The sequence below is a fragment of the Mesorhizobium sp. M7A.F.Ca.US.005.03.1.1 genome (genome assembly GCF_003997975.1).
Lineage (GTDB): Bacteria > Pseudomonadota > Alphaproteobacteria > Rhizobiales > Rhizobiaceae > Mesorhizobium > Mesorhizobium ciceri.
In genome coordinates this window covers 162922-220028 of the sequence record NZ_RZRO01000001.1, presented here as the reverse complement: position 1 = coordinate 220028, position 57107 = coordinate 162922, and the positions used below count along the sequence as shown (strand labels likewise).

Genomic DNA, 57107 nt, shown 5'->3' with positions numbered 1-57107 from the left:
TTGGCGATGTCGATGCCACGCGTGGGCTCGTCGATAATGACCACCGAAGGATCGGTCAGCAGCACCTTCGCCAGCAGCAGCTTCTGCTGATTGCCCCCGGAAAGCTGGGCCGCTTTGGCGCCGAGGCTCTTCAGCCTGATGTCATATGTCTCCACGGCCTGTTCCAGGGCTTGCGCTTCGCGGCGCCGACCCATCGAGAGGCCGGGATGAAACACATCGAGCGCCGACAGCGTCAGGTTAGGCGCCAGGTGCTCTTGCAGCAGCAGTCCCTTGCCCTTGCGATCCTCGGTCAGGTAACCGACGCCGGCGTCGATCGCCGCGCGCGGCGATTGGAAATGGACCGACTTGCCCTCAAGTTCGATCTTGGCAACTGCCGGGCGCAAGCCGATAATGCCCTCGAAGAGTTCGGTTCGGCCTGCGCCGACCATACCGGCGAACCCCAGGATCTCGCCCTTGTGGACCGTGAACGACACGTCCTCCACATAGCCGGGAACGGAGGCGTTCCTCACGCTCAGCATCGGTACATCCGAAGGCGCTGCGGTTCTCTCAGGATAGAGCGCTGCCAGTTCGCGCCCGACCATCAGCCGCGCCATGTCCATCTGGCTCAGCGTCTTGCCGGGATAGGTGCCGACCATCTTGCCGTCGCGCAGAACGGTCACTTTGTCTGCGACCCGCTGCACCTCATCCAACCGGTGGCTGATATAGAGCACGGCGGTGCCGTGAGCCTTCAGTTGCAGGACGATCTCCAGCAGGCGCTCGACCTCGCCACCGGTCAGAACGGCGGTCGGCTCGTCGAAGATAACCACCTTGTGGTCGTCAAGCAGGGCGCGAGCGATCTGCACCATCTGCCGGTCTGCCAGCGAAACGTCGCGCACCAGTGCCCTTGGCGAGACCGCGCAGCCGATCTGCGCCAGTTTCTCGGTTGCCAGCCGGCGCATGGTGCGGTCATCCACGACATGGCCACGCGAAAGCTCTCGCCCGAGAAACAGATTGTCGGTGACCGTGAGCCCCTCGGCGAGCAGTATCTCCTGATGAACCAAAGCGATACCGGCATCCTGTGCTTGGGCAGGCTTGGCAAATTTCACCGCGTGTCCGTTCATCGACAACGTGCCGTGGCTTGGCTCGACATAGCCGGACAGCAGCCGCATCAACGTCGACTTGCCGGCACCGTTCTCGCCAATGATGGCGTGGATCTCTCCCGGCAGGACGTCCAGGGTGACGTCCGACAACACCGTCACTGGGCCGTATTGCTTGGACAATTCCTGGGCGCGCAGCACCGGTTCAAGCGAACCAGGCGCATCGCTGGACAACGTGCTCCCGCCCTCCCCGGCGATATTCGCGGCAATGGACATCCGTTCCGACCTCAATCGAATGCCGGGAGCAGGCGATCGCGCGAGTGCTCTATATGGATGCGCATCGCCTTTTCGGCGGCATCGGGATCGGCCGAGCCGAACGCGGCAAGGATCGCCTCGTGTTCGTCAAGCGCCTCCTCGGTCACGCGTGCATGGAACATCAGGCGGAAGATGTGGAAGTGCGTGTGCTGGTGGCTCAACGTCTCGCGGATGAGTTCGTTTTGAGAAAACTCCATGATCTTGTCGTGGAAGATCGCATCCTGCCTGGCGAAATTCGAATAGCGCACGCGATCATCCTTGCCTTCGCGGCGTGACATCACGCCGGCAGCTTCGAGCAACAGATCGAGCTTGGCGTCGTCCATCGTTGCGGCGGCCTTTGCGGCGCCATGCGGCTCGAGCAGCAGACGCATCTCGTATAATTCGTCGAAACGGCGCCGGGTGATCTGGGGCGCGGCACGATAACCGATCAGATGCGTCTTGAGCACCAGGCCTTCGCCTTCGAGCCGTCCGAGGGCTTCCCGGATCGGCGTGTGCGAGACGTTGAATTCCTTGACCAAGCTGTCGACTGTGATGCGCGAGCCGGGGGGAATCTTCAGCGCCATCAACTGCGCGAAGATGGCTTCATAGACATCTTCGACGAGACTGTTGGCGCGCTGGATGCGACCAGCTCCAATGCTGGCGTCGCTTGGGTCGGGTAAGTTTGCGGTCTGCATATTTTGCCTCTTGACAGTGAGGACTGCTAACACGATGGTTCCGCGGATGCAATCCTATATCCTATACGATTTTAAAGCGGATATCTTTTAAGTGCGAGAGACACACTCTTAAACCGTCCGATCCAGACCGAGTTCAATGCCTCCGTTTCCAGTCAGCAGCCGTCAAAGGACCAATCATGACCCTCTTCGCCGCCCTGCGGTTGCCGCGTGAAATCCTGTTCGGGAAGGGGCAACGCCATGTGCTGCCGACGGTCGCCGCCCGGTTCGGCCGACGCGCGCTGGTCTGCACCGACGAGCGTTTCGCGGGCACAACGGTATTCGCCGACATCATCAAGTCCCTTCAGTCAGCCTCGATCGAGGTCCTGGTGCATGATCGTGTTCTGCCCGACGTGCCACGCGATACGGTCGGCGTCTGCGTCGAGGAAGCGAAGGGGTTCGGGCCGGATATGGTGATCGGCATCGGCGGCGGCAGCTGTCTCGATTTCGCCAAATGCGCCACCCTGCTGCTCAGCCATGGCGGCAAGCTCCAGGACTATTACGGGGAGTTCAAGGTGCCGGGTCAGACACTGCCGCTGATCGCCGTACCCACCACGGCCGGCACCGGCTCCGAGGTGACGCCGGTCGCGGTGATTTCCGACCCGGACCGGACGCTCAAGGTCGGCATATCGAGCCCTCACCTTATCGCCGCGGTCGCTCTGTGCGATCCCGAGCTGACAATGACCTGTCCGCCTGGCCTGACCGCGATCGCCGGCGCCGACGCTTTGACCCATGCGATTGAGGCCTTCACCGCCATGCGGCGCGGTGAAGACCCCAATCTCCCGCAACAGCATGTCTTCATCGGCAAGACGGCGCTGACAGACCATTTCGCGTTGCTCGCGATAAAGCTGCTTGGCCGGAGTCTGGAGAAAGCCTGCAGCGACGGCACGGATGCCGACGCGCGTGCCGATGTCATGATGGGCGCTCTGGCGGCGGGCTGCGCGTTCGGCACCGCCGGCACGGCGGCGGCGCATGCCGTGCAATACCCGGCAGGCGCCCTCACCCACACCGCCCATGGTTTGGGCGTGGCCACAATGATGCCTTACGTGATGACCTATAACAGCCGCGTCGCCGCTCACGAGATGGCAGAGATCGGCGCGGCACTTGGCTTGGAGGCCAAGGCGCGAACCGCCGACGAGATGGCAGCCGCCACGATCGAGGAGATCAGGCGATTGTTCGCGGCGATCGGTATTACGCCAACATTGGCGGATCTGGGCCTCCCTGCCGATAAGCTTGAGTGGACCGCAGAGCAAGCGCTCGGCATTGACCGCCTGATCAAGAACAATCCGCGTGCGTTCGATCTCGGCACGATGCGACGCCTCGTCCAGGCCGCCCATGACGGCGACCTCGCCGCCTGCGTTATGTGAGAAACGGAACAAAGCGATGAATTTGAACGCTCAGCAACTCGACCAGGATGGCTATGACGTGCGCGGTTTTTCGCACGGACTCTACATCGACGGCACTTGGCGGTCGTCCTCCGACGGTCGGCTCATCGATGTCGTCGATCCCTCCTCCGCGGCGGTGATCGCGGCGGTTCCCGATGCGACGGTCGAGGACGCCACCGCCGCCGTCGAGGCGGCGGCCAAAGCAGCTAGGAGATGGCGGGAAACTGCGCCGCGCAAACGCTCGGAAATCCTCAGGCGCTGTTTCGAACTGATGGTCGAACGCTCCGAAACGCTCGCCATGCTGATCTCGCTGGAGAACGGCAAGGCGCTGCGCGACGCGCGCGGCGAAGTGGCTTATGCCGCCGAGTTCTTCCGCTGGAATGCCGAAGAGGCGGTCCGGATCACCGGTGAATTCGGCACCGCGCCATCCGGCACCAACCGGATCGTGGTCGATTATGAGCCGATCGGAATTTGCGTGCTGATCACACCGTGGAATTTTCCGGCCGCGATGGCGACCCGCAAGATCGCGCCGGCGCTGGCGGCAGGCTGCACTGTCGTCCTAAAGCCGGCCAGCGAAACACCACTGACGGCCTATGCGCTGGCGGCACTCTACAGCGAAGCCGGCGTGCCTGCCGGCGTCGTCAACGTGCTGACCACGACCAGTCCCGGGCCGCTGACTTCGGCCATGCTTGCCGATCCGCGGGTCAGGAAGCTGTCCTTCACGGGGTCGACGGGTGTCGGCCGAACCTTGCTCGGCGAGGCTTCAAAGCATGTCATTTCGTGTTCTATGGAACTCGGCGGCAATGCCCCGTTTGTCGTCTTCGACGATGCCGATCTCGACGCCGCCCTCGATGGCGCGATGATCGCCAAGATGCGCAACGCCGGCGAAGCCTGCACCGCCGCCAATCGCCTCTATGTGCAATCGGGAATCTATGATGCTTTTGCCGACGGGCTCCGCAAGCGCATGGCGGCACTTAAGGTGGGGGCGGGCCCGAATGCCGACACCGAGTGCGGGCCGATGATCACCAGAAAGGCTGTCGACAAGATCGATCGCCTGGTCAAGGACGCGGTGGGCCGGGGAGCCAAGGTGCTTTGCGGCGGGGCGATTTCGGAGGAAGAAGGATTCTTCTATCCGCCAACAGTGCTGTCCGAGGTGCCGCCGGATGCGGAGATGGCGCACGAGGAGATTTTCGGCCCGGTGGCACCTATCACACGCTTCGACACCGAGGCCCAGGCCATCGCCCATGCTAACAACACGGAATATGGCCTGGCCGCTTATATATACACACGCGATGTTGGGCGCGGCATGCGGGTGGCGTCGGGGATCGAGGCCGGCATGATCGGCCTCAACCGGGGACTGATGTCGGATCCGGCCGCACCATTCGGAGGCGTCAAGCAGAGCGGCCTTGGCCGCGAAGGCGGCCAGCACCACGGCATCGCCGAGTTCATGGAGGCTAAATATATTGCCGTCACCTTCTGAACCGGCAGTCATGTCAAAGGACCCTTTCCGCACGCGCGACCATGTGGCCGATTTTGATGATATCGTGACCGACATAGTGACTCGCAGCGCCGAAACCCGGGCGACCCTGCCGATGTCGGCGGGTATCGCCTATGGCGAGGGCGAGGCCGAAAGGCTGGACCTGTTCTTTCCGCCCGGTGTGCGCAGGGATCTTCCCGTGCACATCTTCATCCATGGTGGCTACTGGCGCATGTTCTCCAGGAGCGACTATTCTTATGTAGCGAACACAGTCACCAAAGCTGGGGCGGTCGCGGTCATCGTCGACTATGCGCTGATGCCCGAATTCAGGATGGCGGCAATCGTCGACCAGATCCGGCGTGCCAAACAATGGGTGCTGGACAATATAGCCGCCCATGGCGGCGACCCTGCCCGGCTAAGCGTAAGTGGTCATTCGGCGGGTGCGCACCTGGCCACATTCCTGTTCGAAAAGGCGCCCATGCCGTCGCGCATACGTGCGGCGCTGCTGCTAGGCGGCCTTTACGACCTCAAGCCCCTTCAGACCTCCTTCCTCCAGCCGTTAATCGGCATCACCGATGAGGAGGCAGCTGCTTTCACCCCAATGACGCGGTGGCATGACCCGGAGACGGCAGCGACCATTCTCGTCGGAGATCAGGAAACGTCACCTTTTCACCAGCAGGCCGCCGACTTCGGAAAGCGCTTGCGCGCGCAGGGGCACCCTGTCAGCGATCTCCGCCTGAATGACCGAAACCACATGAACAGCGTGCGTGATCTGGGCATCAGCGGCACGCAAGCTGGCGATTGCCTGATGGCGATGATCGATGGAAACGGCCTCTAGGACGGAAACCCAGGGAGAGCAGGGCCCGCTTGTGCCTTACTTGACGCTCCCGTCACTCAGGAAAGTACCGTCACGGGGATCGCGGCACGCTGCCGGCATCGGGCTGAGCTTTGCGACAGGTGAAATCCGGCAGAGCACACAACCGACGATTCCTCATCCTCTTTTTCCACACTGACGAACTGCACAGCGCATCAGAAAATCGAAATTGCCCCTGCCGCCCTGAGCCGCGATGGTCTTCACGCAAGCAGCCGGCTTAGGGCTGTGGAGGAACGTCGTCGCGGCAAAGCCCCTGGGGCAAGGCCGCTTTGGCACGCCGCTGGTTCAAACCGGCAGCGAGGGAGGAACTGACTTGGCTGGTTCGGGCAAATCCGACACCGCGCGCTTGGGCATCAAAATGTCCCAGGAACTCGTCGTCGGCGCGATCTCGGCCGTCCTCTTCCTGGTGTTCTCGGCGACGCTCAACAATTTCCTGAGCCAGGGCAACATCCTTGCCATTCTCAAGAATGTCTCGATCCTCGGCACGCTGGCCGTCGGCATGGGGCTCATCGTCGTTGGGCGCGGCATCGACCTGACCATGGTGGCGGTGATGGTCGTCGGCGTCGCGTTCAGCATTTGGATCTCCACCTGGGGCGTCGACTTCACGCTGGCCGTCGTCTTCGGGGCCATCCTGGTCGCGGCCATCGGCCTGTTCACCGGCGTCATGGTGGCGGTGGCCGAAATTCCGCCGATCTTCGCCACCCTTGCCATCGCGTCCTCGGTCTACGGCTCTGGCCGCATCGTCTTTGCGTCCGACGTGCTCTATGCCCCCTCCGATATCGGCTGGCTGAAATTCGTCGGCAACGGAACCATCCTCGGCATCCCGATGTCGGTGATCATCTTCGCGGCGGTGGCCGCGCTCATGGGCTTTTTCCTGAGGAAGACCCGCTTCGGCCGGCTGGTCTATGCTACTGGCGACAACCCGAACGCGGCCCGCACGACCGGGCTGCCGACGCGCCCGATCATCGTGACGCAATATGTCATCAGCGCCCTCATTGCCTATATCGCCGGCATCATCATGCTGGGGCTGGTCACCGGCATCGACACGCGCCTCTACAATTCCAGCCTGATCTACGACGTGCTGCTGGTCGTCGTGCTGGGCGGCATCGGCCTCTCCGGTGGCCAGGGCGGCGTACGCAACGTCATCGTCGGCACCATCCTGGTCGGCATCCTGACCAACGGCATGACGATCCTGAACTTCAGCTACACCAGCCAGAACCTGATCAAGAGCGTGATCCTGCTGGGCGCGCTGGCGATCGACGCCATCATCAATCCGCGCGACGAGCAGACCTCGCAAAGCGGCGACATCTGAACAAGAACCGAGACATAAATCTGGGAGGATACCATGAAGTTGTTCAAGAACTGCCTGCTCGCGGGCATGACAGCGCTCGCGCTGCTGGGCGCGGCGAAAATCGCCACGGCGCAGGAAACCGATCAGGTCGGCCGCTCCACCTATCTCGAGGCGCTCAAGGGCAAGAAGGTCATCTTCGTGCCAATCTCGCAGGGCATGGACCTCAACCAGGCATGGGTGGTGGTGTGGCAACGTCACGCGGCACGCTACGGCTTCAGCCTCGAAGTGCGCGATCCCTCCGGCGACACCAATGCCGGCATTCGCGCCATGCAGGGCGCCATCGCCGAGAAGCCGGACCTGATCATCGTGCAGAACCCCGACGTCCAGACCTACGCACGCCTGTTGAAACAGGCGCAGGCGGCCGGCATCAAGGTGCTGCAAGTCAACATGCAGTCGGCCACCCAGACGGACAGTTATGTCGGCAACGACTGGATCGAAATGGGCCGTCTCGAAATGGGCGAACTGGCCAAGCACTGCACCGGGCCCAATGCCGTCTCGCACAAGGTGGTCTGGCTCGCCGGCGTCCAGACGGGTGCCGCCAACATCTACATGCGCACCGGCATCGACGAGGTGCTGAAGGCCAATCCCGAGCTGCAGCTCGTCTCCGACCAGCCGGCCGATTACATGAGCGAAAAGGCCCGCCAGATCACCGAGACGGTCCTCCAGCAGCATCCGGACCTGTGCGGCATCATGGGCATCTGGGATAATGCCGAGGTCGGCGCCGGTGCCGCCGTCGTGGCCGCCGGCAAGCAGGACCAGGTGACGATCGTCACCAATGGCGCGGGCAGCGCCACGGGCTGCGAGAGCATCAAGAACGGGCTGCTCGACGTGATCTTCAACTTTAATGCCCCGATCCAGGCCGAGATCGCAGCACAACAGATTTCCGAGCTGCTGCAGCAGCCCGGCCGGCAGGCGGGTAGCGAGAAGACCATCTTCTTCGGCCCGATCACCCGCGTCGACAAGGCCAATGCGACCGGCAGGAATTGCTGGAAGCTGGACGAGCTCAAGTAACGGACTTCCTTGATGAGCATGGCTGAAAGCCTTGTGCGCTGGCGCTACCGCCTGCTCCCCGACCACGTGGTCGGGGAGATCCTGACCAAGAAGTGGATCGACAGCGTCATCCCCTTCATGGCGCTGGTCATTTTGTGCGCGATCTTCGGCTCGATCGTGCCGGGCTTCTTCGATCTGGCGACGCTGACCAATCTCAGCGGTCAGACCGCCGAGCTTGGCCTTGTGGTGCTCGGCATGACCATCGTCATGGTGTCAGGCGGCATCGATCTGTCTGTCGGGTCGACCTTCGCGCTCGCCGTGCTGGTCACGCTCTATGGGATGAATGTCGAGCAGTGGAGCTTTGGTACCGGCCTTCTGGCGTGCCTGGGCCTCGGCGTCGTCTGCGGCGCCATCAACGGCTTCCTGGTTGGCTTCCTGCGCATGCGGGCGTTTCTCACCACGCTGGTGACGCTCATCATCTACCGCTCGACCTTCGACATCGTCTTTCCCCAGGTCTCGACCCGGATCGTCACCAGCGGTCCGGACTCGCCAGCCTATGATTTTCTTGGTTTCGGTACGATCTGGGGCGTGCCGACGTCCTTTGTGGTCTTCGTCGTCATCGCGCTGATCATCCATCTCGTGCTGTCGCGCGCCCGCTATGGCTGGCGGCTGTTCGCGGTCGGCGGCGCGCGCCGCTCTGCCTACAATGCCGGCATCAATGTGCGCTTCATCTTGTTCAGCGCCTATGTCTTGTGCTCGGTACTGGTGGCGCTCTCCGGCTTCTTCTTCTCGGCCCGCATCGGCAGTGCCGCTTCCGACATCGGCACCGGTCTCGAACTGCAGGTGTTGACCGCGACCGTGCTCGGCGGCATCTCGCTAGGCGGCGGGCGCGGCTCGGTCGCCAAGGCGCTGATGGGCACCGTCTTCGTGCTTGTCCTGTCGAACAGTCTGCTTGCGCTGGCCGTGCCCGGCCCGGTCAATTTCCTGATCCTCGGCATCGTGCTGCTTTTGTCGGTGCTTCTCGACGTTCGCTGGGTGAAGAACCGCCACAAGATCCTGCGCAGCGTCTACATCTCGCCAACCTTCGCCAAGATGCCGCAGGCGATCTCGACCGCGCCCGGCGCGCCAATGGCGGTGAATGACCGGTTGAAGGACGTCGGCGTCATCGGCCTCGGCGTTCTCGATGGCGCGGAGGATGTGATCTTCGACCGGCAGGACCGTCTCTACACCGGCAGCCGCCAGGGCGAGATCCTGCGCTTCCAGCCGCCCCATTACACCGATAGCGAAGTGTTCGCACATATTGGCGGCTCGCCGCTCGGCATGGCTTTCGACCGCGACGACAACCTCGTCATCTGCGTCGCCGGCATGGGCCTCTATCAGGTCTCGCCGGCCGGCGACGTAAAGCTGCTGACCGCCGAAACCAACCGCTCACTGACCTCGGTGGTCGACGACTCGACCATGAAGCTCGCCGACGACTGCGACATCCTGCCGGACGGCCGTATCGTCTTCTCGGAAGCGACAGTGCGCTTCGAAATGCATGACTGGTATGCCGACGCGCTGGAAAGCCGCGGCAACGGACGCATCATCGTCCATGATCCCAAATCCGGTTCGACACGCACACTGCTGTCGAACCTCGTCTTCCCCAACGGCATCTGCACGGCCTTCGACGGCCAGTCGGTGCTGTTCGCCGAAAGCTGGGCCTGCCGCATCAGCCGCTATTATTTCGATGGCCCGAAGAAGGGCCAAGTCGAGCGCGTCATCGAGGGCTTGCCCGGCTATCCCGACAACATCAACCGCGCCTCCGACGGTACCTACTGGCTGGCCCTGATGGGCATGCGCACGCCGGCCTTGGATCTCTCGCTTGAAATGCCGAGCTTCCGCCGTCGCATGGCGCGGCGCGTATCGGAAGACGCGTGGCTGATGCCCAATCTCAACACCGGCTGCGTGCTGCGCTTCGACGAGAACGGCCAGATCCTCGAAAGCCTGTGGGACCAGGCCGGCGAGAAGCATCCGATGATCACCTCGATGCGCGAGCACAAGGGCATCCTCTATCTCTGCGGCATCTTCAACAACCGCATGGGCACCTTGCCCTTGAAAGGCGTCGATCCCGACTGGTTCAGCTCGGATTCCTACTGGGGCAGAAAGCCATGAGCGGTTTGAGCCAGCTTCTTGACCGCTTTCTCGGCCGTGGCGAGTGGGCAGTGACCGTGCCGACGCTCGACGGGCCGTTGCTGCCCAACCAAGGACTGGAGGAAGCCGAGCCGTTCGCCGGCCTCGCCGAGGCCGACAATCTCGTACGCACCGAAAAGGGCATTCTGGCAAGCAGCGCCAACCGGCTGATGCGCTTTAGCGCCGACGGCCATGCCGAAACCTTGCAGGAATTTCCGGGCGAGATCACCGCACTCGCCCATGCCCGCGGCATGACCGCGATGGCCATCGACGGCAAGGGCGTCGTCGTCCACGGCGGCCTGCATGACGGGCGCGAGGCGACGGGTGAGGAGGCTCGGCGCCTCTCCTGCATCACCGCTCTCACCTTCCTCGACAGCAACACCTTGCTGGTGGCCAACGGTTCGGCCTCAGTGCCGGCGAGCGGTTGGCGTCGCGACCTGATGCAGAAGAGCGTGTCCGGTTCGGTCTGGCGGCTCGATCTAAAAAACGGCCGGCTGGAGCTTGTCAGGGACGGCTTGGCCTGGCCGGCCGGCATCGCCACCACCGGCTCCAACCGCATCTACGTTTCGGAGGCCTGGCGCCACCGCGTGCTGGCGATCGACCTTGCCACCACGGCGACGCTGCCCGTGCTGGAGCATCTGCCGGCCTACCCCGCCCGCATCGCCCCGGCCTTCAACGCCGGCTATTGGCTGACCTTCTATTCCGTGCGCAACCAACTGGTGGAGTTCATCCTGCGCGAGGAGACCTACCGCACCCGCATGCTGGCGGAAGTCCCGGAGGCCTACTGGATGGCGCCGTCGCTCGGCTCATGGCGCGACTATCGCGAGCCCATGCAAGGCAGCCAGTTGAAGCAGATGAACGTGCTGAAGCCATACGCGGTGACAAGGTCCTACGGGCTGGTGGTTCTTTGCGACCAGAACATGAAGCCGCTGTCGAGTTTCCATTCGCGCGCAGACGGCAAGGTGCACGGGACGCTGAGCGCCTGCGAGCTGGGCGATGATCTGCTGGTCGCCTCGCGCGGCGGATCGAGGATCGTACGCGTGGCGAGCGCCGCCAGCGGCAAGCGAGGCTAAGCGATGTCGGACGCCAACATCATTGAACTCAGGGATGCCGCCAAGGCATTCGCGCGCATTCCGGCCTTCAAGAATGTCAATTTCGACCTGCGCAAAGGCGAAATCCACGCGCTGCTCGGGGAAAACGGCGCCGGCAAGTCGACGCTGACCAAGGTCATGGCCGGTGTCTTCAAGCTGACCGAGGGCAAGATGACCTTCGACGGCAAGGATGTGTCCTTCGCCACGCCCGCCGAAGCGCTGCGCGCCGGCATCGCCATGGTGTTCCAGGAAACCAACCTGGTGCCGGCCATGACGGTAGCGCAGAATCTCTATCTCGGCGAAGAGAAGATGTTCAACCGGTTGCGCGGCCTCTACATTCAGGCGCGGCAGTTCCTCGCCGGCATGGGCTTCCAGGTCGACCCGTCCGCGCAGGTCAGCACGCTGGGCGCGGCGCACAAGCAGATGGTGGAGATCGCGCGCGCCGTCCACCACAAGGCTCGCGTCATCATCTTCGACGAGCCGACCGCGACGCTGACGCCTGAAGAGAAGAGCCACTTCTTCAAACTTTTGCAGCGGCTGGTGAAGGAGGGCATCGCCGTCATCTTCATCACCCATGCGCTGGAAGAGGCGCTTGCCGTCGCCAACCGCATCACGGTCATGCGCGATGGCGAGATCGTCGCGTCCGGCGAGGCCAAGGGCTTCACCCGCGCCTCGATCGTGCAGGCCATGGTCGGCCGCACGCTCACCGAAACGCTGCATGGCGAGGTCAAGCGCACGGCGCGCCCCTACGGCGACAAGGTGCTTTCGGTCGAGAATCTGTCCTGCGCCGGCCTGGTGCGCAACTCTTCCTTCTCGGTGTTTTCAGGCCAGGTCACCGGCATGTTCGGCCTTGTCGGCGCCGGCCGCACCGAAATGGCCAAGGTCGTCGCCGGACTGTTGAAGCGCAACATCTTCCACGGCGGCGAGATCCGCCTGCTCGGCAAGTCGGTGCGCTATCGGGTGCCCAGGCCTGCGGTGCGCGACGGCATCGTCTATGTCACCGAGGATCGCAAGGTCGACGGTTTCTTCGAAACCATGACCGCGGGCGAGAACCTGCAAATGGGTGAACTGACCGAGGGCGCCAATCCCGTCTCCATGGTGTCGCTGGCGCGAGCCAGGCAACTTGCCCGCGAATGGGGCGAACGTCTGAGCCTGCGGCAGACCAGCGACCGAGCCCGGATGATCGAGCTCTCCGGCGGTAACCAGCAAAAGGTCGTGATCGCCAAATCGCTGATTCAGAAGCCGAGGCTGGTGATCTTCGACGAGCCGACACGCGGGGTCGACGTCGGCGCCATCGTCGAGATCCACCAGCTCATCAGCGATCTCGCCGAGCAAGGCATGGCCGTCGTTGTCATCTCGTCCTACCTGCCTGAAATTCTCGCCGTTTCGGATCGCATTCTGGTGGTCAAGCGCGGCCGCGTGGTCGAGGAGATGATGCTTTCGGAGGCCACCGAGGAACGCGTCATGTTCGCCGCGGTTCATTGAGCGGCTCGACAAGAGAGACACTTTTGCCGGCCAAGCCAGGACCAATGTCTGGCCTGCCCTATTGCCTTGCAATCGGTTCCGCGTCTGAATAGGTCAGGGGTCAGATCACCCTGCCCGAGCGGATATGCCCAGCGTCAACCTCAAACTTCTGCAGACGTTCCTGCTTGCCGCCGAAAACGGCAGCTTCCGACGTGCTGCCGAGGAGAGCAACCGTTCGCCATCGGCGGTCTCGATGCAGATTCGCGACCTTGAGGAGCAGATCGGCATCTCGCTGTTCATCCGCACCGCACAGCGTGCCAGCCTGACGCCGGAAGGCCAGATCCTGTTCGAGGAGATCGCCAACGTGATGTCACAGGTGCAGACCAGCCTCGACCGCCTGACGGAGGTCGCCGCTCGGCGCAAGGGCAAAGTGCAGATCGCCTGCGCCCCGACGCTCGCGGCAAGCCGGCTGGGCGATATCCTGGCGACATTCAAGTTGCGCTATCCACGCAGCATCGTCGAGGTCATCGAGAGCCCGCCGCAGGCCGCGCTTGGCCTTTTGCAACAGCAGGAGGTCGAGTTCTACATCGGCCCCGAACTGCCAAACCTGACGGACTTCCAGTTCGAGTCCATCCTCGACGATCCGCTGATGGCCTGCATCCCCACGGAAATATACGGTGGCGAAAAGAAGCTGCTGCTCTCGGACCTGCTGCGCTATCCGCTCATCCTGCTCAGCCGCAAGACCGCCGTGCGCGGCCTTGTCGATCGGCTGACGGCGGCGGAAGGCATCGAGTTCAAGCCGCAATACGAGGTCGAAAGCGCACAGACGGCGGTGGCGCTGGTGTGTTCGGGACTTGGCGTCTGCGTGGTGCCCGGCATCGCCATTTCGCGCAATGACGAGCGTATGCGGGTGGTGCCGATCGACCATCGCGACGCCCACCGCTCGGTCGGCATCATCACCGCGCGGGGCTATGTGCACCACTCCTTCTCCGAACAGCTGATGAACCTCATCCGCACCAATTTGCGCGAACTGGCAAACTGAGCGTCGCGCCTTCGGACAGGCACCTTGCACGAGCGCCGAGAATGGTGCGTTGGGAACGCCGCCATTGGCAGCCCGGCCTCTCCTGAATATCAGCGCACCCTCAGTCGGTCTGGATCCAGATCGACTTGGTCTCCAGATATTCATGCAGATGTTCGATGCCTCCCTCGCGGCCGTAGCCGGACATCTTCATGCCGCCGAACGGCACCGCCGGGTCGATGGCGTGGTACATGTTGACCCATACCGAGCCGGCCTTGATGCGGCGGGCGAGCTTGTGGGCGGTGCCAAGATGACTGGTGAAAATGCCGGCCGCCAGGCCATAGGGCGTCGCATTGGCCCGCGCCACGGCTTCGTCGAGCGTGTCGAACGGCATCGCCGAAATCACCGGACCAAAGATCTCTTCACGCGCGATGGTCATCTTGTCCGACACCGCACCGAAGACAGTCGGCGCGATGAAATTGCCGCCGTCGTAGGGCCCGCCGGTCAGTCGCGAGCCGCCCGCCATCAGTTCCGCGCCTTCGTCGCGGCCGGCCTTGATATAGCCCACCACCTTGCCGGCCTGCCTGGCATTGATGAGCGGGCCGATTTCGGTTTCCGCCTCGATGCCATGGCCGATGCGAAGCCTGCCGGCAAACTCGGCGACCCGGCGCACGAATTCGTCATGGATTTCGCGGGCCACGAAAAGCCGCGAACCGGCGATGCAGATCTGGCCCGAATGCACGAACACAGCCATCGCGGCGACCGGAACCGCCTTGTCGATGTCGGCATCGCGGCAGACGATGATCGGCGATTTGCCGCCGAGCTCCAGGGAAACGCGCTTGAGGTTGGTCACGCCCGCCCGCGCGATGGCCTGGCCGGTCAGCGTCGAGCCGGTGAAGACGATCTTGTTGACGTCGGGATGTTCAGCGAGCCGCGCCCCGGCCTCTGTCCCGGTGCCGGTGACGACGTTGACGACGCCGTCGGGAACGCCGGCCTCCTGCATCAGCCTGGCGATCAGCAGCGGCGTCAACGAAGCATCCTCCGAGGGCTTCAGCACGATGGTGCAGCCGGTGGCGAGCGCCGGCGCGATCTTCCAGATCGACGCCGCAGTCGGAGCGTTCCAGGGGATGATCGCGCCGACAACGCCTACCGGCTCGCGCCTTGTGAACGAGACGATCTCGCCGGGGATCGAATTGTCTATGGATTCGCCATGCAGCGCGGTCGCCATGCCCGCATAGAAGCGCAGCATGCCGATGACGCGCCGCCGGTTGGCTAGCGTGCGCGTGATCGGCAGTCCCATGTCGAGAGTGTCGGAAACGCTGAGTTCTTCCCAATGGGTCTCGAAGAGATCGGCGATGCGCAGAAGCACGCACTGCCGCTCGTAGGGCGAGAATTTTGACCACGGCCCTTCGAAGGCCGTGCGCGCAGCGGCCACCGCCGCATCGATGTCGGCCGCCGAGCCACGCGGCACCGTGGCCAGCACTTCGCCAGTCGCCGGGTTGAGCGCCTGCATCTCCTGGCCGGATTGTGCCGGAACCCACTTGCCGCCGACGAACATCGGCCGGAATTCGCCATGGTAGAGCGCCGTGGCCTTCGCCCGCGGGTCGAAATTCAGCGTCATCTCTTCCTCCTCACAATTCCGTGGCGACTATGACTCCCACGCCGGTCGACCTCAAACAAGGAAAGCTAAAAGGGCGTTCAGATAATCGGACTGTGCAATGCACGCGACTTCCCCGATGGTGCCGGCAACGGAGGAACAGATATGAGACTTGCTGGCAAGGTCGCTATCGTCACGGGCGGCGGTTCGGGATTTGGCGAAGGCATCGTCAGGAAATTCGTCACCGAAGGTGCGCTGGTCGTGTTGATGGACCGTGATGAGGCCGCCGCGGCCCGCGTTGCTGCCGAAGCCGGCGAAAATGTGCGGCCAATCACTGGCGACGTCTCGACACTCGGAAGCTTCGAAGCGGCGGCAGACCTGGCCCGCTCGGCCTTTGGCGGTCTCGACATACTGGTCAACAATGCCGGCGTGGCCCAGCCGCCCTTGGCGCTCGAGACAATGGACGAAGAGATGTTCGACCGGATCGCCAACGTCAACATGCGATCCATCTACAATGGCGCCCGTGCGGTCGTTGCGCATTTCAAATCCATCAAATCAGGCGCCATCCTCAACGTCGCCTCCACCGGCGGCGTCTCGCCGCGCCCGAATTTGACGTGGTACAATGCTTCCAAAGGCTGGGCGATTGCCGCCACCCGGGCCATGGCCGTGGAACTCGCCCCCTTCGGCATCCGCGTCAACGCCATCAACCCGGTTGCCGGCGACACGCCACTTCTGTCCACTTTCATCGGCTCCGGCGAGGAGAACCGCGCCCGCGTCGTCGCCACCATTCCGATCGGCAGGCTGTCTACGCCGGCGGACATGGGCAATGCCGCGGCATTCCTGTGCTCCGACGAGGCCAGCATGATCACCGGCGTCGACCTCAACGTCGATGGCGGCAAGTGCATCTGAGCGTTAGACCATTTGGGAGTTGGCGATGAAGCCTGTCTACGAAATCGCCGTGGTGCATGGCGACGGCATCGGCCCGGAAGTCTGCGCCGCAGCGGTTCAAGTGGTAAAAGCAGCGCTCGGTCCCGGCAGCCCCTTGCACTTCAGCGAATACCCGGCCGGAGCCGAGCATTTCCTGAAGACCGGCCAGAGCTTTCCCGAGCCGACCTTCCAGGCCTGCCGCGAGGCGGACGCCATCCTGCATGGTGCGGGCGGCTTGCCGGGCGTCATCCATGCCGATGGGACCGAAGCAGGCCTGGATTTCACGCTGAGGCTGCGCTTCGAACTCGATCTCTATGCCAATATCCGCCCCGTCAGGCTTTTCGAGGGCGTGCCGAGCCCGTTGAGCGGAGTGAAGGCCGGCGATATCGACTACATCATCTTGCGCGAGAACAGCGAAGGGCTTTACGCCGCGCGGGGATCGGGCGCGCTGTTGCGCGGCGAAGTGGCGGTCGACACGCTGGTGCAGACCCGCTCCGGCATCGAGCGTATCGCACGCAAGGCCTTCGAACTGGCGCGCCAGTCGGGCGGCGCGCCCCGTGACGGCGTGCGCCGGGTGACCTGCTGCGACAAGGCCAACGTGCTGCGCAGCTATGCCTTCTTTCGCTCCGTCTTCGACGAAGTGGCGAAGGACTATCCCGATATCGCGACCGAGCACGCGCTGGTCGACGCCATGGCGATGCATCTCGTGGTGAAACCGGGCCATTTCAACGTCATCGTCAGCGAGAACATGTTCGGCGACATCCTGTCCGACCTCGCCGCCGCGACGGTGGGCGGGATGGGCATGGCGCCTTCAGCCGAGATCGGCGCGGCCAACGGCTTCTTCCAGGCCGCGCACGGCTCGGCGCCCGACATTGCCGGCCAGGGTATCGCCAATCCGTATGGGACGATCCTGTCGGCAGCCTCGATGCTCGACTGGCTCGGCCACAAGCATGGCGACGAGAGACTCAACCAGGCCGCAGCGCGCATCCGTCGCGTGACCGAGGACTGCCTGGCCAACGGGCTTCTGAGCGCCGATCTGAAAGGCAGGGCGTCGACCAGCGAGATAACCCGTTCGGTCTGCGACCGGCTCGCTGCCGGGCGCGACTGATATGACCAAGCCAAGGATAAATCTTGTTGGACCTGGCAAGGTCGGCCAGACGCTCATGCGCCGGATATTCATCGCCGGCCGGCACAGGGTCCAGACCTGAGATGGGCGCTCTCGATCGCCAGGTTTCGGTCGAGGACTTTCGCACGCTTGCCCGTCGTCGTCTGCCGAAATCCGTCTTCGAATTCATCGATGGCGGGGCGGGGCAAGAACTCACCCTCAAAGCCAATCGAAGCGATTTCGAAAAGATCAGAATTTTGCCGCGCGTGCTTACCGATGTTTCGCATCCGAACGTTTCCACGACGCTCTGGTCCGAGACCTTGCCAACACCGCTGGTGATCAGCCCGATGGGCTCCTGCGCGCTGGTCAGGCCCGGAGCCGACATTGCCATCGCGAGGGCGGCAACCGCTCGCAGCATCCCCTACACGCTCTCCACCATGGCCACGGCCAGCATCGAAGGCATGGCGCGAGCCGTACAGGGGCCGCTGTGGTTCCAGCTTTATGTGCTCAAGGATTTCGACTTCAATCGCCAGTTGGTGAGGCGAGCGGAAGAATTTGGCTATTCGACGCTGGTGGTGACCGTTGATCTGCAAGCCGGTGGCAAGCGCGAAAAGGATCTTAGGAACGGCATATCTATCCCACTGCGGCCTTCGGCCCGGCATCTCTGGGAAGGCATGCTTCATCCTGGCTGGTCGCTGCGCCTGCTGCGCGGCGGTCTGCCCCAGTTCGAGAACGTCCGCGGCTATCTCGGTGACAACAGCGCCGGCCTGACGATCGCCGCGCGTGTTGGCGGCAGCCTCCATGCAGGTTTCGACTGGGACGATTTCCGCCAGATCCGCGACTGGTGGAAAGGCCGGCTGCTGGTCAAGGGCGTCCTGCACCCGGGCGATGCGTCGCGACTGGTGGCGGCTGGTGCCGATGGCATCTGGGTGTCCAACCATGGAGGCCGCCAGCTCGACGGTGCTGTATCGAGCATCGATGCCCTGCCCGCTATCCGTCAGGCACTTGGCGCCCAAATCCCGATCCTCATCGATTCCGGTATCCGCACGGGCACGGACATCGTCAAGGCCAAGGCACGCGGCGCCACCGTCGCGGCGATCGGCCGGGCCGCCCTGTTCGGCGCCGTGGCTGGCGAGCCCGGCGTGGCCAAGGCACTGGATATCATCCTGGACGAAGTGGTGACTTGCCTCAGGCTCTGCGGGATCCCCCGTTTTCAGGAAGCGGGATCAGAAATGATAGCATAGCGCCAAGACGAGTGCTCACGCTTGGTCAAGAGGTACAGAAAACCCCCGCTCGTCCAATATTCTTCCTCATCATGCCAAGGTTTTGCTATCGCGGTTGTGCAAGCGGCTGCGGGCGGCCGACCAATTGCCGCCCTCACACGCCGCTCCTTCCCAAGCCCAGCGGCCGCCTGTCAGAGAGCACTTGTTTGATGCACACCCGCTAGCGGCGGTCGTGATTAAATTCGAGAGGCTGCGCAGTCGGATAGGCAGACTAAGGTCGGCCGCCCGGTGCTGTTTTCGGTTCCATCCACCCGTTCTTCAGAATGTCGCGAAGCACGTTGCGGATGTCTTCGCCCGCTGCCGTTGCGCCGCTCGCCCAAGCGATCGCCAGTGCCCCGAAAAAGATGTCGCGCCCGGTCATCGTCCGTCGTGCAAGCCCTTCGTCCTGTGCAGCCATCAGGATTCGCTCCGTCGTCGCGATGACAGCATGGCAGGTCGGCGTCAGCGGGGATTCTACTCGGCAAGCCGCCCGTAACGGTTCAGGCAAGCCCTCATAAGCCAGCATCCAGTCGCCGAGAGCTTCAACCCAGAGTTCGAGTGCGCGGCCTGCATCGCTCTCCCCGGCTTCGATTTCAACGCGACGATGGTCGAGGCCTTCATAATGAAGAACTAACAGCGCAGCCAGCAGGGCGTCTTTGTTTGGAAAATGGCGGTAGAGCGTCCCTGCTCCCACGCCCGCCAGCTTCGCAATAGAATCCATCGAAACGTCAACACTATCGTTGCCGAACGCTTGTCGCGCCACCTCGAGAATGTGCGCCCGATTATGCTGCGCGTCCCTGCGCAGGGCTGACGCGACCGAAAATTGCGACATTACTGACCTTGAACCCTTGAAGACCGGAGATACTCTCCGTATCTAAAAGCCGAATCGGAGAGAGTCTCCATATAGCCCCCGGTCGACTATTCTAACAGGTCGGCATCAGCGAGCGAAACGAGGACACGATGATCAGGCAGATGATACCGGCATGCATCCGGGCAACGAGCACCGCAACCTGCCTGGCGCCTGGCGCGCACCGTCAGTAGATGCCGCGAGCTATACGAGTTTCGAGGCGGGCTGCTCCGTCGGCAGCACCGCCCTGCGCGACCCTCTGGATGTCCGCTCAATACGGAATAGATCAGCGCACCATGCGCTGAGCTCATAATCACAATTATCTGGAAGGAAATCGGCATGAAGATCGGCATTATCGGCGCGGGAAATATCGGCACCACCCTTGCACGAAAGCTGTCAGCCGCCGGACACGCGGTGAAGCTGGCGGGCTCGAAGGGGCCTGAGGACATCGGCGAGAAAGCGACGGAGGTTGGTGCGCTCCCGGTTGCCGCGCACGAAGCAGCCAGGGATGTCGAGGCGATCGTTCTATCGATCCCATTTGCGAAGATCCCCGATGTCGCCGGCCTCTTTGCCGATGTACCAGCCAACGTGGTCGTGATCGACACCTCCAATTATTATCCCATGCGCGACGGGAATATCGCGGAGGTTGACGATGGGAAGCCGGAAAGCGTGTGGTCCAGCGAACAACTCGGCCGGCCAGTGGTCAAGGCATTCAATGCAGTCCTCGCCCAAACGCTCGCAGAAAGTGGCGCAGCGGCCGGAATGACCGGACGCATCGCGATCCCCGTCGCAGGCGATGATGTGCATGCCAAAGCGATCGCAAGCGAACTGGTGAACGAGACCGGTTTCGACGCACTTGATGCCGGCGATCTCGCGAATTCCTGGCGCCAGCAACCGGGCACGCCCGCCTACTGCACGGAACTGACGTTGCCTGATCTTCAGGATGCGCTGTCCACGGCGGAAAAGGCGCGCGCACCCGGAATTCGCGACGCGCTGATCAAGGGCTTCATGGAGGCGACGCCTCCCCTCCGCCACGAGCAGATCGTAGCCCGCAACCGTGAAGTCACCGCCCGCCGATGAGAAACTTCTCCGGTTCCGGTCCGAGGTGACCAATAAGACTGTCCAAGAATTCCTTCTGTTTGTCGGGAGCAACCTGAGGGACGACGATGACGAGGTAATTTGCGACAAAGGTGAAATCCCCCTTGAGGATGCGAGGCATCAGCTCCTGAGCGCGGCATGCTCCGCTGCTCAACCAGCGAGCCTGAGCCATAGCGCCTGACTGGCGGCAGGAGATTAGCCGCCGCCGCCCATGGTTACGGACATAAAGGCCCGGAAGGCCGCAGCCGCCGGTTCGATTGATCTGTCACGCGACCAGGCAAGGCCAACGTCCATAGTGGGGATGGGCTCGACAAGCCCGCGCACTTCGATGCGCTGCCCCTCCAAGGACCAGGGGCGGTAAACCATGTCGGACAGGACAGTGACCCCCATGCCGGCAGCCACGAGCGACCGCACGGCCTCGACCGAACTGGTGGTAAGGACGGCGCGGAGCGAAAGGCCCGCGGCATCCCAGTAACGGGCGGCCGTCGTGCGTGCCTCGTCAACCGTCAGCATGACATAATCTTCCGCCGCCACATCGGCGAGGCTGATCTCCTGCCGCGCGAGCAGATGATGATCAGCCGAAAGCCAGAGCCGGCGGTTCGACCGCATCAAGACCTCCTGCGCCAACTCCTTGGTGTGCTCCAGGTTGGACACCAGCATCACGGCCATGTCGATGTCCCCGCACATCAAGCCGCTTTCGAGAGCGTCTCGGGGCAATTCCAGCACCTCGACCTCGATCTCGGGATAGGTCTTTCGAAAGCGCGCGTAGTGGCGCGACATGTAGTAGCCGACGACCGTGTAGGTCATGCCCAGCCGCAGCTTGCCCGCCAGGCCTTTCCTATCGCGCAACGGGCTTCGGACGGCGGCAGCGACGGCCCCGGTGATAACACGCGCATGTTCAAGAAACCGCGCGCCCTCCATCGTCAGTCTTACGCCAGCGTGGTTACGCTCCAAAAGCCGTACGCCCAGGTCAGCCTCGAGCGTCTTTATCGCCGCAGTGACCGCCGATTGCGAGATGTTGAGTTCCACCGCGGCATGACTGACCTGTCCGCTCTCGGCGGTCGCGATAAAATAATCCAGCTGTTTCAAGGTGATGGTCATGGTGCGCCCTGGCCCAGAACCATTATCTGTTTTTTTGATATGACAATCAATAAACTACTATTTCACAAATGCCCTCGCATGCGCAAAAAATGCTGCAACGCCGCAAAGACGGCAGCTTCGAGGGGTAACAATGCGATGGCGGTGACGCTAAACTGCGACATGGGCGAAAGCTTTGGCCTCTACAAGGTTGGCGATGATATGGGCATGATGCCCATCATCGACGTTGCCAATGTCGCCTGTGGTTTTCACGCTTCCGATCCGGATCACATGCACGCCGCCGTCCGCAGCGCCAAGGCGAGTGGCGTAAAGATCGGCGCCCATCCAGGCTTGCCCGACATTCAGGGTTTCGGCCGGCGCGAGATGCGGATGACCCGCGAAGAAGTCAGGAACACCATCATTTACCAGGTGGGAGCGCTTGCCGGCTTCCTCAAGGCCGAGGGTGTGGAACTCCACCACATCAAGCCGCATGGCAGCCTCTACTTCATGGCCATGCAGCAGGAGGCAATAGCCCATGGCGTGTGCGACGCGGCAGAGATTTTCGGCGTACCCCTCTTCGGCATGACGGGCACCCTGCATGAGAAGATCTATCAAGAGCGCGGTATCCCATTTGTCGCTGAGTTCTATGCCGATCTCGACTACGATGCCTCCGGCAAGCTGATCTTGACACGCGTTCATGACGCCAAGGACCCCGCAGAGATGGCCGAGCGGTGCGTACGCGCCATCAGGGAGGGCGAGGGCACGGCAGAGGACGGCAGTTTCTTCCCTGTACGCTGCGAAACCATCTGCGTGCATTCCGATACGCCGAACGCCATCGAAATAGCCCGGGCCGTGCGCACCGCAATCGCCCCCTGGCACTGAACTCGACCGAACCCGCCCGCGCGGGCGGTTCCAGATTAGTCTGTCCGCAGTTTTCCGGAGCTTTTTATGGCCCAGATTCTTTCACCTCTTCCCGGCACTTTTTATCGCAGCGCTTCGCCAGACCAGCCGCCATACAAGGCGGATGGCGACGCGGTGTCCGCCGGAGACGTAATCGGTCTCATCGAAGTGATGAAGTCGTTCCACGAAGTGAGGGCCGAGACGGCCGGTACGAACATCCGCTTCATTGCCGACAATGAGGACCCCATCATGGCCGGCGCACCTATTGCGGATCTCGACTGATGCTGAAAAAGCTTCTGGTTGCCAACCGGGGCGAGATAGCGGTCAGGATCATCCGGGCCGCGCAAGATCTGGGGATCGCCACCGTGGCGGTGTATTCGGCCGCAGACGCCGAGTCGCTCCACGTCCAGCTTGCGGATGAAGCGGTCAACATCGGCCCACCAGCTGCAAAGAAGTCCTATCTCAATGTCGAAGCAATTCTGAAGGCTGCCCGCGACACCGGTTGCGACAGTGTTCATCCAGGCTATGGGTTCCTTGCCGAGAATGCCGCGTTTTCCGACGCGGTCACAGGCGCTGCATTGGTCTTCGTCGGCCCGTCGGGAGATGCGATCCGGATGATGGGAGACAAGGTCTCGGCGCGATCGGCCGCTGCCGCTGCAGGTGTCCCCGTCGTGCCAGGCTCGGCTGGCCGGGTCGAGGGCCTCGAGGCTGGCCACGAGGTGCTGACCGCAACCGGTTTTCCGGTGATGATCAAGGCGGCGGCAGGCGGCGGCGGGCGGGGCATCCGCATCGCGAACTCGCTTGCCGAGTTCGAACAAGCCTTTCCTCAGGCCGAAGCAGAAGCCCTCGCCGCCTTTGGCGATGGTGGTCTCTACATGGAAAAGGTGATCGGCAAGGCCCGCCATATCGAGGTGCAGGTGCTGGCAGACGGAAGCGATGCCATCCACTGCTACGAGCGGGAGTGCTCGCTGCAGCGGCGACGCCAGAAGGTTTGGGAGGAGGCGCCGTCGCGCGCACTTTCAGACAGGCTGCGCGAAGAGCTCTGCGCTTCAGCGGTCGCCTTGGCCAAGGCGGTCAAATACTCTGGTGCCGGCACGGTAGAGTATCTTTACGACGATGAAGCAGACCGCTTTTACTTCATCGAGATGAACACCCGTATCCAGGTCGAGCACCCGGTCACCGAAGCGATCACCGGCATCGACCTCGTTGCGGAGATGCTTCGCATCGCCGGCGGCGAGAAGCTGCGGATCCGGCAAAGCGATGTCTCCGTCAAAGGGCATGCGATCGAAGTCCGGCTCAATGCCGAAGACCCGGCGAAGGAGTTCGCTCCATTCCCCGGGCAGGTGGCCGAGCTTCGCATTCCCGGCGGTCCGGGCGTACGCTTCGATTCGATGCTCTATCAAGGCTATCAGGTGCCGCCCTTTTATGACTCGCTGCTTGCCAAGCTGATCGTGCATGCAGAGACGCGCGAGGCGGCGATAGTGCGCCTGATCCGCGCGCTCAACGAGTTGAAGATCGGCGGGCTCAAGACCACCAAGCCGCTGTTTCTTGCGCTGGCCGCCGATCCGGCGATGCGGGCAGGAGACGTGCATACCCGCTGGCTGGAAGGCTGGCTCATCGAAAACGCCGCAGCATTGGCGGGTTAAGGAGGACCGATGTCGATACGATTCAACTTCGGCGGTGACGAACATATCTTCGGCGAGGTGTCCGAAGAAATGTCGCTCACCTCCTTCTTTACCGGCCTTTCGATGACCAATGCGGTGCGTACGGCAGGCATCCGAGGCGTCACCGAGATCTGCCCAGCCAACGCCAGCTTCCAGATTCGCTTCAACCCCGACATCGTCAAGCCGCAGGATTTGCTCAGCGAACTGAAGTCGATGGAAGAGGCGGCCTCGAAGTCGGACCCGGTGCTGAAGACCCGGATCATCGAACTGCCGGTTTATTTCCAGGATCCATGGACGCGTGAAACCTGCTTGCGCTTCCGCGAGCGCCACCAGGACCCCTCCTCAACCGATCTTGAATATTCGGCACGCATCAACGGCTACGCCACGGTGGAAGAGTTTATCGAGGCCTATTCCGGCCAGCCCTGGTTCGTATCGATGGTCGGCTTCGTCGCCGGACTGCCCTTCCTGTACCAGATGGTTGAGCGCAAGAAACAGATTCAGGCGCCGAAATACTTGCGTCCACGCACCGATACTCCCAAGCTCACCATTGGCCATGGCGGCTGCTTTGCAGCGATCTATTCGGTACGCGGCGCTGGCGGCTACCAGATGTATGGCATAACCCCGGCCCCGATCTACGACCCGACCAGGAAGGTGCGCTACCTCGCCGATGACATGTGCCTGTTCAAGCCAGGCGACATCGTCAAGTTCAAGGCCATTGGCCGCGATGACTACGACGCCACGCTTGAGGAAATCGAAGCCAATCGGTGGCAGCCGACGGTTCGCGAGTGCACCTTCAGCCTGAAGGATTTCAACAGCGACATTTACGGCACCAATGCAAAGCTGATGGAGCTTATCAATGGCCGTTAAGGTAATCTCTCCCGGCCTCTCCACTTCCGTGCAGGACCTTGGCCGACCCGGCCACTATCATGTCGGCATTCCAGAAGGCGGCGGCATGGACCGCTTTGCGACACGCATCGCAAACCTGCTTGTCGGCAACGATCCGGGTGCCGCGGTGCTCGAAGCCACTTTCATGGGTCCCGAACTCGAATTCACCCAATCCGCGGTCGTCGCCGTCACAGGTGGAGAGCTCCCACCCAAACTCAATGGCGAGGAACGGTCGACGTGGGAAAGTTTTCCGGTGAAGGCCGGTGACCGGCTTTCCTTCGGCTTCCTCAAGAGCGGCGCGCGCGCTTATCTGGCCGTCTCCGGCGGCATCGACGTACCCGTGGTTCTCGGTTCGCGCTCGACTTACATTCTGGGCGCACTCGGCGGCCATCAGGGCCGCACGCTGAAGGCGGGCGATGAGCTTCCCCTCGGCGAAGGTTCCGGCAAAGCCGGTCTTTCACTGCCTGCAAATCTGCGCCGCGCGCGCAATAGCCCGGCGGAACTCAGAATGCTTCCCGGCATATACTGGCATCGGATCACTGAGGCTGCCGGCAATCGGTTCTTTGAGGAAACCTGGAAGGTCGCGCCCGAAGCCGACCGTATCGGCTATCGCTTCCGCGGCGGGACGCCGCTGGAATTCGTCGAGCGCGAGCAGCCTTTCGGTGCGGGCTCCGACCCCTCGAACATCGTCGATGCCTGCTATCCCTACGGATCTGTCCAAGTGCCGAGTGGCACGGAGCCGATCGTTCTTCACCGGGACGCGGTTTCGGGTGGCGGGTATATGATGCTGGGCGTGGTGATATCGGCCGACATGGACCTTATCGCCCAACTCCAGCCGCACACCCCGGCGCGCTTCGTTCCGGTGACGCTGGAAGACGCGCTTGCCGCGCGAACCGAACAGCGCGGCGCGCTGGCGCGCGCTGAAGGGCATCTGGCCGGCTGACGTCAGCCGGGAATGCCGGCGGAGGAGCCGGAGGCGAGGAGATCGGCCGGCCAAAACCGACCGCGCGTGGCGGAAGACAAAATCCGGTGCGCGAAACGACAAGACGACGCCGGGCAACGGCGTGAATTTGGCACCCGAGCAGTCCGCTAGAGACCGCCGGAACCGACAGGGGAAGACATTTGCAACGTGGCTGGCCGCAAGGCCGGATGCTTCGCGCCTTTCCGTCGGTAGAAAGAAGGAAAGGGTCATGAGTCATCTGAGCGCGGAGAACGTCTCGGTATCGTTTGCGGGGCTGAAGGCCCTGTCATCGGTAGACCTCCAAATTACGCCCGGCCGCATCAGTGGCCTCATCGGCCCGAATGGCGCTGGCAAGACCACGCTCGTCAACGTGCTGACCGGCTTCCAGGCACCGACGGAAGGCACCATCAAGCTCGACGGGGAAGCACTCACGGGTCTCAAGCCGCATCAGGTCCGGCGGCGCGGCATTGCCCGCACCTTTCAGGGTGGGCGGCTCTTCCGCGACCTGCCTGTGCTGGACAATTTGGAGGTAACGGGCGTTGGCCTGGGAATGAGCCGGCGCGCTGCCATCGCCGAAGCGGAAGCGATGCTCGACTGGATAGGCATCGGTGCGCTGGGTACCCGCATCGCCGGAACGTTGCCATACACGGACGAGCGCCGCGTCGCCATTGGCCGCGCCTTGATGGGACGGCCCGCATACATCCTGCTCGACGAGCCCGCGGCTGGCATGAGCGCACTGGAGGCGCGGGAGCTTTCCGCCCTGATAAGACACATCGCCAGCGATCTCGGCTGTGGTGTCCTGCTCATCGAGCACAATGTCGGGCTGGTGCTCGGCCTTTGCCAGCATATCGTCGTGCTCGATTCCGGAGCGATCATCGAGGAAGGACCGCCTGCCGCGATCCGCGACAGCGAGAAGGTGCGCCACGCCTATATGGGCACGGCCGCGAACACCGACCTGCCTGTGCTGGAGGCGATGGAATGAGCCTGCTCGCCCTTTCCGATATCACCATCCGCTACAGCCGTCTCACGGCGGTCCGCAATGTCTCCTTCTCCATGGACGAGGGAGAAATCCTGTTCATCACCGGCCCGAACGGAGCCGGGAAGTCTTCGCTGCTGCGCGCGATTGCCGGTGTTACGCCGGTGGCGGGCGGCCGGATCGACCTTGCTGGTCATGAGATCACCGGCCAGGCGCCGGAGAACATCGCCCGGCTCGGATTCTCCATGGTGCCGGAGGGGCGCGATGTCTTCGGCTCGCTGACGACCGAAGAGAACCTTCTGGTCGGAACCGGCATGCATGCCCGCGAACGCGGCTGGCGCAGCCGAGCGGCCGACGAACTCGAAGCCGTCTACGCAACCTTCCCGATGCTGAAAGAGAGGCGGCACGGGCAGGCGGGATTGCTGTCCGGCGGGCAGCAGCAAATGCTGGTCATCGGCCGCGCGCTGATGACCAATCCGCGGCTTGTAGCCATCGACGAGCCTTCACTGGGCCTCGCCCCCAACATCAACGACCAGGTCTACGAGCGGCTGATCGCGCTGCGTGCGCAGCGCCAGCTCACGCTCCTGATCGTTGAGCAGAGCTCGGCCCGGGCGATGATGGTGGGCGGGCGGATGATCCTGATGCGTGGCGGACAGATCGTGCTCGATGGCGACGCGCGGACGCTCGGCAATGGCGAGGCGATCCAGGCTGCCTATTTCGGCTACGAGGACAATTGAGATGCTTCAGATCCTGTTCGACGCACTCTCGCTTGGTTCGCTCTATGCGCTCGGGGCGCTCGGCATTGCCCTCATCTTCGGCGTCATGCGGCTCGTGAACTTCGCGCATGGCGACGTCATCGCCTTCTGCGTCTTCGCCCTGTTATGGCCGTCTACGGACGCAATGGCCATCGTCTTCGCCGGCCAATTGCCGTGGTACCTGCTGTTGCCATTCGTGCTCCTCTGCGGGGCCGGGCTGTCGGTGCTGTGCGAAATCGTCGTCTTCAGGCGGTTCCGTCAGGCAAATCCGGCAACCATGATGATCGCCTCCTTCGCGCTCGGTTTCGTCATTCGCTACTTCCTGCTCATGCTTTTCTCCAGTCGGCCGAAATCGATCTCGCTGCTGCCCGAACTGTCCCAGCCGGTGGAGATCCTTGGTGCCAGGCTTCCCCTCCTCCAGCTCATAACGATCGTGGCCACGATGGTCATCCTGATCGGCCTGACACTGTTCCTGCGTCAAACCCGCTTCGGCCTGGAGATGCGGGCGGCGGCCGAGAACTTCTCGATGGCCCGAATGCTGGGTGTGCGTGCGAACCGGGTTATCATGGGCGCGTTCGCCCTCTCCGGCGCGTTGGCCGCCGCCATTGCACTGATCTTTGGCGCCCAGACAGGCACGCTGGACATCCAGATGGGCGCCTCGATCATGTTGATGGCCTTCATCGCCACCGTCATTGGCGGCCTCGGCAGCCTCGGGGGAGCCGTGCTCGCCGGCTTCCTGCTGGGTGCCGCCTCGGTGATCATGCAAGTCATGCTGCCCATCGACGCCCGGCCATTCCGCGATGCCTTTGTCTATGGAGCGGTCATCCTCGTCCTCCTCTTCCGCCCACAGGGTCTTATTGCCGCGCGCGGCACCAAGGAAAGGATCTGATTTCATGGGTGTCGCCGCCTCCCTCACCAACTCTACCGCTGCCGGTGCCCCGGCTGCCGAGCGAAAGCCCGCCCGCTTCGCGCTTGCCCGCCGCACAATCCTGACACCGGTCCTGCTTTCTCTGCTGCTGCTGGCCATCGCGCTGATCACGGTGATGACCGGATCGCGGCCCTTCAACCAGACGGTGATCGACGTGTTCGTCCGTGTCATCCTCGTCGTGGGCCTATACATCTTTATCGGGAATTCGGGCGTTCTCAGCTTCGGGCATATCGGCTTCACCTGCCTTGGCGCCTACGCGGCCGCGTGGCTCACCATCAATCCGATGATGAAACGCGGTTCGCTGCCGGGACTGCCCGAATGGCTGCTGGCGACCCGATTGCCGTACTGGCAATCGGCTACGCTGGCAGCATTGTTCGCCGCCCTCGCCGCTCTCATCTTCGGGCGGGTGCTGATGCGATTATCGGGCATCGCGGCTTCGATCGCGACCTTCGCGATGCTCGCCATGATCAACACAATTTATTCCAACTGGGAGAGCGTGACCGGAGCGACCTCATCGGTCGTCGGCATTCCGATCGTACGCGTGATCTGGCCGTATCTCATCGGCGCCGTGGTCGCGATCTTCATCGCCTGGGCGCACGCGATCTCCCGGTCCGGCCTGGCCCTTCGTGCTGCCCGCGACGAGCCCACCGCCGCCGCGGCTTCCGGTATCGACATTCCCAGGGAAAGATTGGTGGCATTCGTCATATCAGGCGCGGTGATGGGGCTGGGCGGTGCGCTCATGGCTCATTCCATCGGCGTGGTCACACCCGACACATTCTATCTCGGTCTCACCTTCATCACCCTTTCCATGCTCGTTGTCGGCGGCATGGGCAGCCTGTCGGGGGGTGTGGTGGGTGTCGTCCTGCTGTCCGCCCTCATCCAGGCGCTGCGCTGGCTGGAGGCAGGCGTATCGCTCGGCGAGTCCACTTTCGCCCTCCCGAAAGGGGTTCAGGAAATAGCCCTCGGCGTCATCATGATCGTGATCCTCGCGCTTCGCCCATCCGGACTCATGGGCAACCGCGAGATCACCTTACCCCGCAGCAGTCGCAACAAGTGACCGGCGGCACAAGCCCGACCGGAAAACAAAAAGGAGACGTGCATGACATACAAAATGAGAATTGTCGCAACCGCTCTGGCCTCGATGTCCATCGCATACCCGGCCCTGGCCGATGACAAGACCATCGTCATCGGCTTCGCCACTGCGGAGTCGGGCTTCATGGAAGCCTATGACAAGCCTGCGCAGGAGGCGGCCTTGATCCGCATCGACGAGATCAATGCGGCTGGCGGTCTGCTTGGAAAGCAGATCAAGGTCGTCAAGGCCGACACCAAGTCCGACCGGGCCGAAGGCGCCAAGGCGGGCCTCTCCGTGCTCGACCAGGGCGCGGATCTCGTGGTCGTCTCGTGCGACTACGACTTCGGATCGCCGGCTGCGCTCGCGGCCGAGGACGCGGGCCGTATCTCCTTCTTCCTGTGCGCGGAATCGGTCAAGGCCGGTATCCAGGGTGTCGGCCCGCACAGCTTCTCCGCGTCGGTGCTGGCGCCCGTGCAGGGCGCGACCATGGCCGAGTGGGCATTCAAGGAAAAAGGCGCAAAGGACTTCTACCGTCTGCTCGATACCTGGACGGCCTACAACAAGGGCATCTGCGACGGCTTCGACTGGATGATGCCGAAGCTCGAAGCCCAGGGCGCGAAGCTTGTCGGTGAAGACACCTTCAAAAACGAGGACGCCTCCATCGCCGCGCAGATCACCCGCATCAAGTCTCTGCCGAAGGAGCCGGATGCGATCATGCTTTGCACGATGATGCCGGGCGCTGTCTCGGCCATCAAGCAGCTTCGTGCCGCGGGCATCAACTCCATGATCCTGAATGGCTCGGGCGTCGACGGTAGTTATTGGCTATCCGCTGTGCCCGATCTGACGAACTTCTACGTCCCCGTTCAGGGATCGATCTATGGCGACGATCCCAATCCGGAAGTGCTGAAGTTCAATGCCACCTACAAGGCGAAGACAGGCGCCGATCCCTCGAGCCAGTATGTCTTTCCGGGTTACGTCATGGTCGACGTCTGGGCCAAGGCGGTGGAGCGTGCAGGCACGACCGATGCCGACGCCGTCGTCGCGGAACTGGAGAAGATGAAGAACGAGCCGACGCTGTTCGGGCCTCGTACCTTCACGCCGGAACTGCATCACCAGAACCAGACGCGGTACCTGATCGTCGAGACCAAGGCCGGCAAGCCGGGTGTTGTAGGCAACTGGACGATTTCCGAGCCGGTACCGATGGAAGCCTTGCTCAAGTAAGAAGATGGGCCGGGTAAGCCCGGCCCTTTCATCTTTTGAGGATCTTGCCTTTGGACAAAAAACGAGGGCGGCCCGCTTGGACCGCCCTCGTTGCCCGATGAATTCAGATTTTCGCTACCCTCGCGCTTTGCGGTAGGAATCCTTGAGCGCTATGAGCTCCCCCGAGAAAGCGAAGATATCGCAGCCGTCGACTTCGATTTGCTGCCCCGCTGCCGTGGTGCCGACGAAGCGCCATGATGAAAGCCCGGTGTCGCCCGTCACGACGTGCCGTCCTCTGGTCCACGCGGCCTTCGGGAAAGCATCGAACAGCGCTGCATAGGCGGCGCGCACGGCGTCACGCCCCATATGCTTGCGCCCTTCGGCATCGGGTCCAGCCGAGCCGTGGAAAGCGCAATTCTCAGCCATGCAGTCCATCAGCGCGCCCACGTCGCGGGCGTTCCAGGCTGCGAGGAACCGGTCGAGCACGGCGAGCCGCCTGGCTGCGAGGTCGCCGGCCTCAACGACCTCGACCTCCAGAAAGGCGAGCGGCGCATCGCCGGCATTGATGACGTTGTGGGCCACACCCGTCCGCCGCGAATAGGGCACCCCTTGAGTGAGGGCGGCTTGCGACTGCGCGCCGTCCGGGCCTTCGAGACCGAGCTTGCCGTCCGTAAGCGGCACGATGACGTAGTCATGGCCATGGATATGCCAGCCGGTCTCGGCCCCGGCGGCAAAGCGCCATTCGGTGACCCGAAAGCGTTCGTCGTCGATATGGACGACCGGTTCGGCTTTCATGCGGGTCATTCGAGTCCCTCCTTGGCAACCGCACCGGTCAGGCGCTCAAGCGTCCGGCCCATGCGCGTCATGATTTCTTTCACATCGTCTTCTGTCGAGATCATCGGCGGGCAGAGCGCGAGCTGATCGCCGATGGCGCGGAAGATGAGGCCTTCCTCGTGGCCGATCCCTGCTGCGATACCCCCTGCGCGCCCAACCTTGGCGAAGGGGCGTTTCGTCGCCTTGTCTGCCACCAGCTCAACGGCGCCGATAAGACCGGTGCCCCGCGCTTCACCGACAAGCGGGTGATGGGCAAATGAGCGGATGCCGGCCTGGAACGACGTCTCGAGGCGGGCCGCGTTTCCGATCAGGTCCCGCTCCTCGAAGATGGCCAGGTTTTCGAGACCCACTGCCGTCGCGACCGGATGACCTGACGCCGTGAAGCCGTGGCCGAAATTGCCGATCGTGGCGGTGTTGTCGGCGATCGCCTGATAGATCGCATCGGAGAAAATGACGGCGGCAAGCGGCATATAAGACGACGTGATTTGCTTGGAGACCGTCATGATATCAGGCGTGAAGCCGTATTTCTGAGCGCCGAAGGGCGTACCAAGCCGCCCGAAACCACAGATCACCTCGTCCGCTATCAGAATGATATCATTTGCCCGGCAGATTTTCTCCACGCCTTCCCAGTACCCGACCGGCGGTGGCAGAACGCCGCCGGCTGCCATGAGCGGCTCTCCTATGAAGGCTGCGATGGTGTCAGCCCCTTCTTCGGCGATCACCGCTTCCAGCTCGGCGAGCAGGCGCGCCGTGAAGGCGGCTTCGTCTTCGCCTGCCATGCCGAAGCGATAGAAGTGCGGGCAGGTCAGGTGGCGAACGGGAATGGCCGGCAGATCGAAGTCGCGATGGTTGACCGGCAAGCCCGTCAGGCTGCCGGAGGCGACGGTGATGCCGTGATAGCCCTTGGTCCGTGCCAGGAATTTCTTCTTTTTTGGCCGGCCCAGCGCGTTGTTCATGAACCACATCATCTTGACGATGGTGTCGTTGGCTTCCGAGCCCGACGACGTGAAGAAGACACGCGTCAGGTTTTCCGGCGTCATCTCCACGAGTTTCTCCGCGAGCCGGATGGATGGCTCATGCGCCTTGGAGGAGAAGGTGTGGTAGTAGGGCAGCTTCAGCATTTGCTGATAGGCAGCGTCGGCCAACCGCTTTTCCGAAAAGCCGACGCCCACCGACCAGAGCCCGGCCAGCCCTTCGATGTATTCCTTGCCGCGTTCGTCATACACACGGATGCCGTCGCCGCGGCTGATGATCAGCGGCCCGGTTTCTTCGTGCTGACGCAGGTTGGTGTAGGGGTGCATGGTGGTGGCGATGTCGGCGGCGGCGAGAGAGTTGGAAAGCGCATCCATGGAAGTCCTCAGCGGCTTGGAGAAATGGTTCGGGCAGTGAGTTCGAGATAGTCCTCGAGTCCCCTGCGTGGAGCTTTCACGATTCGGGAGAATGAATCATGGCAGGCCGTTGGAATGAGTGTCGATGATCCGCCGCATCAGCGCGGCGACGTCGCGCGCATTCGGCGGATCGGAGTGGATGCAGACGGTGTCGAAGTCGACCGGGCGGATCGTGCCGTCTGTCGTGACGAGTTCGCCTCGAGTAAGCGCCCCTATCATGCGGTGCTCGGCAAGCGTCAGGTCGATGGCCGACTGGACGCGCGGGATGATCAGGCTGCCGCCGGGAGCGTAGGCAAGATCGGGAAAGAACTCGCCCACGAAGGCAACGCCGAGTTCGGCTGCCGCCGTCTCGTGACAGGTTCCCGCCATGCCGAAGAGAGGGACGCCGAACGGCTTGACCGCCGCGGCAATTGCCCGGGCAGTGTCGACGTCGTGCGCGGCCATGCCGTAAATGATGCCATGCGGCTTGACATGGCTGAGTTGCCCGCCCTCGGCGACCAGCATCCCTGTCAGAGCACCGATTTGATAGAGGAAGGCAGCTGTCAGTTCCTCCGGCTGAAGTCTCATTTCGCGCCGGCCGAACCCCTCACGATCGGGAAGGGAGGGATGCGCGCCGACCCGCTTGCCATGCGAAAGGGCGAGCCGCACGGTCTTCAGCATCGTCCATGGATCGGAGGCGTGGAAGCCGCAGGCGATGTTGGCGCAATCGATATGAGGCATGATGCCGGCATCGTCACCGAAGCGCCAGTTGCCGTAGCTTTCGCCCATGTCGCAGTTCAGGGTGACCATGGTTTACTTGCCTCAGCCCAGAGTGTTCAACGCCCAGCCGGGGGCGATGTGCGGGAATTCCGGCGGTGGTTCGCGCTCATGCAGCAGTCGAAGCACGCGTGGCGGCGTCACTGGCAGCTGCCGTACCGGCTTGCCGATGGCGCGTGCCACAGCGCAGCCGATTGCCGCGCCCACCGCCAGGATCGGGACCTCGCCCGCACCCTTGGCGCCTAGAGGCCCCATCGACGGCGCGCCCTCGTAAAGGTCGGCGGCGACCGGAACCACATCCTGCGCCAGCGGCAGGCGATAAGTCTCGAAATCGTCCTGCGCGATGCGTCCGTCGGCGGTGAGCGTCACCTCCTCGTGCAACGCATAGCCGAGCCCCTGTACCACGCCGCCCTGTATCTGGCCCAGGATGGCGCGCGGATTGAGCGCGCGGCCGACATCTTGAACTACGCGATAGGCCAGCACCTCGACATGGCCGGTGTCTGGATCAACCGCCACCTCGGCCTCGTGAACGACGAAGACGGGAATGTCGAGCGCATCGATGAAATGCCCCATCGCGCAGCCGGACATTGCCGGAGTGTTCCTGGCGGTAAAGGCTCCGCTTCCGGTGATCGGGCCGGTGGTTGCCTGCGCATGGGCGACGACAGCGGGGATCGACATGCCGGAACCGGGAAGTCCCGTGATCTCGACACGACCGTCCCGCAGCACCAGGTCTTCCGGTCGGGTCTGGAGCATCTCGCCGGCGGTCCGCAGCAGCTTCTCTCGCACTTCCGCGCAGGCGGCGATGCTCGCGGCACCAATGGACACGGTGGTGCGCCCACCGCCAACGCCGACATCGAGACCGGCGGCATCCGTATCGGCTTCGCGCACGATCACCTGGTCGGGAGCAAGCCCGAGCTGCCCAGCCACGATCTGCGGCAGGGATTGCACCATCGTGCCGGATCCGATCTCCACACCCGAGGTGACCAGCGTTGCGCTGCCGTCGGCGTTCAAATTCACCGTCGCCGCCGAAGGCCCGACGAAAACGAACCATGTGCCGACCGTGGTCGCAATTCCATAGAGCCTGCCGTCGGCCTTGGCCTCTGATGTACCGGTGCTGGCGCGCAGTGTCTCCATGCGATCGAGCATCGGACCCAGCACGTCGGCCTCGAAAACCTGCCCCGTGGCACCGAGATCGCCATCTCCCAGGACATTTTTCTTCCGGAACTCTATTGGGTCGAAGCCTAGCGCATCGCAGATTTCGTCGGTGTGTCGCTCCAACGCGAAGGTGTTGTAGACGCCATTGCAAGCTCGGAAAGCGCCGTTGGGTGGTGTGTTGGTGTATACGGCGCGGCTGACGAGCCGCGTTGCGCCAACCCTGTAATTGCCGCCCAGCGTGTGCGCCGTCATCGTTGTCAGGAAAACCTGTTCGCCGCCATACGCGCCGCAGTCCATCAGCACGACCGCCTCGCGTCCGGCGATGTATCCTTCGGCAGTGACAGCGGAGCGGATGCGGATTTCCGCATTCTCGCGGCAGAGGCAGGTTGCCATCTCTTCCTGCCGGGTGTTTTCCAGGACCACCGTGCGCCCGGTCATCCGCGCCAGAAGTGCCGTGATCGGCTCGATGGACGCATCGAATTTCAGGCCGAACCCGCCTCCGACAGGCGGCACGGTGACCCGCACACGCCCGGGCGCAAGCTGCATGACCCTTCCGGTGACGTTGCGAACTGTCCAAGGCACCTGCGTCGAGGTCTGGATGTGAGCCCGGCCGTCCTCCCAGGAGCCGATGGCAACGCGCGGTTCGAAAGGCACATGGCTCTGCCGGCCGACGGTAAAGCTGCTCTCGACTATGCGTATGTCGGGACGGGCGAAGGCCGCATCGACGTCGCCGCGGCTGGATTTTGCCTCCCATGCGATGTTGCCGGCACGTGCGCCGCCCTCGGTGATCGCCTCATAGCCGCGCCAGCCCTCGTGGACGAGACGGGCTGCGGGCTGGAGCGCTTCGGCCATGGTGGACACCGGTGCCAGCGGCTCGATCTCAAGCACGATGACGGCAAGCGCCGCCCGCGCCTGCTTCTCCGTTTCGGCGGCGATGACGGCGATTGGCTCGCCATGATAGCGGATGGTGTCGATGGCCAGGAGCGGATGGTCGGCAATGCCGATGCCGTAGAGGCCTGGCGCGTCGGCGCCGGTCGCCACCGCGCGCACGCCAGGACAGCGAAGTGCCGCCGAAACATCGAGCTTGCGGATACGCCCCGCGGAAACGGTCGACCGCAGCAGCACGGCATGCAACATGTCGGGGCGAACCCGGTCGTTGGTGTATTTCGTCCGCCCGCGCAGCTTGTCCTGCGCATCGCGGCGGGGAAGATTCATCACGGTGGCGGACAGCTCAGACATGGAGACCTCCCACCGACTGGCCAGCCTTCCGCGCTTGGTCAAGGCAGTCGGCCACGGCGTCGACGATCCGCTCATATCCGGTGCAGCGGCAGATGTTGCCGACCATCGCGGCCTTGATTTCGGGACGGCTCGCATGCGGATTGTCACGCACGAACGCCGAAAGGCTCATAACCATTCCCGGAAAACACATGCCGCATTGCACGGCATCGGCGGCCTCTAGATTGGCCTGGAGCGGATGCAGCGCCTGGTTTCCGGAACTCAATCCCTCGACGGTCGTGACCGCGCATCCCTGGACCAGGCCAATCGGCTTCAGGCAGGACGGCACCGCTTCGTCGTCGACATGCACCGTGCAGGCGCCGCAGAAGCCTTCGCGGCACACGGCTTTGGTCCCCGTCAGGAATCGTTCCCGCCGCAAGATGTCGACGAGCGGCGTCATCGGATCGCCGTGAAAGCTGCAGTCCTCGCCATTCAGCTGGAATGTCACAACCATGCCAGGCCCTCGGTCTTGAGAAGTGCGGCAACACCGCGCTTGACCAGCGGCGGAAGAACCTGGCGCCGGTACCAACCCTCCGCTTCCCTGCCGTCGCGGCCCTGAAAATCATTGTGCTCTAGTGCAAGCCCGGCAGCGCGCTCCGGATCGAGCGCGGAGGCCTGGCTTGCCCTCATCGCCTGTTCGAGCGCCGTCCAGCGCCGCGCTACCGGCTCCACCGAGCCGACGGCGATGCGACATCGTTTGTCCTTGTCCACCGCAAGCGAGACGACGGCGACCGGATAGTCGCCAGCCTTCCGAAGCGGCAGGCGGATATGCGCGCTTGCGACAAGGTCGCGGCGCAGATGAATTCTCGTCACAATCGCCTCTGCCAGCAGCGCATGCCTGTCTTTGAGGAAATCCGAAATACCGATGAGTTTTGGGCCTTCGAACGTCTCCAGCTCCACCGTCGCCTCACAGACGAGAAGCGCAGGGGCGAGATCGGCGGCGGCAAAGTCGAGGGCACAAATGTTGCCGCCCACGGTGGCGACCCTTCGGATACCGGGATTGGCCGCGTTCTCCGCCGCGGCAACCAGACCTTCGAAGCCCGCTGCCCCATGCAACGCGCGGCCAAGGACTGCGTGGGTAACAGCTGCACCGATCACGACATGGTCCGAGTCGATTTCGACCTTGGACAAGGCCGGTATTCGGTCGAGTGCGACCACCGCGTCGGGAAGGTCGACCCCGCGTTGGGGATCACGCATCATCCAGGTGCCGCCTGCAAGCACCACCGCGCCCTGCCGGCGTGCTGCCATTGCCTCTTCAAGTGTGCTGGCCGCGGTGAACGATCGTCCCACGCCTGGTGCCATCTGTCATACCCCTCGGAGCAGCCAACCTTCGCGGCGCTGCGACATTGTTGCTCCAGCTTTAGGTTCCTGTGAAATAGTAATTCTTTGAATATGGTATCGAAAAAACAGATAACTCTGGCATCCCGCGAGCGCCCGCAAGATTGCGGCGCGCTCGCTGGCGCTCAGACCCAGTGGGTGACGGTCCGTTTCTCAAAACTCTCCCGGAATTGGGCGGTGGTTTTGGGAAGTAGTTCGCCGGTCTCCCAGTCGAGGATCACGGCATAGTGCCGAACCGCATCGAGCGTATCGATCTCGCCGGAGCGGTATTTGCGCGCGACCTCCTCGGGATCCATGCGTGCCCAGCCCTTCCGTTTCGCCCGGATGTCGGCACGGCAGGCTTCGGTCGCCGTCTCGTCGATTTCGTACTGGCACAGGTCGCGGTCGATTTCGCGGATCACCACACCGTAGTCAGTCCTGGCACGCTCCAGGGAAACGTAGTCGTCGATCACGTCCTCCATCACCTTGCGGGGCTCGCGCTGCAGTGGATCGCCGAAACCACCGCCGCCGGCCGTCGGACGAGCGAACTGGTCGCCTGTGTGGACGGAGTAATCGGAGAATACGGAGCCGAGCCAGATCTCGGTCTCTTCTCCGGCGCGCTTCATGGTCAAGCCGTGGGGCATCGACGGCAGGCCTCCTTCGACACCCCAGACGACAGCACGCTCGCGGTCGCAAATATAGGACATGACGGCATTTTCAGCCTCAAGCAGCGATGAGGTCTTCTGCACGCCGACGCCGCCCCGCCACTTGCCGGGCCCGGCTGAATCCTGCTTGATCTGGAACTCGAGCGTCCGAGTGGGATTGACCCGCTCGTTGCCTTCGTTCGGCTGCGACATCAGCCCGGTTCCGAAGCAGGCGGTTGTGACATCGGCACCATCCTTGCCGTTGCGCCCGCCCCAGCCGCCAGGCAGCCATTCGTAGAACATGAAGATCGGCTTTTCGGGTTTGCGCGCATCCCGTCCCCCGGCCAGCAGATATTCGAGGTTGAAGGCGCAGGCGATAGCGCGTTCGGGCATGATCTTCGACCACATCTCGAAGATCGCGTTCATGATCTTTTCAAACGGCATCAGGAACCCGGTCACCGCCACCGGCCATTCCGCGCTGACGATGCTATTCTTCGGCGCGGTCACCTCGATCATCCGGTAAAACCCGCTGTTGAGCGGGAGGTCCGGAAAGAAGGTTTTCATGCCGGCGACCACGGCCGAGAAGGTCGCGCCCGGTGCGGAATTATACATCGAGGCAATGGTCGAGTGGCTTCCCGTAAAATCGTAGTGGATCGTGTCGCCCTTGATCGTCATCTTGATGCGGATCGGGATCATGCCCTCGCCGGCACCGAGATCCCGGTCGATGTAGTCGACCGTCTCCCAGGTGCCGTCGGGCAGCTCCGCCAGACGCTTTCGCACGGCACGTTCGACGTAGTCCTGAACCTCCTCCATACCGCGCATGACCTGGCCGCGCCCGTACTTCTTGACCAGCCGCAGCAGTTCGCGCTCGGCCGCCTGCGTCGCTTGCGCCTGGGAATGGATGTCGCCAATGATCGATGCGGGATCGCGCGTGTTGGCCGCGATCATGTTGGCAACATCGGAGCAGAAGCGGCCGCGCTGGAAAAGGCGCAGCGGCGTTATCCGCAGCCCTTCGCGGAACATGTCGCGGGCGGTGACGTCGAAGGAACCCGGCACCGAGCCGCCGAGATCCGACCAGTGTCCGTTCGACTGGGAGAAGCCGATCAGTTTGTCTTCATCGAAGATCGGCCGGACGAGCCGAACGTCGCTGAAATGCGTACCGCCGGCATAAGGATCGTTGATTGCGTAGACATCGCCGGGTGCCATATCGCCTTCGAAGACCCGGATCACTTCCTTACACGTGTTGTGCAATGTGCCGACATGGACCGCGATGTCGTAGTTGCCCTGGGCGACGGAGTTGCCATCGGCGTCGTGCAGGGCATTCGAAAAGTCTCGGTTGTAGATGACGAAGGAATAGCAGGTGCGAAGCATCTGTTCGGCCATCTGGTCGACGGTGGTGATGAAGGAGTTCTTCAGCACCTCGAACGTTACCGGATCGAGGCCAGGGCTCGTTTCAATCAGCTTTGTCATGTTTCAGCCTTTCGTCACGATGAGAATGTTCAGGAAGCCATCGACGGTCGCGCTCATTCCCGGCGGAACCACGGTGGTGGAATCGAACTGTTCGACGATGGCGGGTCCCGCAAAGGCAGCGCCGGCGCTGAGTTGGTCGCGTTCATAGACAGCCGCATCATGAGATACGCCGTCGAACCAGACGCCGCGGCGGCCGAGCGGCTCGGGCACATGAGGCAAGACTCCGTGTCGCGGTATCTCGGCTTTCGGGACGATGCCGATCGCCTTGACCGCGATGCGGAAGATCGATACCGGCGCGTCTTCGCGGCGGTAGTTGAACTCGCGCTCGTGTTCGTTGTGGAATGCCTCGATCAGCGGGCAGATGCTCTCGATGCGCGCCGGGGCTGACACCGCGAGCGAGCGCCACTGGCCCTGGTACATCATCTCGACCGTGCGCTGCAGCGCCATGTCTTCCTGCGCCACGCCCTCATGGCCCAGACGCTCAACCGCCTGTTTTTCCATCAGAACAAAGGCTGCCTGCATCTCGGCGGGCGAGACAGTCGAAGCATCGGCCATGAAGCTTTCGGAGAAATCGTGCTGCACGTCGACGAGAAGGCAACCGAGCGCGGAGGTAACGCCGGGATTGGGCGGTACGATCACGGTTGGAATCGAAAGCTCCTTGGCCACAGCCGCTCCGTGCAAAGCGCCAGCACCGCCGAATGCGACCAGCGCAAAGTCGCGCGGGTCGTAGCCTCGGCTGATGGAGAGAAGCCGGACGGCATTGCCCATATTGGCGTTGGCGACGGCGATGATCGCCTCGGCCGCCTGGTGGAGTTCCATGCCGAAGGGTTCCGCCACCGTCTCCTGAACCGCCTCGGCGGCCAGAGCGGGGTCGAGCGTGATCTTGCCGCCCGCAAGGCTGGTGCCGAGACGGCCGAGCACCACATTGGCATCGGTGTTGGTGGCAATGCGGTTGCCATTCTTGTAGCAGGCCGGACCTGGAAAGGCGCCAGCGGACTGCGGTCCGTTGCGCAAGCTGCCGCCCTCGTCCTGCCATGCCAACGACCCGCCGCCCGCACCGATGGTCAATACCTCGATGGAGGGGAAGCGGATCGGATATCCGAATTCGATGTACCAGTCCTTTGTGATGCGCGACTCCCCGTTCCAGGCCAGCGAGACGTCGGTGCTGGTGCCGCCCATGTCGAAGCCGATCGAGTTCGGGTAGCCACAGAGATTTCCGATGAAGCGGCTTGCGATCGCTCCGGCGGCGATGCCGGATCCCGCGAGCCGGGCTGAGAAATCCTTGACGCTCGCGGGCGTCATGACCCCGCCACCGCTGTGCAGCAACAGGAGATCTCGTTTGTATCCGGCGTCGGCAAGCTTTTCTCCGAGACGCGACACGTAGTCGACGACGACCGGGGCGCAGACGGCGTTCGCCATGGTGGTGGAAAAGCGTTCGTGCTCGAAGATTTCCGGCATCACCTCCGAGGAGATCGAGACCGGCAGATCCGGCATTGCCTCCTTCAGGATCTCACGCATGCGGCGCTCGTTGGCGCCGTTGACATAGGAGTTCATGAAGCAGACGGCGATCGACTTGACCTGCCGTTTCTTGAGAATCTCCGCGACACGACGCGCGGCCTCTTCGTCCAACGCTTCCAGGATCGTGCCCTCGGCACTGACCCGTTCCCGGACGGTCAGCCGGTCGCGGCGCGGGATATAGGGCTTGGCGACATCTTTGTAGGTGTCCCAGAGATCTTCCTTGTTGGCGCGACGGATCTCTACAACGTCACGAAAACCCTCGCTGCAGACCATTGCGGTGCGCGGCAGACGGCGGGTGATCAGCGCATTGGTGGCGACCGTCGTACCATGAGAGAACATCGTTACCTCCGAAAGATCGATGCGCCCCTGCTCCACGCCATTCATGATGGCCTGCATGGGATCGTCAGGCGTGGAGGCGGTTTTTTCGATGCGGATCGCTCCGCTGTCTTCGTCCATGATACAGATGTCGGTGAAAGTCCCTCCGACATCGACGGCAACTCTGATTCGGCTCATGACAGTTCCTTCGCAAGGTCTTGCGGGCAAAGCCCCGCCTTCGTCGCCCCTTGCCGGGGAGACGTTGCATGAATGGTGGAATTGGCCCGGATTTCGTTGGGACTAGTGGCGCTCTCGCGAGGCCGAAGAGCCGCCCGCCCGGATCGCTGCTTCGCGACGGGTATCCGTCGGTGCGCAGCCGAACCGCGTCCGGTAGTGCTTGCAGAACTGGGACTGGTCGGCGAAGCCCCAGCGGTAAGCGATCTCGGCTACGCTGCTGATGTTGGTCACCGACATCAGCTCCTCGGCGCAAAGTTCAAGCCGGGCGTCGCGGATGAAGCCGTTGATCGACTGGTTGCTGTCCTGAAAAAGGACCTGCAGGTAACGCAGGGAGATGCCGCAGGCATCAGCCACCGCCTGCGGGCCGAGGTCGGAATTCTTCAGGTTGTCGCGAATATACTGCTCGGCACGATGCAAATGGCCGGCCCGGATCGACGAGATGCTGCTGTCCAGCACGCGATCGTCGCTCACGATCGACAGGCACAGCATTTCCAGGATGTGCCTGCCCATCATCTCACGAGCGACTTCAGTGATCTCATCGAGATGGCCGATCGTGGTTCGCACCGTGTCGAGGAAGAGCGCGGCGATGCCTTGGGTCGCGTCGAAACTGAGCGCACTGAGCCGTTCGGCGGATCCGATCCGTGCCCGAACGCTCGATGATGGTACCTTGAGGACCCACAGCGCGTTTGGCTTGCCGTGCCAGAATTCGTAAGGCGCATCTCCCCGCTCGACGAGAAAGCCCCCCGGCCTGCAATTGACGGTTCTCGACCCTTGCGAGAAATTCACCTCCGACATCTCCGGGATCGTGATGAGCAGGCTGGCGTCACGCTCGTTGAGGAAGTGGCGGCGGTGGCGACGATAGCTTACGGCATCGCAGCGCATTTTAGACACGCTGACGAGCCCAAGCGAGAAGGTTTCCAGCGTGCCTGAAAATTCGCGACGGTTCCGATACTCGGTGTCGAGCGGAAAATAGGCTTCGGTAACGGCGGCTTGCCAGGCATCACCGCCTGCGGGACCGCCGATCGTATCGACGACGTATTTCATTCCCCGACCTTTCTGGTTGACCCGGTTGTCCCGGTGTTGTTCCGAAGATTACAGGAATTCACCGGCGCGTATTGGTCAAAAACGAATAAACTTATGTGGTCGGTTGGCCCAGGACCGGAGCTCGCGACGGTTGCAGTTGTCGTCACGATCAGTGTGCAGCTGATCAAACCAGCCTTGGCGCGCAAACCGCCAGCCGACTTGGAACCATGCATTCTGTTCGCACACTCATTCAGGAAAAGTTGTCGGCTTCCAGATGTGGGCGGAAATGATGTCCTGCAGTTCCGTGCGCACCGCACGGAAGAGTGGCAGCAGCGTGTAGCGGCGGGAAGCGACAATGTCCGCCTCGTCCTCAATCGAGAGCACCGTCGATCTCGGTTCCTTCGGACCAGTCGATAGATCGGCGACCGAAGCTCGCCTCTTCCACTTCGCAACCGTCTTCCGGTTGATCCCGTAGCGCTTGGCCAGCCCCCTCAGGCTCTCTTGACTATGCTGTATCGCTCGACGGACCGCCTCTGTCGTTTTGGCGCTCCCATGCAGAACTTGGCCCATAGCGCATCCTTTGATTCGGGAGACAAGGATGCTCCATAAAGCCCGGGATCAAACATCTAGGATGATCAGATCCAGCACCAAAGAAACAGAGGGGCTGTCGGCAGGGAACATGCAGACCATGAGCGACTGGTTGTCGGCTTGTCTCCGACTGCTCTGCGTCAGAATCACCTCAAAAGCGAAGTCGCTTGGCTAATCCGTCATTTCTGGCGAAAGGCGGAGTGGAACGACACAACCAGCGGGCCCAGAATGTAGTCGAGCGCGGTGCGTTCCTCGGTGACGATCATGACTGACGCTGGCATGCCCGGATAAAGCGCAATCTGTGGGGCTGCTGCCAATTCCACCGGATCGACCGCTACGTCGGCAAGATAGTAGGGAAACCCGGTCTTGCTGTCGGTAATGCGATCCGCCGAAATGCGGGTGACGCGGCCATGAATTATGGGTATTGAGCGCTGCTTGTAGGATGTAAAACGAACTTCGGCAGCCATATCGGGTCGCAGGTTCGATATGTCCTCGACGCGAATCTGGGCCTGGACGATCAGCGAATTTTCGGTCGGCACGATATCGAGGATGGTCTGGCCCGGCGAAACGATAGCGCCTATCGAGAAGACGCTGAGATCCATCACCTGGCCGTCATACGGCGCGCGCACCTCGGCTCGGTCCATGGCAGCCTGGGCGGCAAACATCTTGGGCACGAGGTCGGAAAGGCTCGATTGCGTATCGATCAGCATGGCCGACAGCTTGGCTCGGCGCTCATTTGTCAATTGTGCGATCTGGCTTTCGAGTTCGGCTTTGCTCTGTTGGCTGCCGCCGATCGCGCCGAGGTTCTCATCGATCAGGCCCTGCAGATCCGAGGCGGATCTTTCCAGCTCCAGGATGCGTGGGCGGGTCGTCAATCCGGCCTTGAGCAGCTTCGACAGGCTGGCCTTCTCGTTGATCGTCGATTGCAACTGGGCATGGTAAGATTCGACCCGAGACTGCTTGCCCTGGATCTGCTCCTCGAGTTCGGCAATGCGCCGCTCGAGGATCTGCCTGGCGCCGGCCATCGAGGCGCGTTGGCTTTCCAGATCGGCGATCTGGTTTGCCATTGCATCCCTAAGGTAGTCTTCGTGCTCTTTGAGAATGTCCTTGGGAAAGGCAACAACCTCGCTGCCGTCCAGTTCGGCTCGGATCCTGGCATCGGTTGCGCGCAACAGCGCATATTGCTGGGCATAAAGATTGAACTCGGACCGAATCCTGGTGTCGTCCAGCTTCAGCATGATGTCGCCCTTCCTGACGACGTCGCCATCCTTGACGCGGATCTCCTTCACCGTACCGCCGTCGAAGTGCTGTACGCTTTTGCGATTGCCATCCACCTTGACGATGGCGTCGGCAAGCACGGCGCCGTTCAGCGGGGCAAAGGCCGCCCAGCCGCCAAAGATGCCAAAGAAAGCAACGATGATCAGCAGACCGATATAGGCCGGCACCCGGATCGAATCCGGGGCCAGAATACCGGCGTCGCCAGGCAGGCTCCGGTAGGTAAGCGCGCCGTCGCTCATCGCTCTCTCCAAACACGGTTCATTGCGTTGCCACCGCCATTGGAGCCGCGCGCTGGTTGAGGAGCGCCACGATCTCGTTTCTCATGCCAAAGGCCTCGACGGCGCCATCGCGCAACAGGAGGATCTTGTCGACATTCGCCAGGGTCGAGGGCCGGTGAGAGACGATGATCACCGTACTGCCGCGGCGCTTGAGTTCGATCGCGCAGTCGCTCAGCGCGCGGTCGCCATCGGCATCGAGATTGGAGCTGGGCTCGTCGAGAATGATCAGGTTCGGCGTTCCGAACACTGCGCGGGCAAGAGCAATCCGTTGGCGATATCCTCCTGACAGCACTGCGCCGCCTTCGCCGATCTGCGTCTCATAGCCTTGCGGCAGGCGGATGATCATCTCATGCACGCCGGCGAGCCGCGCGGCCTCGATGACCTCCTGGTCGACATTGGTCTTGAAGCGGCCGATGTTGGCGGCGACCGTATCGGAGAAGAGTTCGATATCCTGCGGCAGGTAGCCGATGTGGTCGCCGAGCGCGTCGTGTCCCCATTGCGACAGGTCGGCCCCGTCCAGCCTGACGGTACCGCGGCTGGGTTGCATGACGCCCGCGAGATGACGCGCCAGCGTCGACTTGCCGGCGCCGGAAGGGCCGACGATTCCCAGCGTCTCGCCTGCTTCCAGCCGGAACGATACGTCTCGGAGAAGCACTTTCTGCTGGCTGGCGATTGCAAAGCTGACCTGCTCGACCGAAATCTTGCCGGTGGGCTTGGGCAGGTTGAACGATCTTTCGCTCTGCGCGCCCCCGTCGACCAGCTTCTCGACCCTTGCCAACGCCGCCCGCCCCAGGATCAGGCTGCGCCAAAGGCCGACGATCTGCTCGACCGGCTGCAGCCCCCGGCCCAGCAAGAGGCTCGCGGCGAACATGGTGCCGCCGGTGATCTGCCGCTCGATCACCAGATAGGCGCCGAGGCCGAGGATCAGCGACTGCATGGTGAGCCGCAGGAAACGGATCAGACCCGACATCAGTGCGGCGCGATCGCTTGCCTCCGCCTGGCGCCGCAGCGCCAAATTGCGGTCGCGTCCCCAGCGGCGGATGAGGCCGTCGATCATCCCCATGGCGCGAACGACTTCGGCGTTTCTGAGGCTCATCTCGGTGAAATTATAGTTAGTCGTCGCCAGGTCGTTGGCCTGCTTCAGCGGCGAACGCACGATATATTCGTTTAGCACCGCCATGGCGACCAGAAGCAGCGAGCAGCCCAGCGCGAAGAAGCCGAGCCAGGGGTGCAGCAGGAAGATGATGCCGATGTAGATGGGCGACCATGGCAGGTCGAACAAAGCGTGGATGCCGCTGCCGGTGATGACCTGCCTGAACGTGTCGAAGTCTCGGATGGGCTGGCTCGGCGACGAGCCGGGCGATGGGGTCTCGACCGACGCGGCCAGGACTTTTGCCGACAGCAGCCGGTCGAGCCGCGCACTGGCACGCGTCAGGATGGAGGCGCGCACCAGGTCGAGGCCGGCCAGCGAAAGAAAGGCCGCCAGCAACACCAGGGTCAGCATCACCAGCGTGGTTTCGCTGCCGCTGGTGACGACCCTGTCATAGATCTGCAGCATGTAGAGTGGGGACGCGAGATAGAGCAGATTGATGGCCAGGCTGAACGCCGCCGCTACCAGGAAATAGCGGCGGCAGGCCCGAAGCGCATCCTTCACAATTCGAGATTTGCTATCCACGTCCAGAACCCCACTCGATACGCATCAGGCCAGGTGGGCCGCCGCTGGCGGCGGCCTTTTGGTTCACACCACGAAGTCGCTTGAAATTGCTCCATTGCCAACGCCCGTCAGCGTGAATTCCGCCGGATTGTACGAAACGGCGGTATGGCCTTGGCCGTCATCGGCAAGCTTGAAGCCGTTCGCATCGTAGCTGCCGACCAGATGCAGCGCGGTACCGTGGGTGCCGTCCGAAACGGTCAGCGTTCCGCCGCTGCCATCCTGGTTTGCCTGGTAGACGGCCGTCGTTCCCGCGCCGAACAGGATGTCCTCGAGCTCAAGCCTGTCGTCATTGGTGATGCCGCCGATCCGCCCGCTGAAATCGAAGGAATCGTCGAGCTGCAGCGTGCCGGCCGCATCGTGCGCGAAGGTGACATCCGTCGACGAGGCGCTGCCGAACTCAAGCTTCGACAGGTTGCCGATCGTGGCATCGCCGTCGCCGGTGACCTGGCCATGGATGACGATGTCGCCGCCATTGGCCAACAGCATGCCGGAATTCGCCAGCCCGCCGGTGATCGTCAGTCCACCTGAACCGGTCGCCTCCAATGTTCCGGAGTTGGTGACGACGCTGCCCCCCGTATCGATGACCAGCGCATTCGCGCCAGAGGCGATAATGGTGCCCTGATTGTCGAGGCTCAGCATCCCGCCGCCCAGCTGGCCAGCGCCCGATATCGTGTTGTCGACATTGACCAGAGTGACGTCCGGCCCCGTGCCGGAGATCATGTTGGCGGCGCTGTCGGACAGCAGGATCTGCCCGCCGCCCTGCAGGGTCACGCCATGCTGGATGATTTGCAGCAGCGTTTCACCGCCGGTCGAGTCCAGCGAGATGAGGCCGCTATTGTTGATCATGCCGCTCAGCGGCAGCAAGGCGCCGTCGCCGATCGTCATGGTGCCGGCATTGTTGACCACCGGCGTCTGGTCGAAGACGAAATTGCCTGCCGTCAGCGCGCCCGAGTGCACGCCATCCAGCGTGATCGACTGCCCATCGCCCAGCGTGATCACCGCGTTGCCGTGGGCATCGTCGGCGATATGGGTCTGCAGGTCGGCAAAGTCCGCCAGTCCGTTGTAGCCGATAAGGTCGATCTGATCGGCCGCGGCGTCGAAATTATGCACCGTATCGGCACCGATCGGCTGCGAGAAGACGAAGAGATCGTTGCCGCTGGACCCGGTCAGCACGTCGTCGCCCGACCAGGCGAAGATCGGCGAGCCCGGAGCGTAGGCCTCGACATTGTCGGCGATCGACGCGCTGCCCGAGGTGCCGTCGGCGTTGATCCAGGTCATCTGGACGTCGAGCACGGCTGCCCCGGTGAAACTGGCCGATGTGGTGACAGTCAGCCCGCGCAGGTCGCTGGTCTGTGTCGTCCAGCTTCCATCGGCGTTATGCGTCGCGCCGTCGATGGTCCAGCCCGAAGGTACGTCCTTCACCGTGACGGTGATGAGCGCACCTTCATGCGAGGGATCGGTGAGAGCGAGGTTGATGGGCTCGCCGGAAGTGCCTGCGGGTTTGAGGCCGATTTGAGACCCGGCGGTGCTTAGATTGCCGGCGCCGTCCTTGAAGGCTCCAGCAGAAAAAGTTGCCGTGTATGTCGTGCCGTTGTTGGGCTTGTTCACCAGCAGAGTATACGTATCTACCGTATTGCCACCGCCGTCGGTTGCGGTGCCCCACGTGCCCGTGGTCGACACTAGGGTCACATTATTCGACAAAGCTAGTTTCGTTGAATCGAAGAATGTGTGGTTCATTCCGGTTTCGCTGAACTGGACGACGAGCGTGCTCGGTGCCCCGGCATTTCCCTGAACGCCCGTTATCAGTGCGATGTTGGGAGCCGTAGTATCGCCGCCCGTCACATTGATCGTCGCCGTGGCTGTGCCTGTGTCGGTACCTCCGTCCCCGTCCACCAGCGTAAAGGTCACAGTCTTTGTCGTGGTAGCACTGGTCGCGTTCGAGTAGCGAATGTGATCCTCCAGCGCTTGCGCTGCGGCTTGCGTGGCGTTGGCGTTGAAGGTGACGACGAGGTTTGTCCCGTTCGTTCCGCCGGTGAACGTTCCAATGGTCGTTCCACTATAGGTGACGTTGCTGCCGCTGAAGCCGATCTGGCCGAGGCCCGTGCCTTGGTTCTGGATCGTCAACTGGTCGGCTGAGGTGCCGTTTGCCGTGAATGCGACGGTCAGCGAGCCTCCGTTGAAATCAGCGGAGTCAACATCCGCGACAGTTCCAGATGGAGCGATAGCGGTCGCGGCCGATCCCGTGGTATAGCTGAGGCTTGTTGATGTTCCGGCCAACCCGCCGTTGAGATCTATTACCGGCGCATCATTTGCACCGTTGATGGTGACGGTGAGTACTGCCATGTCCGTCAGGCTGCCGTCGCTGACCGTGTAGTTGAACGTATCGGTGGTGGAGCCGCCGGTATTGAGGGCCTGGACCGTCGAGTCGTTCTCGTTGACCACGTAGGTGTAGCTGCCGTTGGCGGCGATTGTGAGTGTGCCGTGCGCGCCGACCAGGCCGACACCCAGCGAACCGGCCGTACCGCCGCCTTCGGCGCCGCCGGTACGGATCGAGCTCACCGTCAGGCTGGCGCTGTCGACATCGCTGTCGTTGGTCAGCACGTTGCCGGAACCATTGTTGCCGCCGGATCCGTTTAGCGTGCCGCTCTTCTCGGTTGCGGCAATCGCACCGGGACTGGCGCTAGTGTCGTTGGCAGCGATCGGAGCATCGTCGGTGCCGTGGATGGTGATGGTCAGCGTCGTCGAGGAGGTCCCGCCCTGGCCGTCGCTCACCGTGTAGGTGAAGCTGTCGGTCAGACTGCCGCCGACATTGAGCGCGTCAACCGTCGGGTTCGCATCGTCGATGACGTAGTTGTAGCTGCCGTCGCCGTTGATCGTCACCGAACCGTAGCTGCCGGCCAGCGCAGACCCGACCGTGCCGCCCGTCACCGCGCTCACGCTCAACTGGGCATGGGTGTTGTCGACGTCGGTGTCGTTGGCCAGAACGTTGCCGGTCGCCGCCGTGGCCGGCGTGATGCCGGCCTCGTTCGCGGACCCGGTGTCGGCGACCGCAACCGGCGCATCGTCGGTGCCGTGGATGGTGATGGTCAGCGTCTGTGTGTCGGTGCCGCCGGTGTGGCCGTCGTTGGCCGTGATCGTATAGGTGAGCGTCAGCGTCTCGCCGACAGCCAGGAAGTCGAAGGCTTGTGGCGCCGAATTGAAGGTCCAGCCCAGATTATTGGTTTCGCCCGGGTTGGCCGTCAGCGAGATCGGCGAGACTGTCAGCATGCCGAGCACGGCGGCACTGTTCAGCCCGCCCATGGTGCCGCCGAGGGACACCGAAGTTACCATCGCGGTCACCGTGTCGGAGATATCGACATCGTTCACCGTCAGGGTGCCGTTCACCGTCAAGGGTGCGTTGGTCTCGATCAACGAGGCGGTCGCGCTGTCGGTCGTCACGAGATGGATATCGGGTTTGTCGTTGGTGCCAGTAAACTGAATGGTGGCCGTGGCCCAGCTCAGCGTGCCATTGCCGAGCTGAATGGCGTAGGTCACTTTATCGGTGAGAACCTCTCCCGCCCCAAGCGCTTGAATCATACTCTCGAGATTCGCCGTGTCGTAGTGGATCGTACCATCAGTGCCTATCCAGATATGGGCACCCAGGTAACTCGTGTCGGTCCCTCCTCCGACACCGCCGGAGTATGTTGCGTCGCGTGTGAGCAGATCCGCCGGAGCAAGTATCTTCGTTGCGGTCTGCACACTGTCTGCGTTATCGATGGAGTAGAGCTGTTTGGCTGCGCCACCCAGATCATTCGCCAAAACATTCAGGATCAGGACACCGGTATCATTTTCTGAGAGGAGAAAAAGGTCATCCTTCGCCTGCGGCGTGTTGGAGAAAGACGTCGTGGTGCCGCCGGCACCGGTGACCTGAGTAGCCATTTTTCAACCCCCCTTTTAAGAACAGACGCCTCATCTGTTTTATCGACAGTACTGAACGACCGGCTGCTTCCAGCCGAAGAAAAACCGCGCGAATCCAGGCAGGCATGAATTTTCGCCCTCATCCAGGCACACCGCCGCGCTTGGAACAGCCGCCTCAAGCTGGCCATTCACGGACGGATATTGACCCGATGCTGCTGGACGCGACGACTGGTCGTCACGCTACGTTCCCTACCCAACCTACATCGTCAAACTCGTGGCTTTCGACCACGAACTTTAGATGCTTCTTATATTAGGAGATTATTAACTCTTATAGAGAGGAAGCGTCAACGCCCAACTTGGCCGAACAGTTAATAGGCGAACATAAGGGGAGCCACAGTCACTAGAATCGAGTTGTGAGATCGAACAGGCGCACGCCCGATATGAGCCAGGCGGCAGACGTGCGGCTCAGCGTGACCAGAGCCCGCCAGCGCACCACCATACCAACACCGCACCTTGATCGCTGAGTACTTTTCGTGCAGCACGCCAACCCGACAGCCAGCCAGTTCGCTTGAACGGTCGGGGATTCAACTGAGATCACTTAACGCGCCGGACAGCCGGGAAGCTTCATGCCCTTGCTCCCGGAGATCTTGAAGCCGGGCAACTCGAACATCTGTCCCACACGCTCCGTAGCACTTCGTGAAACCTCGTCGTTCGGTACGTGCGACCACACCTCCTCGTTCAAGGCCGATTGATCGTCCGAGCGCTGTCGCGATCGGTCTCGTCAGGGATATATTCGCCGGCATTGGCATCGAAGCCGGTCCAGCCGCCAGCCTCGTAAGCCCTGCGGCGTTCGGCAAGATCGACCGATCTGGATTGCCCCAGAATTTCCTCGGCATTTGCAATGAGTTCATCGTCCACCCTGGCCGTGACCAACGTGCCGCCGCGGCGTACGCCCTCCGCATACACGTGGGCATCGTTCTCGGGCACGCCGGACTCCGTCAGAGCGCCGACAATGCCTCCGACCGCACCGCCTGCCACCGCCCCGGCAACGACACCTGTCGCGGTGGCGGCGAGCCAACCCGCCGCGACCACAGGTCCGACGCCCGGGATGGCCATGACCCCCAGCCCTGTCAGCAATCCGCCGGCACCGCCGATCACGGCTCCAATCCCCGCGCCAGCCCCGGCATCCTCGGCAGCCTCCGAACGGTCGCCCTCGTACCAGTCATCCGAGTTGTTGGCGACGATGCTGATGTTCGCATGCGGGACGCCCGTGGCTTCCAGTTCGCGGACCGCGTCGGCCGCGTCGTCATAATTGTCGAACAGTCCAGTTACCGTTTTCATTGATTTCTCCTGATCCGTGCTCACTTGCTGGCGGCAACGACGTTGCCCTGATAGTCCAGGCCGACGGCGAGGCTTTCGCCTGCCTTGGTGGCATGGCCCCGCCAGATGCCCTGGTCGTCCTTGGTAAGCTTCGACACGTTGGTATAGCCTGCACCCTCGATGCGGCTCTTGGCCTGGGCTTCGGTGAAGCTGTTTGCGCCGGGAACGAGAGCGGCGGCATTGGGGGTATTGTCGGTCTTCACCGCCGGTGTTGTCGCTCCCGTGATGGCGTCCTGCCCGGCTGCGATCTTTTCGATCATCTGCTGGTGCGTCTTCAGCGTATCGACCGTTTGCTGGGCGAATGTCTTGAGCCCGGCGTTGTCGCCGCCGCTGGCATAGGTTTCAAACAGCTTGACGGCGTCGGCATGCGCCTTGCGCTGCATGTCGACATAGGCTGGATCGATCGGTGCCTGCGCATTCTTGAGCTTGTCGAGATCGCCCTGGTGCTGGGCATCAAGCGCCGACGGCACTTTCAATTTTTGTTCGCCGGCCACCGTTGCCAGCTTGGCATTGGCCGCGCCGTGATCGCGGATCATCATCTGGGCGAAGTCCTTGATGCTCTGGTCCTGAACCTTGCCCAAGGCAATCTGGCTCGAGTCGACTTCGAACTTGCCGCCGATGGCAGCCTTGTCGACGAAGGCCTGGGCGCTGTCGGCAGCAAAAGCAGGCACGGCGAGAAGAATGGAAGCAGCGGCGAGCGATGCGAAAAATTGTCGTGTTTTCATCGGCTTTGTCCTTGCCTGGGATGCGTCGCCCTAACAGGCCAAGATGCGCTTTGTTCCGATACCCAGACGACATGCCTGCAGGCCCGGCAGCACCACGATCCACGCATGAGGCTGCCGGATTATCTCGCGTGAGATCTGCCACATCGACGTAAAATGTGGAGAAGTGACAGGCGACAGGAACGCCGGCACCATGAACCAGCGTGGCTGCAAAAAAGCCGTGGTCGAGACAAGCAGTTTCCAGGCGCCGCTATTCTACATGCAGCATGGGTTCGAGGAATTCGGCAAAGTCGAATTCGGAATTCCAGGGCATGTACGAATCTTCCTTCGCAAGGACCTGTTGTAAGTCTTGGGACGGGCGCGCACGGATGGCCATCGGCTAGTTGTTTCAAACGCCAGGTGCTCTGGAACAAACCGACGGTTGCGGAGTTAAAGCGCGTCGCGACGCGCACTCTTGCAGCGGCGTGTCGAATAGAGTGCATCCCGCTGGAGAGGCATGTGCGTACTGGACATTTCAGAAAGCCGATTGTCATTCAACCTGGCCGGATAGACCGCGACAGGGTTGTGGTTTCGGTGTCGGACGCAGCCGAAGTGCTGCTGCGGGACTGGCCAAAGCCGACATCCGAGAGGCGTCTTGCCGCGATCAGAGCGTGCCTTGCCGTCATGCGAGGCGAAAAGCCGACAAGGGCGGCACGACAGGCGTTCATCGTTGCGGCCAAGGACGCCAGGATTCTGCTGAGCGAGCAAGTCTGACCGTGGCGGGTCGCCTCAGTGCATGCAAGCTTGGTTCCGCTGGCGCCTGCAAGTGCGATACTGCCGAGATTGGTTCGAAGGGGAGAGATTATGGCTAAGGTTTCAGGTCTCACGCCTGCCGCGGCCAGAGGCGAAGTTCAGGCAGGAGCAACGCACGACAAGACGCCGGGGTTCGATCCCGCCATTGCCCCGCTTGAGACAGACGCAGAGGCCGCGGACACACAAAATCCGGTCGCTAAGACAAGTCCGCCGCGCACTCGTCCAAAATTCGAAAACGATGCCAGCTTTGCCAATGCCATGCGTCCGGTCGAAGGCGAGCCGGAACTGCGGCCTAGCGGCAACTGGCCGGTGTTGGTGATTGCAGCTGTCGTTTTGACAGCAGCCGTGGTCTTCCTGGCGGCAAGCATGCTGCGATGAGACTAATCCCGACGATGCAGCACCCACGACCTATTCCTGGAGGTCCGGCGCGTCCTTCATGCCTGAGAGTTCGGTCATTGGGCACAGCAGCCGCGGTCGCGCGGGATCGGAGATGTCGAGCTTGTCCCAAGGAATGCGGTATAGACCGTCGCGGCGGCGCAATCGGAAAAGATCCAGCACCGCCACGCCTATGGCCGAAGCCGAAAGACGCTCGAAAGCAGCGTAGACCCCGACGTGGAATTCGGTGACGACGAAATCGTCACCATCCCGTTCGGCGCGGATCTCCTCGATATAACCGACATTCTTGCCGCGCTGCGAGAGTACGCGCCGCCCCGCCAGATGCTCGAGATTGACCGTGATCATCATCAAGCTCCCGGAATGCGCCCGATGATATGGTCGCGCAACCAGTCCTGCCAGGCGAAGATCGACGTTTCTCGCACATCGATGTCGAACTCGATATCGATGCCGATATCTTTCACCTTGCGCCAGGCGATCCGATGAGGTTCGCCATGCTGCTTGCCACCCAGCTTGACCGCGAGCCGCGCCATCCAGCGCCCGGGCCGTGCGCCGAGGCGACGCGCCAGGGTGATGGAGCCGAGCTCGATGGCAATGATCCGAGGCGGCTTGCCAGGCCGCAACTGCGCCACCAAACCGTCGACCTTACCGACCTTGACCTGCTCGCGGTCGACCACCTGCTTGTCCAGGAGATCACGCAGCAACTTCATCATGTGCCTCCGAATATCTGCAGCGGGATGGTCACCACCGCCAGTACGAAGCCAAGCGCGATGATGAAGATGACGGCGGCATTTGACAAAATGCCGTTGCGATGCTCGCCGACATAACGTTTGTCGTTCAGCAGAAACAGGAACGGAACGACGGTCAGCGGAAGGCTGGCAGCCGTCAGCGCCATGGAAAAGATGGTGAGCCTCAGCGGGTCAAGACCAAGCGCGATGGGAATAGCCGCCAACAGCAATGATATCGTGTAGGTGGCGCTGAAACCCGGATCGTCGCGCGGCTTGCGATCCTCGCCCCAATTCCAGCCGAACCCTTGGGCCACAAGATAGGCCTGTTGCAACCCGACCTCGAGTGCGGCGCCGAAGCAGGCGATGGCGAGAGAAGCAACAAACAGCACGAAGCCCCAGAAGCCGAATATGGGGATCAGCATCAACGGCAGTTGGTGATAGTCGTCCACCTGGGTGACGCCATGCGTGGCGAGCACGAGAGCGGCCACGATCAACACGCCGATCGAGATGGTGCCCCCGAAGGTCATGCCCAACCCCGCTATGGCCCGATTGGCGCCGAGATAGCTTTTGTCCCACCGGTCCTCGATGGCCCCCGAGGAATAGAACATGAACAGGTAGGGCGATATCGAGGCGCCCAGAATGCTGACCGCCATGAACCAGTAATTGGCGGCATCGTGGACCGGCAGCGAAGGCACGGCGCCCCTTGCGACTGCCGTCCAATCAGGTCTCAGCATCACCGCTCCGACGACGAAACACAGCGTCACCAGACCGAGAAACGACACGCCCTTCTCGATGACGCCGAACGTGCCTTTCCAGAGCAGCAGCCACGCCAGCAAAGCCACCGGCAGTGCCCACCACTGGAAGCCTATGCCCGTGGCAAGTTCGAGCGCGATGGCAACGCCGCCGATCTCTGCGGACAGCACCAGGAAATTGACCAGCAAGGCGGCAAGCAACGGCCATAGAAAGACGTTGAAACCGAACCTTTCGCGGATGCCGTCGGAGATCGTGTGATGGCTCACGGCCGCGAACCGGCCGGACATTTCGACAAGGAAGATGATGCAGACGGTGCCAAGCACCACCGCCCAGATCAACTGGAAGCCAAACATCGCGCCTGCCTGCGCCGCCGTCGCCATGGACCCAACTTCGAGGAAGCCGCCGACGCTGGTGACGACGCCGAGGGATATTTCCATGAGCTTTTTCATGGCTTCGGCGCGAAATACTTGGCGTAGGCGGTAGCGAGCGCACGCGACGCCAGCCGTAAATCCTGTTGCGCGTCTTGGACTTCCAGCCGGTCATCTGCCTGCAGTCCGGCCTCGGCACGCGTCACCCCGACCGACAAATCATTGACTGCTTTTGTCAGAGAAGCTTGCTCGGTGGGTTCACTGATTTCGGCGGACCGGATTTGCGCCCCGACATCGGCAAGCGTCTTGCCGATCGATTGCAGCGTGTCCACCGTGTATGCGGTCGGCGCCGCCCCTGCCGCCCAGGCGTCCAGCGCCATCAACACGGTCTGCGATGCGGACGCCACGGTTCGTGATTGCTGCTCGATCTGATCGGAAGATGAGCATGCCGAGAGCATCAGCAAAAGCAGGCACAAGCAGTCAAGCCTGAGATAGCGGCGGCTAACGATCAAATCAGGCGTTTGGTGCGCCACAGAATAGTCTCCCCGACGCAACAAACCGCGGCCGGCGTGAATCTGATCTAGAGCGCTCGACGAGTCCGTCAACAACCGCGGCTCCCGATCCGGAGCACGAGGCGGTCTCAATCGGGTTTCGATTGCTAGTGGGGTGCTGAACGTCAATCGGGGCGATCCCCGCTCGAAGCGTCTTGGATTCCGTATTCGTGAATGAGGCCGAGAACCTGACTTCTGACTGTGTCGCGCGCGTCGGGCTGGATGAAAAACATCAGCCGCTCGACCGCTTCCACAACTGCTTCCGGCAGATCCGAAACCGCATCGGTGAGTTCGCTGCCATGCTCGTACATATTGTCCGTCAGCTTCTTGTCGAGGTCGGAAAGGATGCCCATCATCCGCACTCCAGATCGGTGCTGTGTTGATCTCAGTTCGACAGCGTCACGGCCAGGTCACCCTCCCCTGTTGCTGCCAGCCATCGATCACTGTTGCCCCGGCATTTCCGTGTTTTCCCTGGGATTTTTCTGGACGCCGGCAGCCGGGGCGGTATCCGCCGGGGCATTGCCGCCCTGGTTCTGCTCCGGCGCGCGTTTCAGCGGCG

Annotated in this window: 51 protein-coding genes and 1 pseudogene (2 of these 52 only partly in view); 25 read left to right on the top strand and 27 right to left on the bottom strand. The window is 62.5% G+C overall.

Features of this window, described 5'->3' with window-relative positions; genetic code table 11:
- Both EN990_RS01020 and EN990_RS01015 read right to left on the bottom strand, forming a co-directional pair.
- Positions 1 to 1352 carry the 5' portion of a sugar ABC transporter ATP-binding protein gene (locus EN990_RS01020; protein WP_127367924.1) on the bottom strand. It extends 241 nt beyond the left edge of the window, so only the first 1352 of its 1593 coding nucleotides appear in the window; it begins with the start codon at positions 1350 to 1352; the stop codon falls past the left edge of the window.
- A gap of 11 nt (positions 1353 to 1363) precedes the next feature.
- Positions 1364 to 2065 carry a GntR family transcriptional regulator gene (locus EN990_RS01015; protein ID WP_013533133.1) on the bottom strand — a complete coding sequence of 234 codons (702 nt, stop codon included), beginning with the start codon at positions 2063 to 2065 and terminating at the stop codon, positions 1364 to 1366.
- 176 nt (positions 2066 to 2241) lie between these two features.
- On the opposite strand from EN990_RS01015, the gene EN990_RS01010 reads away from it, so the two are divergent.
- From EN990_RS01010 to EN990_RS00970, 9 genes are all read left to right on the top strand, one after another.
- Positions 2242 to 3468 carry an iron-containing alcohol dehydrogenase gene (locus EN990_RS01010; protein ID WP_127367923.1) on the top strand — a complete coding sequence of 409 codons (1227 nt, stop codon included), beginning with the start codon at positions 2242 to 2244 and terminating at the stop codon, positions 3466 to 3468.
- Positions 3469 to 3484: 16 nt separating this feature from the next.
- A complete protein-coding gene (locus tag EN990_RS01005; protein WP_127367922.1) occupies positions 3485 to 4966 on the top strand; it encodes an NAD-dependent succinate-semialdehyde dehydrogenase in 1482 nt (493 codons plus the stop codon).
- A 10-nt stretch (positions 4967 to 4976) separates the two neighbouring features.
- Positions 4977 to 5801 (top strand): alpha/beta hydrolase, encoded by an 825-nt coding sequence (locus EN990_RS01000; protein WP_164753424.1) that lies wholly within the window; start codon positions 4977 to 4979, stop codon positions 5799 to 5801.
- A 349-nt stretch (positions 5802 to 6150) separates the two neighbouring features.
- A complete protein-coding gene (locus EN990_RS00995) occupies positions 6151 to 7149 on the top strand; it encodes an ABC transporter permease (protein WP_013533137.1) in 999 nt (332 codons plus the stop codon).
- A gap of 33 nt (positions 7150 to 7182) precedes the next feature.
- Positions 7183 to 8199: a sugar ABC transporter substrate-binding protein gene (locus EN990_RS00990; protein WP_064994996.1), complete on the top strand. Its 1017-nt coding sequence runs from the start codon at positions 7183 to 7185 to the stop codon at positions 8197 to 8199.
- A gap of 12 nt (positions 8200 to 8211) precedes the next feature.
- Entirely contained in the window at positions 8212 to 10329 is a 2118-nt protein-coding gene (locus tag EN990_RS00985) for an SMP-30/gluconolactonase/LRE family protein (RefSeq protein ID WP_127368626.1), read from the top strand.
- Positions 10326 to 11420, top strand: a complete 1095-nt coding sequence (locus EN990_RS00980; protein WP_013533140.1) for an NHL repeat containing protein — start codon at positions 10326 to 10328, stop codon at positions 11418 to 11420. Before EN990_RS00985 ends, EN990_RS00980 begins: the two co-directional genes overlap by 4 nt.
- Positions 11421 to 11423: 3 nt before the next feature.
- Positions 11424 to 12923, top strand: a complete 1500-nt coding sequence (locus EN990_RS00975) for a sugar ABC transporter ATP-binding protein (RefSeq protein WP_024502414.1) — start codon at positions 11424 to 11426, stop codon at positions 12921 to 12923.
- Between the two features lie 124 nt (positions 12924 to 13047).
- Entirely contained in the window at positions 13048 to 13944 is an 897-nt protein-coding gene (locus tag EN990_RS00970; RefSeq protein WP_013533142.1) for a LysR family transcriptional regulator, read from the top strand.
- Positions 13945 to 14044: 100 nt separating this feature from the next.
- Here EN990_RS00970 and EN990_RS00965 read toward each other — a convergent pair whose 3' ends face one another.
- A complete protein-coding gene (locus EN990_RS00965) occupies positions 14045 to 15541 on the bottom strand; it encodes an aldehyde dehydrogenase family protein (protein ID WP_127384525.1) in 1497 nt (498 codons plus the stop codon).
- 141 nt (positions 15542 to 15682) lie between these two features.
- On the opposite strand from EN990_RS00965, the gene EN990_RS00960 reads away from it, so the two are divergent.
- From EN990_RS00960 to EN990_RS00950, 3 genes are all read left to right on the top strand, one after another.
- Complete coding sequence (locus EN990_RS00960) at positions 15683 to 16426, top strand: glucose 1-dehydrogenase (protein ID WP_013533144.1); 744 nt, start codon at positions 15683 to 15685, stop codon at positions 16424 to 16426.
- A 25-nt stretch (positions 16427 to 16451) separates the two neighbouring features.
- Positions 16452 to 17552, top strand: coding sequence for an isocitrate/isopropylmalate dehydrogenase family protein (locus EN990_RS00955; RefSeq protein WP_127368603.1), 1101 nt, complete (start codon positions 16452 to 16454; stop codon positions 17550 to 17552).
- 101 nt (positions 17553 to 17653) lie between these two features.
- Positions 17654 to 18793 (top strand): alpha-hydroxy acid oxidase, encoded by a 1140-nt coding sequence (locus EN990_RS00950; RefSeq protein WP_063167473.1) that lies wholly within the window; start codon positions 17654 to 17656, stop codon positions 18791 to 18793.
- Positions 18794 to 19043: 250 nt separating this feature from the next.
- Here EN990_RS00950 and EN990_RS00945 read toward each other — a convergent pair whose 3' ends face one another.
- Positions 19044 to 19643, bottom strand: coding sequence for a TetR/AcrR family transcriptional regulator (locus EN990_RS00945; protein ID WP_127368604.1), 600 nt, complete (start codon positions 19641 to 19643; stop codon positions 19044 to 19046).
- Between the two features lie 354 nt (positions 19644 to 19997).
- Here EN990_RS00945 and EN990_RS00940 point away from each other — a divergent pair, with 354 nt between their 5' ends.
- Entirely contained in the window at positions 19998 to 20738 is a 741-nt protein-coding gene (locus EN990_RS00940) for an NAD(P)-binding domain-containing protein (protein WP_127366734.1), read from the top strand.
- Here EN990_RS00940 and EN990_RS00935 read toward each other — a convergent pair.
- Positions 20722 to 20877 carry a hypothetical protein gene (locus tag EN990_RS00935; protein ID WP_196815386.1) on the bottom strand — a complete coding sequence of 52 codons (156 nt, stop codon included), beginning with the start codon at positions 20875 to 20877 and terminating at the stop codon, positions 20722 to 20724. The genes EN990_RS00940 and EN990_RS00935 overlap by 17 nt on opposite strands.
- A gap of 74 nt (positions 20878 to 20951) precedes the next feature.
- A complete protein-coding gene (locus tag EN990_RS00930; protein WP_013533150.1) occupies positions 20952 to 21857 on the bottom strand; it encodes a LysR family transcriptional regulator in 906 nt (301 codons plus the stop codon).
- A 135-nt stretch (positions 21858 to 21992) separates the two neighbouring features.
- Here EN990_RS00930 and EN990_RS00925 point away from each other — a divergent pair, with 135 nt between their 5' ends.
- The 10 genes from EN990_RS00925 to EN990_RS00880 all read left to right on the top strand — a co-directional run bounded on the left by EN990_RS00925 (position 21993) and on the right by EN990_RS00880 (position 31195).
- Positions 21993 to 22715: a LamB/YcsF family protein gene (locus EN990_RS00925; RefSeq protein WP_013533151.1), complete on the top strand. Its 723-nt coding sequence runs from the start codon at positions 21993 to 21995 to the stop codon at positions 22713 to 22715.
- Between the two features lie 66 nt (positions 22716 to 22781).
- Entirely contained in the window at positions 22782 to 23015 is a 234-nt protein-coding gene (locus tag EN990_RS00920) for an acetyl-CoA carboxylase (protein WP_013533152.1), read from the top strand.
- On the top strand, positions 23015 to 24379 hold the full coding sequence (locus EN990_RS00915) for an acetyl-CoA carboxylase biotin carboxylase subunit (RefSeq protein WP_013533153.1): 1365 nt from the start codon (positions 23015 to 23017) through the stop codon (positions 24377 to 24379). Before EN990_RS00920 ends, EN990_RS00915 begins: the two co-directional genes overlap by 1 nt.
- Before the next feature lie 9 nt (positions 24380 to 24388).
- Positions 24389 to 25264 carry a carboxyltransferase domain-containing protein gene (locus tag EN990_RS00910; RefSeq protein WP_013533154.1) on the top strand — a complete coding sequence of 292 codons (876 nt, stop codon included), beginning with the start codon at positions 24389 to 24391 and terminating at the stop codon, positions 25262 to 25264.
- The gene (locus EN990_RS00905; RefSeq protein ID WP_127388228.1) at positions 25254 to 26225 is read left to right on the top strand and encodes a biotin-dependent carboxyltransferase family protein; all 972 of its coding nucleotides are present in this window, start codon (positions 25254 to 25256) and stop codon (positions 26223 to 26225) included. The genes EN990_RS00910 and EN990_RS00905 overlap by 11 nt, the downstream gene beginning before the upstream one ends.
- A 247-nt stretch (positions 26226 to 26472) precedes the next feature.
- The gene (locus tag EN990_RS00900) at positions 26473 to 27225 is read left to right on the top strand and encodes an ABC transporter ATP-binding protein (protein ID WP_013533156.1); all 753 of its coding nucleotides are present in this window, start codon (positions 26473 to 26475) and stop codon (positions 27223 to 27225) included.
- Positions 27222 to 27956, top strand: coding sequence for an ABC transporter ATP-binding protein (locus EN990_RS00895; protein WP_013533157.1), 735 nt, complete (start codon positions 27222 to 27224; stop codon positions 27954 to 27956). The genes EN990_RS00900 and EN990_RS00895 overlap by 4 nt, the downstream gene beginning before the upstream one ends.
- Positions 27910 to 28863, top strand: coding sequence for a branched-chain amino acid ABC transporter permease (locus EN990_RS00890; RefSeq protein ID WP_245461077.1), 954 nt, complete (start codon positions 27910 to 27912; stop codon positions 28861 to 28863). The genes EN990_RS00895 and EN990_RS00890 overlap by 47 nt, the downstream gene beginning before the upstream one ends.
- A 4-nt stretch (positions 28864 to 28867) precedes the next feature.
- Positions 28868 to 29959, top strand: coding sequence for a branched-chain amino acid ABC transporter permease (locus EN990_RS00885; RefSeq protein ID WP_013533159.1), 1092 nt, complete (start codon positions 28868 to 28870; stop codon positions 29957 to 29959).
- Positions 29960 to 30001: 42 nt separating this feature from the next.
- Positions 30002 to 31195, top strand: a complete 1194-nt coding sequence (locus tag EN990_RS00880) for an ABC transporter substrate-binding protein (RefSeq protein ID WP_013533160.1) — start codon at positions 30002 to 30004, stop codon at positions 31193 to 31195.
- Positions 31196 to 31309: 114 nt separating this feature from the next.
- On the opposite strand, the gene EN990_RS36555 is transcribed toward EN990_RS00880, so the two are convergent.
- The 15 genes and pseudogenes from EN990_RS36555 to EN990_RS00805 all read right to left on the bottom strand — a co-directional run bounded on the left by EN990_RS36555 (position 31310) and on the right by EN990_RS00805 (position 52966).
- On the bottom strand, positions 31310 to 31978 hold the full coding sequence (locus EN990_RS36555) for a nuclear transport factor 2 family protein (RefSeq protein ID WP_127370413.1): 669 nt from the start codon (positions 31976 to 31978) through the stop codon (positions 31310 to 31312).
- Positions 31975 to 33357, bottom strand: a complete 1383-nt coding sequence (locus EN990_RS00870) for an aspartate aminotransferase family protein (RefSeq protein ID WP_127384527.1) — start codon at positions 33355 to 33357, stop codon at positions 31975 to 31977. The genes EN990_RS36555 and EN990_RS00870 overlap by 4 nt, the downstream gene beginning before the upstream one ends.
- Before the next feature lie 96 nt (positions 33358 to 33453).
- Complete coding sequence (locus EN990_RS00865) at positions 33454 to 34185, bottom strand: LamB/YcsF family protein (RefSeq protein ID WP_127368829.1); 732 nt, start codon at positions 34183 to 34185, stop codon at positions 33454 to 33456.
- Between the two features lie 12 nt (positions 34186 to 34197).
- Positions 34198 to 36546 carry a xanthine dehydrogenase family protein molybdopterin-binding subunit gene (locus EN990_RS00860; protein ID WP_127368828.1) on the bottom strand — a complete coding sequence of 783 codons (2349 nt, stop codon included), beginning with the start codon at positions 36544 to 36546 and terminating at the stop codon, positions 34198 to 34200.
- The gene (locus tag EN990_RS00855) at positions 36539 to 37036 is read right to left on the bottom strand and encodes a (2Fe-2S)-binding protein (RefSeq protein ID WP_127368827.1); all 498 of its coding nucleotides are present in this window, start codon (positions 37034 to 37036) and stop codon (positions 36539 to 36541) included. Before EN990_RS00855 ends, EN990_RS00860 begins: the two co-directional genes overlap by 8 nt.
- Complete coding sequence (locus tag EN990_RS00850) at positions 37027 to 37884, bottom strand: FAD binding domain-containing protein (RefSeq protein ID WP_013533166.1); 858 nt, start codon at positions 37882 to 37884, stop codon at positions 37027 to 37029. The genes EN990_RS00855 and EN990_RS00850 overlap by 10 nt, the downstream gene beginning before the upstream one ends.
- Before the next feature lie 161 nt (positions 37885 to 38045).
- Entirely contained in the window at positions 38046 to 40013 is a 1968-nt protein-coding gene (locus tag EN990_RS00845; RefSeq protein WP_127384529.1) for a hydantoinase B/oxoprolinase family protein, read from the bottom strand.
- 3 nt (positions 40014 to 40016) lie between these two features.
- Positions 40017 to 42044, bottom strand: a complete 2028-nt coding sequence (locus EN990_RS00840) for a hydantoinase/oxoprolinase family protein (RefSeq protein WP_063171490.1) — start codon at positions 42042 to 42044, stop codon at positions 40017 to 40019.
- Positions 42045 to 42146: 102 nt separating this feature from the next.
- Positions 42147 to 43127: a helix-turn-helix domain-containing protein gene (locus EN990_RS00835; protein WP_127367131.1), complete on the bottom strand. Its 981-nt coding sequence runs from the start codon at positions 43125 to 43127 to the stop codon at positions 42147 to 42149.
- Positions 43128 to 43427: 300 nt separating this feature from the next.
- A pseudogene (locus tag EN990_RS00830) lies at positions 43428 to 43676 on the bottom strand (IS481 family transposase); the annotation flags it as partial.
- A gap of 197 nt (positions 43677 to 43873) precedes the next feature.
- Positions 43874 to 45211: an HlyD family type I secretion periplasmic adaptor subunit gene (locus EN990_RS00825; RefSeq protein WP_063171488.1), complete on the bottom strand. Its 1338-nt coding sequence runs from the start codon at positions 45209 to 45211 to the stop codon at positions 43874 to 43876.
- Between the two features lie 19 nt (positions 45212 to 45230).
- Positions 45231 to 46925, bottom strand: coding sequence for a type I secretion system permease/ATPase (locus EN990_RS00820; protein WP_013533172.1), 1695 nt, complete (start codon positions 46923 to 46925; stop codon positions 45231 to 45233).
- A 63-nt stretch (positions 46926 to 46988) separates the two neighbouring features.
- The gene (locus EN990_RS00815; protein WP_127388227.1) at positions 46989 to 50882 is read right to left on the bottom strand and encodes a VCBS domain-containing protein; all 3894 of its coding nucleotides are present in this window, start codon (positions 50880 to 50882) and stop codon (positions 46989 to 46991) included.
- 717 nt (positions 50883 to 51599) lie between these two features.
- Entirely contained in the window at positions 51600 to 52202 is a 603-nt protein-coding gene (locus EN990_RS00810) for a general stress protein (protein WP_024502379.1), read from the bottom strand.
- Between the two features lie 20 nt (positions 52203 to 52222).
- The gene (locus EN990_RS00805) at positions 52223 to 52966 is read right to left on the bottom strand and encodes a DUF4142 domain-containing protein (protein ID WP_013533176.1); all 744 of its coding nucleotides are present in this window, start codon (positions 52964 to 52966) and stop codon (positions 52223 to 52225) included.
- Positions 52967 to 53461: 495 nt separating this feature from the next.
- Here EN990_RS00805 and EN990_RS00795 point away from each other — a divergent pair, with 495 nt between their 5' ends.
- Positions 53462 to 53716, top strand: coding sequence for a DUF982 domain-containing protein (locus EN990_RS00795; RefSeq protein ID WP_013533177.1), 255 nt, complete (start codon positions 53462 to 53464; stop codon positions 53714 to 53716).
- 90 nt (positions 53717 to 53806) lie between these two features.
- Positions 53807 to 54133, top strand: a complete 327-nt coding sequence (locus EN990_RS00790; RefSeq protein WP_127366618.1) for a hypothetical protein — start codon at positions 53807 to 53809, stop codon at positions 54131 to 54133.
- Positions 54134 to 54163: 30 nt separating this feature from the next.
- Here EN990_RS00790 and EN990_RS00785 read toward each other — a convergent pair whose 3' ends face one another.
- The 6 genes from EN990_RS00785 to EN990_RS00760 form a co-directional block, all read right to left on the bottom strand.
- Complete coding sequence (locus EN990_RS00785) at positions 54164 to 54499, bottom strand: hypothetical protein (RefSeq protein WP_244506918.1); 336 nt, start codon at positions 54497 to 54499, stop codon at positions 54164 to 54166.
- A complete protein-coding gene (locus tag EN990_RS00780; protein WP_063171484.1) occupies positions 54499 to 54858 on the bottom strand; it encodes a hypothetical protein in 360 nt (119 codons plus the stop codon). Before EN990_RS00780 ends, EN990_RS00785 begins: the two co-directional genes overlap by 1 nt.
- Complete coding sequence (locus EN990_RS00775) at positions 54858 to 56078, bottom strand: Nramp family divalent metal transporter (protein WP_027164011.1); 1221 nt, start codon at positions 56076 to 56078, stop codon at positions 54858 to 54860. Before EN990_RS00775 ends, EN990_RS00780 begins: the two co-directional genes overlap by 1 nt.
- Complete coding sequence (locus EN990_RS00770) at positions 56075 to 56530, bottom strand: hypothetical protein (protein ID WP_127366617.1); 456 nt, start codon at positions 56528 to 56530, stop codon at positions 56075 to 56077. Before EN990_RS00770 ends, EN990_RS00775 begins: the two co-directional genes overlap by 4 nt.
- A gap of 143 nt (positions 56531 to 56673) precedes the next feature.
- Complete coding sequence (locus EN990_RS00765) at positions 56674 to 56904, bottom strand: hypothetical protein (RefSeq protein WP_013533183.1); 231 nt, start codon at positions 56902 to 56904, stop codon at positions 56674 to 56676.
- An 84-nt stretch (positions 56905 to 56988) separates the two neighbouring features.
- A protein-coding gene (locus EN990_RS00760; RefSeq protein WP_013533184.1) for a hypothetical protein crosses the window boundary here: on the bottom strand, positions 56989 to 57107 show its 3' portion. The gene runs 100 nt beyond the window's last position; only the last 119 of its 219 coding nucleotides appear in the window; its start codon lies beyond the right edge, outside the window — the gene reads right to left on this strand; its stop codon occupies positions 56989 to 56991.

Excerpts from the sequence above, each read along its gene's own strand:
- EN990_RS00870 (WP_127384527.1), bottom strand. The coding sequence starts at position 33,357 with ATGGATGCGCTTTCCAACTCTCTCGCCGCCGCCGACATCGCCACCACC.
- EN990_RS00980 (WP_013533140.1), top strand. The coding sequence starts at position 10,326 with ATGAGCGGTTTGAGCCAGCTTCTTGACCGCTTTCTCGGCCGTGGCGAG.
- EN990_RS00945 (WP_127368604.1), bottom strand. The coding sequence starts at position 19,643 with ATGTCGCAATTTTCGGTCGCGTCAGCCCTGCGCAGGGACGCGCAGCAT.
- EN990_RS00780 (WP_063171484.1), bottom strand. The coding sequence starts at position 54,858 with ATGAAGTTGCTGCGTGATCTCCTGGACAAGCAGGTGGTCGACCGCGAG.
- EN990_RS00775 (WP_027164011.1), bottom strand. The coding sequence starts at position 56,078 with ATGAAAAAGCTCATGGAAATATCCCTCGGCGTCGTCACCAGCGTCGGC.
- EN990_RS01000 (WP_164753424.1), top strand. The coding sequence starts at position 4,977 with ATGTCAAAGGACCCTTTCCGCACGCGCGACCATGTGGCCGATTTTGAT.
- EN990_RS00965 (WP_127384525.1), bottom strand. The coding sequence starts at position 15,541 with ATGACGCTGAATTTCGACCCGCGGGCGAAGGCCACGGCGCTCTACCAT.
- EN990_RS00930 (WP_013533150.1), bottom strand. The coding sequence starts at position 21,857 with ATGACCATCACCTTGAAACAGCTGGATTATTTTATCGCGACCGCCGAG.
- EN990_RS00990 (WP_064994996.1), top strand. The coding sequence starts at position 7,183 with ATGAAGTTGTTCAAGAACTGCCTGCTCGCGGGCATGACAGCGCTCGCG.
- EN990_RS00925 (WP_013533151.1), top strand. The coding sequence starts at position 21,993 with ATGGCGGTGACGCTAAACTGCGACATGGGCGAAAGCTTTGGCCTCTAC.
- EN990_RS00900 (WP_013533156.1), top strand. The coding sequence starts at position 26,473 with ATGAGTCATCTGAGCGCGGAGAACGTCTCGGTATCGTTTGCGGGGCTG.
- EN990_RS00955 (WP_127368603.1), top strand. The coding sequence starts at position 16,452 with ATGAAGCCTGTCTACGAAATCGCCGTGGTGCATGGCGACGGCATCGGC.
- EN990_RS00850 (WP_013533166.1), bottom strand. The coding sequence starts at position 37,884 with ATGGCACCAGGCGTGGGACGATCGTTCACCGCGGCCAGCACACTTGAA.
- EN990_RS00815 (WP_127388227.1), bottom strand. The coding sequence starts at position 50,882 with ATGGCTACTCAGGTCACCGGTGCCGGCGGCACCACGACGTCTTTCTCC.
- EN990_RS00825 (WP_063171488.1), bottom strand. The coding sequence starts at position 45,211 with ATGAGCGACGGCGCGCTTACCTACCGGAGCCTGCCTGGCGACGCCGGT.
- EN990_RS00880 (WP_013533160.1), top strand. The coding sequence starts at position 30,002 with ATGACATACAAAATGAGAATTGTCGCAACCGCTCTGGCCTCGATGTCC.
- EN990_RS00865 (WP_127368829.1), bottom strand. The coding sequence starts at position 34,185 with ATGGTCACCCTGAACTGCGACATGGGCGAAAGCTACGGCAACTGGCGC.
- EN990_RS00810 (WP_024502379.1), bottom strand. The coding sequence starts at position 52,202 with ATGAAAACGGTAACTGGACTGTTCGACAATTATGACGACGCGGCCGAC.
- EN990_RS00860 (WP_127368828.1), bottom strand. The coding sequence starts at position 36,546 with ATGTCTGAGCTGTCCGCCACCGTGATGAATCTTCCCCGCCGCGATGCG.
- EN990_RS00985 (WP_127368626.1), top strand. The coding sequence starts at position 8,212 with ATGAGCATGGCTGAAAGCCTTGTGCGCTGGCGCTACCGCCTGCTCCCC.
- EN990_RS00905 (WP_127388228.1), top strand. The coding sequence starts at position 25,254 with ATGGCCGTTAAGGTAATCTCTCCCGGCCTCTCCACTTCCGTGCAGGAC.
- EN990_RS00845 (WP_127384529.1), bottom strand. The coding sequence starts at position 40,013 with ATGACAAAGCTGATTGAAACGAGCCCTGGCCTCGATCCGGTAACGTTC.
- EN990_RS00915 (WP_013533153.1), top strand. The coding sequence starts at position 23,015 with ATGCTGAAAAAGCTTCTGGTTGCCAACCGGGGCGAGATAGCGGTCAGG.
- EN990_RS00835 (WP_127367131.1), bottom strand. The coding sequence starts at position 43,127 with ATGAAATACGTCGTCGATACGATCGGCGGTCCCGCAGGCGGTGATGCC.
- EN990_RS00840 (WP_063171490.1), bottom strand. The coding sequence starts at position 42,044 with ATGAGCCGAATCAGAGTTGCCGTCGATGTCGGAGGGACTTTCACCGAC.
- EN990_RS00885 (WP_013533159.1), top strand. The coding sequence starts at position 28,868 with ATGGGTGTCGCCGCCTCCCTCACCAACTCTACCGCTGCCGGTGCCCCG.
- EN990_RS01010 (WP_127367923.1), top strand. The coding sequence starts at position 2,242 with ATGACCCTCTTCGCCGCCCTGCGGTTGCCGCGTGAAATCCTGTTCGGG.
- EN990_RS00940 (WP_127366734.1), top strand. The coding sequence starts at position 19,998 with ATGAAGATCGGCATTATCGGCGCGGGAAATATCGGCACCACCCTTGCA.
- EN990_RS00950 (WP_063167473.1), top strand. The coding sequence starts at position 17,654 with ATGGGCGCTCTCGATCGCCAGGTTTCGGTCGAGGACTTTCGCACGCTT.
- EN990_RS00890 (WP_245461077.1), top strand. The coding sequence starts at position 27,910 with ATGGCGAGGCGATCCAGGCTGCCTATTTCGGCTACGAGGACAATTGAG.
- EN990_RS36555 (WP_127370413.1), bottom strand. The coding sequence starts at position 31,978 with ATGACCCGCATGAAAGCCGAACCGGTCGTCCATATCGACGACGAACGC.
- EN990_RS00805 (WP_013533176.1), bottom strand. The coding sequence starts at position 52,966 with ATGAAAACACGACAATTTTTCGCATCGCTCGCCGCTGCTTCCATTCTT.
- EN990_RS00920 (WP_013533152.1), top strand. The coding sequence starts at position 22,782 with ATGGCCCAGATTCTTTCACCTCTTCCCGGCACTTTTTATCGCAGCGCT.
- EN990_RS00895 (WP_013533157.1), top strand. The coding sequence starts at position 27,222 with ATGAGCCTGCTCGCCCTTTCCGATATCACCATCCGCTACAGCCGTCTC.
- EN990_RS00855 (WP_127368827.1), bottom strand. The coding sequence starts at position 37,036 with ATGGTTGTGACATTCCAGCTGAATGGCGAGGACTGCAGCTTTCACGGC.
- EN990_RS01005 (WP_127367922.1), top strand. The coding sequence starts at position 3,485 with ATGAATTTGAACGCTCAGCAACTCGACCAGGATGGCTATGACGTGCGC.
- EN990_RS00785 (WP_244506918.1), bottom strand. The coding sequence starts at position 54,499 with ATGATGATCACGGTCAATCTCGAGCATCTGGCGGGGCGGCGCGTACTC.
- EN990_RS00910 (WP_013533154.1), top strand. The coding sequence starts at position 24,389 with ATGTCGATACGATTCAACTTCGGCGGTGACGAACATATCTTCGGCGAG.
- EN990_RS00975 (WP_024502414.1), top strand. The coding sequence starts at position 11,424 with ATGTCGGACGCCAACATCATTGAACTCAGGGATGCCGCCAAGGCATTC.
- EN990_RS00765 (WP_013533183.1), bottom strand. The coding sequence starts at position 56,904 with ATGATGGGCATCCTTTCCGACCTCGACAAGAAGCTGACGGACAATATG.
- EN990_RS00970 (WP_013533142.1), top strand. The coding sequence starts at position 13,048 with ATGCCCAGCGTCAACCTCAAACTTCTGCAGACGTTCCTGCTTGCCGCC.
- EN990_RS00960 (WP_013533144.1), top strand. The coding sequence starts at position 15,683 with ATGAGACTTGCTGGCAAGGTCGCTATCGTCACGGGCGGCGGTTCGGGA.
- EN990_RS01015 (WP_013533133.1), bottom strand. The coding sequence starts at position 2,065 with ATGCAGACCGCAAACTTACCCGACCCAAGCGACGCCAGCATTGGAGCT.
- EN990_RS00790 (WP_127366618.1), top strand. The coding sequence starts at position 53,807 with ATGGCTAAGGTTTCAGGTCTCACGCCTGCCGCGGCCAGAGGCGAAGTT.
- EN990_RS00935 (WP_196815386.1), bottom strand. The coding sequence starts at position 20,877 with ATGCCTCGCATCCTCAAGGGGGATTTCACCTTTGTCGCAAATTACCTC.